Source organism: Lyngbya sp. CCAP 1446/10, from assembly GCF_026130175.1.
Classification (GTDB): domain Bacteria; phylum Cyanobacteriota; class Cyanobacteriia; order Cyanobacteriales; family Microcoleaceae; genus Microcoleus.
In genome coordinates, this window is record NZ_JAIGNI010000051.1 from 1 (window position 1) to 41,525 (window position 41,525).

Below are 41,525 nucleotides of genomic sequence, written 5' to 3' on the forward strand. Positions count from 1 at the left end.
CCTCTCCCCCTCTCCCCCTCCCCCACTCTCTGGCAAAACTCGTGATTGCAATCTATCCAGGCAGCTTTGACCCCATTACCTTCGGTCACGCAGATATTATCGAGCGGGGGTCTAGATTATTCGATCGCGTAATTGTTACAGTAGTCAAAAATCCCAGCAAAACCCCTCTATTCACCGTAGAGCAACGAATCGAGCAGATCCGGCGCTCTACCCAACACTTGCCAAACGTAGAAGTAGACAGTTTTGAGGGTTTGACAGTAAACTATGCTAAGATTCGACAAGCCAAAGTGCTGCTGCGGGGACTCCGGGTATTAACAGATTTTGAAATGGAACTCCAGATGGCCCACACCAATAAAACCCTTATGGGTGAAATTGAAACAGTTTTTTTGGCAACTTCTAACGAGTACAGCTTTTTAAGTAGTAGTGTAGTTAAAGAAATTGCCAAGTTTGGTGGCTCCGTAGATCATCTTGTTCCGAAACACGTCGCCCTAGATATTTACAAATGTTACGCCAGCAGGAACCAAATCGCATCGAACCCGACACTACCGGACGCAGCACTGAGAACGAATCACCTCAGAACACAGCAGCCTTCGGAGACGACACCAGAACCGCAGGAGTAGACATCCAGCGGGAATTGAATCGGCTTGAGGAAATTGTTCTCGACAGTCCGCGAATTCCCATGACCAGACGCACTCTGGTGGATGAAGAACAGTTACTCGATCAGTTAGACTTGGTGAGGCTAAATTTGCCGATCGCCTTTCAGGAATCCGAGATGATCATTCGGCACAAGGACGAACTGCTCCAAGAAGCTCAACTCTACGCTCAAGAAGTGATAGAAGCAGCAGAACAGCGAGCGGCAGAACTTTTAAATGATATGGGCCTAATCCAGCAGGCAAAAGTAGAAGCAGATCAGTTGCGACAGCAAGTTTTGCTCGACTGCGAGGCAATTCAGCAGGCGACGCTGGCGGAAGTGGAACAAATTCGCTACCAGGCTCAAGAGGAACTGGAAGAGATGAGAGTCAGGGCGATGACTGAATGCGAGGAAATTCAAAACGGCGCCGACGATTATGCTGACCAAGTGCTCGATAATATTGAGCACAAGCTGAGCGATATGCTGCGCGTGATCCGCAACGGGCGCGATCAATTGGATAGTGTTTCGGCGTCGCACATCCATCACAACAACGGTTAGCTAACTTTTAATTAATTGCTTAAACATTTCTCCAAGTCTACCTATCTTTAGGTAGATTTTTTTTTCGCAACAGTCTTGATTCCTCAATCCCAGCACTTCGTGATCCGATTTTTAATTTGAGATTTTAGAATTGGCAATGGCTGATGAAATATGGGTAGCACTGGCCTACAGTTGCATTTTTTTTGAAAATGGTGTGACTTATTTTCCCAGAGATAACTTTTTTGAATAGAGGAGCAAATATAATATTTTCTGCTATTGTAAAAATTCATCACACAGAAAATTCCTGATTTGACCCTAATGTTTGTAATCTAATTGTTACCATGCAAAAAGCATCTAATCGGTTTGCTGAATTTGACTTGATCCGCGCTTTAGCGATCGTCAGTGTTGTCATTACTCATGCTGGGTTTTCGGCATTTCGCGATCGCAGAATCATCTTTGTCGCGATCGATACATTGCAACTATTTTGCGTACCTGCATTTTTACTGCTCAGCGGTTTTTTTCTCACCAACAAACTGGAAAATCAAAATAATCCCGCACAGGTAGTCAAAAAAAGACTGTCAAAAATTATACCTCCCTATCTGTTTTGGTCAGTAGGTTTGTACATTTTAAATAATTGGGACTCACTCCAAAAATTTGATTTACTTTCATTACTCAGAGATATCCTGACAGGCTCCGTAATGCCTCCCTATTACTTCATCGTGGTGATTGTTCAATGCTACGGTTGGTGGTGGCTCCTAGTGAAACTAAGATTTTTAGAACCCAGAAAAATTTTAGCATTGGGTTTGATAATTCAAACAATTTTTACAATAGGGTTTTACTTAGCCGCTTTCAAATACATATCAATACCTCTACCTTTGATGGAGCGCTGGATTTTTAGTTGGATTTTGCCATTTTCAACCGGTCTATATTTGGGCGCAGCCTATGACAAAATCCAACCCGTTCTCGAAGGCATAAGAATACCAATTTTAGGAGCAACTATCCTCTTTTATCTATCGAGTATTTGGGAATATTACCTGATAAGTGGAGTTAATTCAGAAGGATGGTTTCTGCGATCGTTTTTCAAACTATCTTCCCAAGGATACGCAATTTTATTCGTATTATCGATCCTCGCATTTGCTAAGAGTATCGCACTTCCCAGTAGAGTATCGGGATTAATCAAAATATTGGCGGCTTATTCATTCCCGATATATCTCCTAGATTCGACAGTCGTGAAATATGTGTTGTTAGTGTTTTATAAATTTATTGATCCCGTACATCCGCTGCTGAAGCTCGGGTTTTTAGTGACAGGTACTTTGTTCGCTTGTTTGGCGATCATTTACCTGTTGCAGAAAGTTTTGCCCAAAAAATACAGCCAGTACATTCTGGGAATTTAAACGGATTTTGTGTTTCAGCGGATGTCTTCATAAAACTGCTTGAGATATTTCGGATCAACGCCAAAACCCCACAAAAAACCGATCGCAAGATAGATACAAATTGATTTAAATTCGCCCCAATGCGCCACTCGGCGATCGCTGCTTTCCACAACCCGATTAACTAACTTAATTTTACCCCGCCGCACCAATTTTAAACATAAATCTGCCTCCTCCATAATTGGTAGTGCCACATCAAAACCTGCGCATTCCCAAAAATCAGTGCGGCGGCAAAAAATAACTTGATCCCCAAACAGCAAGCGTAATCCTTTAACAAACAAATGAGGGCGAAATAGCAGCGGCGCGTAGTAAGTTTTTAGGTAATTGTGCAGCGAAAAACCCCATCTTGTGTGCTGCGAACCAGCCATCAGGGAAATAAATCCGCCGCCGACAATTTTCGGATCGGATAATGTGTTTTGGATAACTGCTACGATGTCGTCGGGAACCAAAGTATCGGCGTGGAGGAAGCACAGAATTTCGCCTGTAGCGGTTTCCGCACCTAAATTCATTTGCACGGAACGTCCCGGCATACTGCTAAAAATAACACGGGTGGCGGCGGAAAGTGCGATCGCCACTGTTTCGTCTTGACTGCCACCGTCTACCACCAAAACCTCCCAAGCAGGAGGATTGAGAATGCTCAGTTGGCGCAAGGTGCGTTCCAGACAAGTCGCTTCGTTGAGGGTTGGGATGATAATAGAAACGCGATCCATCTGGTTGAAATTTATGGCAAAACTATTATAATAAAAAACTGTGGCGATTCACAACTGCATCTATATCTTTCATCAATCAGGATTGAAAAAATCGTGTCCAGGAAAACAGAATTAAAAAACGATCTAGAATTTTATGACGAAAATGCTGATAATTGGTGGGACGAAAATGCTAAAATCTATGCTCTTTACCATCTAAATAAACCTAGATTTGAGTTTTTCGACAGACACGCAACGAATTGGCGAGGGCTGAAAACCTTAGATGTCGGATGCGGCGGCGGTTTTTCTTGCGAGTTTATGGCCGAGAGAGGCGCGGTGGTTTCTGGAATAGATCGATCGCACAAATGTATTGTAGCAGCGCAGAATCACGCAGTTACCAGCGGTTTTGAAATTGACTACCGTCAAGGCTTTGCCGAAAATATGCCCTACGCTGACAATACCTTCGATGTTGTAATCTGCGTAGATGTTTTAGAACACGTTGCCGATTACAAACAAGTTGTGTCAGAGGTTCACAGAATTCTCAAGCCCGGAGGACTGTTCTTTTTTGATACAATCAACCGAACTTTTTCCTCGCAAATTGTGATGATTGAACTGATGGAAAATATCTTGCAGGAAATTAAGCGAGGCGTTCACGATTGGGAAAAGTTTATTACCCCGGAGGAACTTTCTGTGGTAATGCGGGATACGGGTTTTGGCAAGATTAAAATTAAAGGTTTTGATATGTTTGGAGAAATGGGCGCCATTTTATCCGAAATGCACGGTTTTTGGGGAAATTTTACAAGTGGAAAGCAGCTATTTCCTTCGCTGGCAAGTTTCCAACAAGTTTCTCAAGTGCTACTCTCTAATATCGCTAACTATATTGATTACAAAAAGTCTGGATTGTTTAAAATCCAAATTAATCAGGATACCTCGATTATGTATGTTGGCGTAGGGGCGAAGAATTAGCCGGTTGTCATTAGTGGCAGGTTGGGGGCGGATTTGGTCGATCGACAAATCCGCCTCCAACCTGCCCAAGATTTTAACAGATAAATGCAAATATTTAGCAAGTATTTTGAAAATTAAACAACCTCACATTCGGGCCCGATCGCCCAAAACTACCGCTAGGTCTGAATTTAAGGCTGTAATTTCCCCAAAATCTCCAGTAAAGCCACCTTTTTGTAACAAATATTAATATTTAAGTCTTGACAATTTATCTAAATTGTATGGTAGCTTATTGAATATTAATTGCAATAACTACCGGAAGTTAACAGTACCTGGAGGTCAATCACCGTGACAGCAGCAATAATTTCCGCGTCAGCCTCGCGAATCGGCAACGGACAACCGACCAGCCAAAAACTGATCAGTTTGGGTAGAAATTCCGAAATACCCGACTTGGATCACTCCACAGATGTCAGCATAGCCGTCTTAGAAGGAGTGGGAACTCTCACGGTGTGCGATCGCACAGTCACTTTAACACCGGGAGTATTTGTGTTTGTACCCGCCGGCATCCCGCGCAGTCTAAAAGTACAAACGACGCTGAATCTATTACTAATTGACTGCGAACCCGACCCCGATCTGAGTGAGTCAGCTTGGTTGATTAATTTTCAACTTTAAGCAGATGAAAAAACAGTGTCCTTGCTGCCTTGACTCTCTAATTTCTCAGGTTAGCCACAATCGCGTCTACTATTTTTGTCTGAATTGCAGACAAGAAATGCCAAATCCTGACTCAAAACAAAGAAATATCAAACACTATCAAATTTCACACTCGGAGTAAAAATGTCAAAAACAATTGGTCTTTTCTACGGAACTACAACTGGCAAAACTGAATCTATCGCTGACATGATTCGAGATGAATTTGGCGGCGATATCGTAACTTTGCACGAAATCGGCAGCATTGACAATGATGATTTTGCTGAATACGAATGTCTGATTATCGCTTGTCCGACTTGGAACATCGGCGAACTGCAAAGCGATTGGGATGGTTTCTTCCCAGAACTTGATGATATTGATTTTAGCGGCAAAAAAGTAGCTTATTTGGGAACTGGCGACCAAGAAGGCTACCCGGATAATTTTATGGATGCGATGGGGATTTTGGCTGAAAAAATCTCGGAACAGGGCGGCGAAACTGTCGGTCAGTGGCCGGTAGACGGTTATGATTTCAATGAATCTAAAGCTGTAGTTAATGGCAAGTTTTTAGGTCTTGCTATTGATGAAGACAACCAATCCGATCTGACGGAAGCCCGGATCAAATCTTGGGTATCTCAACTCAAGAAAGAATTTAGTTTGTAGACTGCTAGTAAGTAGGTCATTGCGAAAAAATAATGGTATCTGGTAGGGGCGGGTTTAGTTAAGAGTCTATGATATAACGCAGTTTATCAAGGCAAAACCCGCCCTCTTTCTATTTCCTGATATTTTTTATGCCCACCTAATTAGTAGCGGTAAAGTGCGCATTGCGCACCCTACATTCAAACGTTATACTTAAGTCATAAATAACTCGATCTCCAACTTAAAATAGATGAAATTTAGTTCAGATGATGTGCTTTGGTTAAGTGTAAGTCCGAGTTTGCAATGCTTCGATCGATCGCTGCTTTCCTACTTAAACGATTCTGTACCCGTGCAAGTATGGGAATACCAACAAACTGAAGACGAAGCTTGCTCTTTGGATATGGCTGTTGAGCTTTTGCACGATTTTTTAACATTGCGCGATCGCCCAATTCATCTCATTGGTCACAGTACCAGTGGATTAGTTGGTTTAATGTATGCGCGTCGCTATCCTCACAAAGTAAGTTCTTTGGGACTTTTAGGTGTCGGTATACCATCTGCGGTTAATTGGCAAGCACATTACTATACGCATCTTGCAGCTTTTCCCTGGAGTGGGAAACAAGTTTTAACTCAAATGGTTAGCGATATGCTGGGATTCCAAAATCAAAGTATCAATCAAAAATTTATACCATATTTTGAGGATGATTTAGCCTGTTCTCCTTGTCCTCACTCCTTATTTAGGATGAATAATTCCCGCGATGAGGGTGTAGAAGTACCTTTGTTGATATGTAGTAGCAAAACCGATTTTGTGGTATCTCCTATTGTGATGCGACGCTGGTCGAAATTTCTCAAAAAAGGCGATCGGCTTTGGGAATGTCCAGACGGGCGGCATTTTTTCCATCACTTCTATCCAGAACAAGTCGGGGAAGAAATATTAAATTTTTGGCTATCTCTACACAGCCGCCAACCAGTTTTAGATTTTAAATTTTAAGTATCCCATTCCAATGATGACAATTATCGAGGAATCCATACCTGTCGGGAAAGGGACTGGTTTAGGGTTCTCGATTTCCTACCAAATTATTGAGAAGCATGAGGGTAGAATTGAAGTGAATTCCAAAATAGGTCAGGAAGCTGAATTTGCCATTTATTTACCAGTGAAACACCCATCAAACAAGGATTTGGTTGCTGCCGTAGTCGAGAGGAATTAATGATTTCATAGCAATTGTATTTGAGCTATGAACAAGATTTTTTTATTAACCGCAGAGGGCGCAGAGGGCGCAGAGTTAGAGAGGAAAAGGGAGGTTTGGGATTGATGGCGATTGCTGTAGGACAATTGTTGAGTTAGCACCCTGAATTTGTCGAATTTAATGGCAATTTGCAGACACTGGTTCCTATACAGGTGAGGATTTATCGGCATTTACCCAGACATAAATCTCCGTAGCATCGTCAGCGCAACTGTGACATCCGCCGCACTTTTTTGCCTCTGCCATTTTACTGATGCGGCCTTTACGCATCAGGCGGTTGAGCATTCCGCGCAAAGCATCGCCGTCCATCCGAAAATGGAGTTTTAAATCGGCGATAGAAGCTCTTTTATTTTCGGAAATAAACTGTTGAATTTCGCTTAAAATCATGGTTTTTATCCTTTCTTGTCGTAAGATGTTGATGTGAATAGTGGTCGGGTTGGGGCGGGTTTATGAGATTTTTTGTTTTTTCTATAGATGGTTGGTGAACCCGCCCCTACAGGAGCTTGGGATGTTTTTTTTGTGAATTCATTGGTTAATAATTTTAGGGTTTGTAGGGGCAGGTTCACAGACAATTTATGGCAAAAATAAATAATATTGTAAACCCGCCCCCACCCAACAGACTTGTCCGAGTCAATCTATTTTGCACCGGTGCATCGCTGTGAGATTGTGATCTTTATTTAGGAATTTTCGATGGCGACGCACCCTACAGTTATTGACTTATTGCTTCGCGCCGTTTGGGGCGTTTTGCACCAGCCATTTTTAATCCCGCAAGTGTCAGGGTCATAGCTATTGCCAGTATCACTACCCAAATAACTGAAGATTTTGGATGCTCTGCGTATGTCGCGACTTGATAATAGAGGACTGCAACCCAGTAACCTAAACCAGTTGTCCATAAGCCTGCGAATACAGTCCATCCCAAGTTAGTTTCGCGGTAAAGCGCAGCCGTTGCGGAGACGCAGGGAAAGTACAACAATACAAAAAGCAAATAAGCAAAAGCTGCTTGATTGGAACCGAACCGCTGGGACATTTGTCCGTAGGTGCTACCAGAGATACCTTGGTCTTCTTCCGCTTGTTTTTGGTCGGTAATATTAGCAGAATTTAAGCCGAGGGGATCGAAAAGTTGACCGGGAAGTTTTGTAAGATTCTCTGGTATGCTAAAAAATGCTTTGCCGATATTTTTCCAGAAACTAAATTCTTCTTCTTTTTCCGGTTCTCCACTGGCTGCTTTTTGTTCGTCTGCTAGTTGGGTGTACAATGAATCTAAGGTTCCAACCATTACTTCTTTGGCAAATACTCCTGTTAGCAAACCGACGGTGGCGGGCCAATTTTCTTGAGTAATTCCCATTGGTGTAAATACAGGTGTTGCCGCGCGGCCAACTGCACTAAGAATTGAGTCTTTGCTGTTGTCTTTGCCGAAGGAACCGTCGGTGCCCACTGAGCTCATGAATCCTAGTATAACCACCATGATCACGATCGCAATTCCGGCCTTTTTGATAAAAGCTTGCAATCTATCCCAAGTCCGCAGTAGCACTCCTTTGAGCTTGGGAATGTGGTAGGGCGGGAGTTCCATTACAAACGGTGCAGCTTCTCCTTGCAAAAGGGTATTTTTTAAGATTAGCCCGGTGAGAACTGCGGCTAAAATTCCTAACAGATAAAGTCCTAACACCATGTTTTGACCACCGACTTGGAAGAATGCGCCACAAAATAGGGCGTAAACTGCTAATCTGGCACTACAAGACATGAATGGATTCATCATAATCGTCATTGTGCGATCGCGCTTATTTTCCAATGTCCGCGTCGCCATAATTCCGGGGATGTTGCACCCAAAACCTACCATCATCGGCACAAAGGACTTGCCGGGAAGTCCGACAAATCGCATTAATCTGTCCATAACAAAGGCTGCCCGCGCCATGTAGCCAGAGTCTTCTAGGGCAGACAAACACAAGAACATCATCCCAATTTGGGGAATAAAAGTAGCTGTGGTTTGAATGCCACCGCCAGCACCTTTTGCCAGCAGTCCAATCAACCATCCAGGAGAATTGACGCTTTCTAAAACAGCAGCTAAACCGTCTACAAAAATTGTCCCAAACAAAATGTCAAAAAAGTCAATAAACACTGCGCCAACGTTAATCGAAATGGTGAACATGAAGTACATCACCATCAAGAATACGGGAATACCTAACCAGCGGTTAAGCACAACTTGGTCGATTTTGTCGGAAAGGTTGGTTTTGATTTCCCTGGAACATTCGGTTACGCCTTGGGTGAGGGTGCGGATGTAGGTGTACCGACTGTCGGCGATGATAATATCCAAGTCGTCATCGAGGGTTTCGTGGACTCTGCGGCGGTGCGGGACGACTATTTTTTCTAATTCTGTATTTGCGAGTTCCGGGGCGACCTCATCCTGGTATTCTAGGAGTTTCAGGGCTGTCCAGCGGGCATCGACGTTGCGATTTGGGCTGTGTTTTTCGATGTGCGGGATGAGTTGGGCGATCGCATCTTCGATCGCAGCCGGATAAGCGACATAAGCAGATGGTACGATCGGCTTTTGTAGCGCCTTATTCACAGCATCCCGCAGCAGTGGCAATCCGTCATTTGACGCAGCACTCATTGGCACTACCATACAGCCGAGGCGTTCTGCGAGTTTGCTAACATCAATTTTGGTATCTCGTTCTTTGGCAACATCCATCATATTTAGCGCTACTATCATGGGCACACGCATCTCTAAAATTTGGGTGCTGAGATACAAATTTCGCTCTATATTGGAAGCATCAACAATATTAATAATTACATCAGCTTCGCGAGATAGCAAATAATCTCGCGCTACCAATTCGTCAAGGCCAGTATCTCCGTCTTCAGCATCAAGAGAATAAACCCCTGGCAAGTCAACGATAGTAATTGGTAAACCATCGTGAGTATATTTTCCCTCTTTGCGTTCGACGGTGACACCAGGCCAGTTGCCCACTCGCTGGTTAGCACCTGTCAAAGCATTAAATAAAGTAGTTTTACCACAGTTGGGATTACCCACCAATCCAATAATTTGCTTAGCCATTATTTCACCTCCTCTACAAATAGAGTTTTTGCTTCATCTTTGCGTAAACTGAGTTTGAAACCCCGCACTAAGATTTCTACGGGATCTCCCAGAGGTGCGTGGCGAGTAACAGTGAATTCGGTTCCCGGTGTCAATCCCATTGCTAACAATTTGCCTTTATAAGCGCGGGCTGTTTTCTCATAGCCAACCACTTTTGCGGTGCTGCCAACAGCTAAATCTCCCAGTTGTTTCTTCTCGTTCATTTCTTTTTTTGATTCAGTCTAAATTTGTACAAATTTAATCAAACTCTTGAATGTAGCAACCCTCTCAGTATTTGTGAATATCTCTCTTTTCTCTTCCTCTGTGCCCTCTGCGCCCTCTGCGGTTAATAAAAAAAATCTTGTTCACAAATGAAATAAGATTGCTGTACATTTATGGCAATTCCCCTAATTTATGCACATAATTTTCTGTGCCATACCTGCGCCCAAACCGATGCGGTTGTCGCCCATTGCTACAATCACTGAACCGCCAGAATTGCTGATGATTTGAACTTCGATGCCGGAGACAAATCCCATGCCGATGAGGCGACGCACAGTGCCTTCTGAACCCTTGAGTTTAAATATCCGCAACTTGTCGCCGATGCTTGCCATTGCTAGCGGAAATGATTTACTCTGAGCTGAGTCTGGTTGAACTTCTATCTGAGGTTTTGTGCTGCTGTCTTCGGTTTCCGAGACTTCTGGTGTCTCGCCGTAAAAGGTAAAACCCTTGAACTGTGAGGGGTTTGACTCTTGGTTCTGTTGACTGTATGGTTTGTTCATCTGTTTTGGAAGTCGATCGACTTTAATAACAAGTTATTTGGCCTGCTGGTGCGATCGACTTGAGATATATTCTCAATACGATCGGTATAAAATCGCAGATAGGGCTAAATTTTCCGTTCTAGCGCACTCTTTAGCCTTGAATATTTAGGCGTGCAGCTATTCCCAGCGCCCAGACATTAGACGGGTTTTTGGCAGGTTCCTAGTTTTAATCTCTCTGGCGCTAGATGCTGATTTGCGCTTTAACTGAAAGCAAGTAAGATTTACTGCCCTTAAGCATAGTAAACTAAAAAATAATTATTGGCAAGAATTCTCAAATATTTTAGCATACCAGCAAACTCATCCTTAAATCTGGCTGAGCGATACTTAAGTAGCGATCGACCTAAATACTTAAATAAGGGCGATCGAGCATATATACTTAAGTCTTAGGGCGATCGCGGGAGCACCTGCGCTACGAATTCACAACTTATCAAGCATTATGCCAGCAAGTTTTCTCCCAAAGTCGATCGCACAACTCACAGAATCCACCTCAATCGCCTTAGCCCAAAGCATTCAACAGTCAGCAATTACAACTTCCCTAACCGCTGAGCCAATTACCACAACCTACGTGCATCAAGGCAGCGGAAACACACCTATTTTGCTAATTCACGGCTTCGACAGTTCCGTGTTTGAATATCGCCGTCTGTTACCGCTTCTAGCCAAAAAAAATGAGACTTGGGCAATTGACTTGTTAGGTTTTGGCTTTACAGAAAGAGTGGCAGGTTTGCCATTCAGTCAAAAGGCGATTGGAAGTCATCTATACTATTTCTGGAAAACGCTAATTTCGCAACCAGTAATCTTAGTTGGCGCGTCGATGGGAGGTGCAGCAGCAATAGACTTTACCCTAAATCATCCCGAAGCAGTCAAAAAATTAGTATTAATAGACAGTGCAGGTTTTGCGATCACTCCTAATAAGGGTAAATTTTTAATTCCTCCTTTAGGAACTCTAGCAACTTCCTTTTTGCGAAACCCTAAAATTCGTCAAAAAATTAGCGTCAATGCTTATTTCGACGAAACCTTAGCTTCTGTAGATGCACAAACTTGCGCTGCTTTGCACTTGGAAATGCCCAACTGGAATCAAGCTTTAATTGCGTTTACCAAAAGCGGCGGTTACGGCGGTTTTGGGAAAAAACTTTCCCAAATTCAGCAGCAGACCTTGATTTTGTGGGGAAAACAAGATAGAATTTTAGGGATTGCGGATGCAGAAAAGTTTAAAAGTGCGATCGTAAATTCTAAACTAATTTGGATACCCGACTGCGGGCACGTTCCCCACTTAGAAAAACCGCAAATTACCGCTCAACATATCTTAGATTTCACAGCTAAAGCAGCAGGTTTGTAGTAGGGACTTCAGTCGAATTAAAACTTTGAGGACTGAAGTCCTGACTACAAACGTTAAACTTTTGGTAAATATTTTTGTACAATAGTCCATCCTGTGAGCAACACAATCACAAATCCCCCAAACAAAGCCAAATTAGCGCCAATATGAAGGGGACGCGCCCAAGGATGTTTAGGGCCAATTTGCAGCCCGCTACCAACCGAAACCAACACCAAAGCCACAACAGCTAACCCCGCTGGTAAATGAGCCGAGTGACCCAAATTGCCGTAGTATCCCAGCGTACCGACTACGCCAATTCCCAACAATAAAATTACCAAAGTCGCCATCCCCGTACCAGTCGCCAAATGAAAGGGACGCAGCCATTTCGGGCGCGGCTGTTTCGTACTGCGGGCGGCAAACATCCAGGTTCCAGTAACGGCCAGCAACAGGTAAGCTAACAGGGAAACGCCCATTGACCAAGCTGCTATTTTCCACAACCACAAGAAAGAAGGCAAATTCATGATTTAAATCCCTAGTTAGGGATTTGCAAGAAAGGTTTCCTTTCGATTTTACCTGGATTTGAAACCAAAAATGAATATTTTTGGCAGAAAGGGCGATCGCACTTTCCACAGATTCCATCCGTCTGGGGCTGAATTTAAACGCCCGATATCATACTCGGATTCATTGACCTTATTGATTTGTAGATCCAGTGTTTTGGAACCGCCTTTCCATTCTAGCTTCGTGGTTTAACTATCAACGAAAGGCATTTTATAAAACCCTAATTTTTGTTCTACTATTAATCTAAAAAATGGCAGACCTTCTATCAAATATCTTCTCCACAACCTTCTTGGTTCGCTTAACAGTCGGTACGCCCATTCTATACCGACTTCGCTCATCCATTTGGGAGATCTTGCTTTGCAACCAGCTTCAAAATCAATGGTTGCACCTACGGCTAAGAAAACTTTCACGTGTGTGAATTTGCTCCTATATTTAACCAGCCACTTCTCTTGCTTAGGCGCTCCCACTCCTATAGCCAGAACTGTAGCTCCTGATTGATTGATCGCCTCAATTATTGCCTCACACTCTGCCTCATTTTTTTCAAAGCCAAAAGAAGGAGAAAGTGCTTCAACCACTATTTCTCTACCAATTTTTTGATTGATTTTTTCCTGGGCTTTCTTAGCAATTCCGACCGCAGCTCCTAGCAAAAATATTTTAATTTCCTCGTGATCTTTGTGATACATATAAAATGCCGGAAACAAGTCAGAACCAGAAATCTTTTCCTTGATAGGAGTACCCAAAAACTTTAAGGCATACATCAAGATTTGACTGTCGCAGACTCTATAACTAGATGTATTATAAGCTTCATAGAAGTCGCGGTCATATTGCAACTTAATTAAGTGGTCTACATTGGGTGTAAATACGACACCGCCTTCATCGTCTAGTTTTTCAAACAACTCTAAAATCGTAAAGTTATCTATCACTATGTTCAATAAATTAACTGTTTTCATTTTTGTTATTCCCATCCAGCCTTAATATTCAACTACAAGTCAAACAATAACCCACACTATACCAAGAGTGTTTTTACTACTTGGGCGTGGGGGTGAATATACTTTCTTTAGTATATCTCCCTACAGCCTACCTGTCGAGTCAGGATTTTTAAAGATTCTGTAAAGAATCTGCTCGTTTTAGCAAACAGTATATAAACCCAGTTCGGTTTACAACTCGTAACACAGTTTCAATAAAAACACAATTCCGTGCTAATATTTGAACCCTTGCTAATTAATGTAATCAATATTCTTTTACACTAATTTTGATCGACTGAGAAAGAGATCGCAACTCCCGAACTAGATTTAATACAAAGGTGGTAGATTTTTAAAGTTTTCTATCTAGAAAATGCAAGAGATTTTCCAGCTTTGAGCGCGCTCAAAGCTGGAAAATTAGGATGATTTTTGGTGAACTAGCGACTGTCTTCTTGGCGGCGAAATGGTTTTCTTGGCCTTAAGACTTTCTGGAGCTTTTAAAACCAGACCCGATATTCCTCCAGCAATGAGCGCAAAAATCGGGTTAGTCATAGCGTTCAACACACAGTCAAACATATACATAGTTAAGGCTACTCCCAGGACCGCAGCGGGCGCTACTTTGGGATTAGACCAGGTTCTGGCGGGATACTTGAACAGGCAAAAGACGATAACAGGAAGTAACAATGAAGAAAATAAACTAGCTAAACCGACTGCACCGTTAGTACCAAATGCAATAATCCACAAGCTGTCGGTGACCGAGATATCTGTACCGTACTGGTTGTACACGCGGTTTCCGCCCGAATCCCCCCAGCCAAAAAGAAATTTTTGCCGCGCTTTTTCCCCCAATATCTCTTCCATGTCAAATCTAAACTTCAGAGAGGCGGCTCGTTCTTCTCCAAATATGGGATTGACAACAGCCATCACGTCTTTGCTCGAAAATTGACCCGATGCGGCTACGTACAGATAAAACGCTATATATCCAATTACCAATAGCAGCGGTAAAGAAGTGCGAAACCACTTGGCAGAAAATAATATGAACAACGCGATCGCAAATAAACTGTAGGCGCCAGTAGAACGGCACAGAAAAAAAGCGATAGTTAATACAATTGCTAGAGTCTTAATGCTTTTGCCCTGAAACTTTTTGAGCGTCCCAGTTTGCCAGAGCCAAACTGCGATTAAGGCGGCTGTCATCATCCACATTCCCACCATCAAACCGTGCTGCATAAACACTACGGGTCTCCACCCGCCCATACGCCTTGCTTGACCCCAGTCCTCAAAGGCATTGACGCCGTAAACCATTTGGTGCAGAATTGGGCCCTTAACCCCTTCAAGTAAAGTAAAAGGAATGTAGGCCAACCCACCTGCAAAAATCCCGATCGCCAATTGTCGCAGCCCGTCTAAACTACCCATATACAACCGTCCCAAAAAATAAGGCAGACCCCAAGTAACGATTTGGTTGAAAGTCGGAGAAATCGGGCTGCCACCATTAGTAAGTTGTGAAATAATTGGAGACAAACAGCAAATTACCATTGGCACATCCAGCCAACCAAGCTTAAATTTGGTGATGCGCTCAGTATCGTAGATAATCACACCCAGCAAAATGGCGTAGCAAGATGCCGAAACTTTGGTATACGCCGGAAATAGGGGGATGGGATAAGAAACTTGTGGTAAAAACAGCCACGCTGCCACAAAAGTGATAATTACTGCCCGCTGAGTCGGAAACCTCACAAACAAGTAAAGAACGACCGGAATCAAACCGAACATAGTAATTGGGATTAATATAGCCATATGTTTTTTGTCGCAGTAAAATGGTAGAAAGACTACTTTATTTCCCGGATCTAAATTCTAGCTCTTACGATCGCCCAACCCCAATCTTTTAAATCCACCTCTATTTTACGGCTTGTCCGTTAATTGTGACTGACCTTCCAGTGCCGTGTACAGTGCAGCCTCGAAGAGATCAGTTGCATCTTCCCAGGTATAATTAATCACCATCTCCAAAGCGGTCTCGGACATTGCCCGCCATTCGGCATCAGACAACTGACAAATCTGCTCGATCGCTTTTGCCATATCCTCTGGGTCTTCTGGCTTGACAAGTATTCCACCCCCACCAGCGAGGAGTTCCGGAGCCGCGCCAGCAGGAGTGCCGATGACTGGAGTGCTACAAGCCATCGCTTCTAAAATTGGCAAGCCGAAGCCTTCGGTGCTGCTGGCAAACAGCCAAGCATCGCATTTGCTGTAAAGTTCTTTGAGTTCGTCTTGACTAGGTATCCTATGATACTCACTATTCTGCTGCAACAAATCTGGAGGAGGGGTTTCGCCGGAACCAAAGGCAACTAAACGAAGGTTAGGGATTCTTGCAGCCGCTAGCTTGAAAGCTTTAATGGCAAGAGCAGAGCCTTTCCAAGGAGCTATAGAATAGTACATCCCGACTGTGGGAACTGACTGCTTGCCTCGCGGCTGCCCCGATTTCCGCGACTGAGGATCGTGAAACTGTTCGGTATCCACGGTTGGTGGGACGAGAGATACAGACAAATTCTTAAATTCATTCCTAGCCTTGTCTTCCAGCCACTTAGCCACGGCAATTTTGTGCATCGGCAGCCACCAAGTTGCATCTACTCGATCTTTTGGTGTGTAGTCAAAAGCCTCGTAGTGTTGGAGAAAATATACTTTCGCTCCTTTGCTCGGGGAGAGTTTAGACACCCACTCAGCAGTTTCCCACCAAGTAGCCATGATAATATCGGCATCAGGTACGTCACTGTCGGTAACTGGACGGCAGGTTTCGATCACTCGACTTTCGACATCTACATTGTCAAAATAAGACCATTTTTTCAGCGAAGTGGGTTCCCAACCCTTACCTCTGAGCACAGAGAGCAATTGTTCTATCAAACTTGGTCGTTCCGGGGGTGTAGAGACGATAAATATTGTGTGTCCTCGCTTTTGGAGAATTTTTGTGTAGATAGATAAAACTCTCATGCCACCTGTAAGAGCAAGGGTAGGAAGGACAAAAGTAATTTTCATAAACTAGGTAGATGTAGAAGATCAAAACTGGTTCCTCAAACTTCTCGATCGTAGTTCGTTCAAACTTATGAGTCTCTTTTTGGCTTTACTGCAAGGTGTAGGTGAATGTTGGAGGCGATCGTAACTTGATAGTAGAGCCGACCTTACTTGGTCGTCAGGGACTTTTTCTCAATCAGAAATCGGGAGATGTTTGAGGACTAGACCAGTCTAACCTGTAACGGCGTCAGCTTTAAAACATCTGTTGAACTAGGCTTGAGATTTTGGCCAGCGGTAAGATTGAACCAGTCTTTTAGGTAGATGCGGTCAGAAGTCGTGTCGAGACTGTTGGGTAGAAAACAGGACACGGGCGATATGAGTTTTAGCAGAAGCACCCCACCAAACGATAATTGAGTTCTTACGCAGAATCCCGCGCTCGCTTGACTACCGCAGAATTTCAAATTGCTGCTGTTAAGATCAAAGCTTAACTTTTTCCGGCGCCGCTGCCAACGCCGCATAGTGCTGCTTCGGCATAGTAGGGAGAACAGGAAACTATGTTAACGTCACGCTGTTGAGATTTCTCTACAGCAACTTTCAATCCTGCTTCAAAATGCTCCGTGGCATCTTCCCAAGAGTAATTGATGACCTTAGCATAGGCGGCTTCGGACATGGCTTGCCACTCGGCATTGGACAACTGACAGATAGATTCTATGGCTTTTGCCATTTCTTCGGGATCTTCTGGTCTTACAAGTATGCCAGTACCGCCACTCAGAATTTCAGGAGCAGCGCCTGCTGGGGTACTGATGACGGGAGTGCGGCACGCCATCGCTTCGATAATTGGCAAGCCGAAGCCTTCAGAGCGACTCGCCAGCAGCCACGCATCGCATTTGCTGTAAGAGTCTTTGAGTTTGTCTTGGTCGGGTTGAATTATATACTCGGCATTGGCCGGTAGGGGCAATTCGGAGGATGGGGCATCTACACCGAAGGCAACCAGACGCAGGTTGGGAATTTTTTCAGCAGCTAGGGAAAAAGCTTTCAGGGCGATGTCGGTTCCTTTCCAGTAAATTGTAGAGTACATCATGCCAATTGTCGGAACCGATTGTTTGTGGCGAGGACAGGCATAAAATTGCTTGGTGTCAACGCTCGGAGGAGCTAAGGAAACTTGGCGATCGCCGTATTTAGTCCGAGCTAGGTCAACTAACCAGTCAGAGATCGTAATTTTGTGCATGGGCAGCATCCAAGTTGCTTCAACTCTACCTTCAGGTAGATAGTCAAAAACTTCATGGTGCTGGATAAAATAAGCTTTTGCTCCTTTGCTGGGAGAGAGTTTTGCTACCCACTCGGCTGTTTCCCACCAGGTGGCAACTACTACGTCAGCGTTAGGTACATCTTTGTCTTCTATGGGGCGCCAGCGATCGATAATTTTGTGTTCTACACTCAAATTATTGAAAAATGATGGCTCGTTTTCAGGTGTCGAAATCCAACCCCTTCCCCGCAGCAGCGACTTGGCTTGCTGGCGCAGACTCGGTTGAACATGGGGTACAGAGATGACGAACACCGAGTGTCCTCGTTGTTTCAAGAGTTCTGCGAAAATAGATATTACTCGAATTCCACCAGTCAGACACAGAGTAGGAAGAACAAAGGTGATTTTCATGTTTAACTCCCGCTAAAGAATCCGACTCGGTTTCGGCGCTACGATGAGTGCGCTTTGTGAGAGCCGACAGGAAAGAGGGGCGGGTGAAGATTAATTACCACTTTCCCGGTGTGTACATAGAATCAAACCTAGGGACTGTTCGCAACACCCCAGTATCGATCCACAATGTCGCGGTCATTCAATTTATAGTAATGATTGATTCGATCCTGAAACAGTTCCTGTAGGGAGATTATTTGATGTCTGCGAAAGTTACTTCTAAAGACAGATACCCGCTCTGACAGCAGCTTTTTTTGCTACCAATACGAAGTTATACAATACTTCGTGTCTAACATAACATCACTTGCTTATCTTACCGACAGAGAGGTACGGTAAACCGAAATTCACCCAACTTTAGCATTGGGTAAAGGTAGCCATCGTCACAATATTCCGCAGATGAAAATCGCGGTCAAAAAAACTTTATACTAAAAACAACTAGATGCAATTTTTGTAAGGATTCAGGTCTAAAAACTTGCGGCTCCAACGCTTGTCTGGAAAGGGTTTTAGGGCAAAATAAGGGCTTTTGTCCTGATCTGTTGATTCTCAATAAATGACGAAAAACTGTCATTTTTCGTCATTTATTGAGAATAGAAATTTATTTAGCATCAAGCTCCAGAGCTAAAGTCTTTGCCCAGCAAGGATTTCAGTGACCTGAATTCTTACCAATTTTTTAATTTTAAAATATGGATTTTCGATAGCTCCCATAGCTATAAATATGACTCGTTGACTGTGCTTTTTGAGTGACTATACGTACAGTCAGTATTGCTTAAAAATATGATATTTTTTCGGGATTAAGAGATGGTTATTGGCTCAACTACCTGCACAGGTGCGAGCTAATCCAGAAAGGGATCGCGGGAATCACAGTCATGGATAGACTAATCAGGAAAAAAACCTGTTTTTTTGACTATCCCTCGCTCTCTTGTCGTAGAGGTGTGAAAAAACCGTTTGATGCGTCCGGCACTGCTTGAAAAGGTAGGTTTTGTAATCGCGACAGAACATAGAGTTTCATCGGTATCAATTTAATTAACTGCCTGAGTTTGGCAGTTGTTAATGGCAGGCGATCGCCTGAAAGCATCCCCAAAAGTGACTGCCACTTCTCCACCGAGTATGTAACGTGCGGAAATCCTGTCTAAGTAATTACCGCAAAAACCAAGTTCCGTAAATTATCAAATGATCGTGTAGAAATCAAAGAAATTCTCAGGATACAGTGATATAGATCATGGCAACCTTGACTCTTAAGTAGTAGGCCCAGCTTAGCGGTATGTATCAAACGAGTTCGCTTACAAAAAAATCCTGTTATGAAAGAATCATTTTTCCTGAGTTGGCGATTCCGAATCACAATCGGCGTACTTTTGGGCGTTGTGCTGCCGATGCTTGCAGCGATATGGTTTACCAGTTTTCACATAGTTAGCATTATGCGCTCGCCAGCGCAACAAAATCTATGATTTAAAACAGATATTTTAACACAAAGCATCTCTCAATGGGAACAAATTAGGTTTAAATTGTGGCGCAGCATCAGTCTAAATCCCAGCAGAGCCGAATAAGGTTGAGTTAAGACAGTCCCGCAGTCATAACGATGTGAAAAATAGACACGGAGATTGCTCTGGGGCGCGATCGCTGCGGACAAAAAGTGTTAAAAATCGCGTATTGGGCTATAGTTGCTAAAAAAGTGGCTAGTTAAAGAGGATTTGCCAAGCAATAATTGCCAGGGCTAAATCTGCGATCGCGTGGCTGATATAACTTGACCAAAGCGAACGGTAAGTCAGATAACAGTGCGACCAAATTATCCCGGCGGTGAAGACTGCTAATGAGCCTAAAATTACGGCGCGCCAGTCGCTGTAAGCTGCGATTACAATAATGTGGTGGAGCGTGAAAAATAGTGAACTCAGAAATATTGCTGTTTTTCCCGGTATCAGAATCTGGCATTTGTTGCAGACAAACCACCGCCAAGTAAATTCTTCAATTAGCGAGTTGACTAGCACAAAATAGGCTTCAATCATCAAGTAAATATTAGGGCTGCTAATACCCAATTGCTGCGCTTTTTCTTTGGCAGTTACAGGATCGATCCAGTGCTGACCGAAAAGGCTGTAGATACCCACAATCACCGCAAACATGAATATTCCCCAAATAGCTCCAGCCAGCAATTCTCGGCGGTTGGGGAGGGAGAAATGCAGTTTTTGCCGATCGACTAAAACAGACCATGCGATCGGAAAAACCAGCAACCAAACTTGACACAAGGCTGACAGTGTTTGTCCCCAGCTTCCGCCAATATATAATGCTGTTACTGCACCAATACTGGCGGCAGGGACAAGCAGTGTGAGAGCTAAGAGTGCTGTTTTGCGATCGCCATTATCCAGCATTTTTTACGCGACATTTGAAAAATTGTATTGAGATCGAAGGTAAAAGCTTTGCTGCTGCGGACAAGGGAGTTTTGTGCCGCTTATCAAAGTGGCGTGCCTTTTGGGTTGCCACAAAATGTTCATGTAAGAACATTTCGATCGCCTGTTTGCATTTGCGGCTCAAAATACCATAATATAATCTAATCCCTAATAGCTGTGTATTTTGGCCCAATGACGATCGCCATTGACTTTGGAACTAGCAACACCGTCGTCGCTCGCTGGAATCAGGCCATCCAGCAGCCAGAAACTTTGAAATTACCGGGATTGTCGGCAATCTCGGCTCAAAACCCGCCCCTAATTCCCAGTTTGCTATACGTTGAGGACGCTGCTCAAAATAAAGTTATTCTCGGTCAGCAAGTCCGCGACAAAGGCCTTGATTTGAGTGGAGATTCTCGGTTTTTTCGCAATTTTAAGCGGGGAATTGGCACTTCGGTGCAGGGTTTTGTGCCGGAAATTGACGGGCAAATTGTTGATTTTGAACGAGTAGGTGAATGGTATTTGAGCCAAATTGTCAACTCAATTCGTGAACTCCCCTTGCCGGTAGATTCTTTAATTTTTACTGTGCCGGTAGATAGTTTTGAAGCTTACCGCCATTGGTTGGGTAAAGTGTCTGAATCTCTGCAAGTAGAACAGGTGCGGATGTTGGACGAACCGACGGCGGCTGCTTTGGGTTACGGTTTAGCCGATCGCGAAATTTTGTTAGTCATTGATTTCGGCGGCGGAACTCTCGACCTTTCTTTAGTGCGCCTGGACATTTCTGCTGGCAAAAAGCCCCTGGGTTTTCTGCTGAAATGGGGCGAAAAATTATTAGCTGAATCTTCGGCACAAAAGGCAAAAGTAGCCAGGGTTTTGGCTAAGGCCGGACAAAATTTGGGCGGTTCTGATATTGATAATTGGCTGGTTGACTATTTTGTTAAAACGCAAAAGTTAGCAAAATCTCCGATTACAACGAGATTGGCAGAACGGTTAAAGATTCAGTTATCTTTGGTAAATAAGGCGAGTGAGGTTTATTTTGATGATGAAAATTTTGAGAGTTACGAATTAGAATTAGACCGATCGCGCTTTGAATCGATCCTCGCCGAACATCAGTTTTTTGACAACCTCGACGAGTGCATGAATCAAGTATTGCAGCAAGCGCGCCGCCAAGGTTTAGAAATTGGCGACATTGATGCAGTTTTGCTCGTTGGCGGTACGGTTCAAATTCCCGCCGTAAAGCGTTGGGTTGAGCAATATTTCGAGCCGGCAAAGATTCGGTGCGATAAACCTTTTGAGGCGATCGCCCAAGGTGCTCTGCAACTGAGTCAAGGCATAGAAATCAAAGATTTTCTGTACCACAGTTACGGAATTCGCTACTGGAACCGCCGCGAAAATTGCCACAGTTGGCACAGTTTAATTAAATCGGGCCAGTCTTATCCGATGAGCGAACCGGTAGAATTAGTCTTGGGAGCTTCTTTGGAAAATCAGCCGAGTATTGAATTAATTATCGGCGAATTGGGAGCGGAAACTGGCGGCACCGAGATATATTTTGACGGCGATCGGCTGATTACTCGCCAAATCGCGGGCCAAACTTCGGTACAGCCGCTAAATGACAAAGATGGAGCTCGCAGTATCGCGCAATTGACGCCGCCGGGGTATCCGGGGGGCGATCGCATCAAAATCTTCTTCCGCGTGGACGAACAGCGATTTTTGCGGATTACTGTGGAAGATTTGTTGACGAATGAAACGTTGTTGGAGGATAAACCAGTGGTGCAGTTAAGTTAGGAATTAAGCACGCCTAAAAAAACCAGAACTGATGAACTCCGACCAAGAAACCGGGTTTTTGACTGAATCTGCGGGCTATAACTAAGTATTTCGCAAAAAACCCGGTTTCTGACTACCCATCCGTCATTCCTAATAATGTTCGACTACGCCCCATGCCCCATGCCCCATGCCCTAAACCTAAGATTTGTGCACCACCACGGGTGTCCCCACCGAGGCCCAATTGAATAGCCATTTAGCGTGATTTACAGCTACATTTGTGCAGCCGTGAGTGACGGGATTGCCAAACAAATTGTGCCAGTAAGCGCCGTGAATTGCCATGCCTCCGTCGTAATACATTGTATAGGGAACGTCGGGCACATCGTAGTCCGGCCCAGTCATTCTAGCAACGCGGTATTTGGTTTCAACGGCAAAGGTTCCCGTGCGGGTGGGAGTCGATGATTTGCCGCTGGAAATGGTCACTGCATAAACAGGTTGATTTCCTTCCCAAGCTATTAATCTTTGTCTTGACAAATCAATTTCTATCCAGCGCTGACTTGATTGCTGCAACTGCATAATTCTATTGGCAATTTTGTTGTGCTGCGAACTGGCAATTGCAGGATTTTGTCCCCCAGAAAATGCAGCAACTGTTAGGGCGCAAGCGGCTAAGAAAGTTCCGCAGCGGCGGAAGTAAGTTGAGTTGATAATGCTGTTCATTCCTCACACCTAAGACGATTTTAGATTTTAGATTTTAGATTTGGAAAGTTTCACACATTGTACTATTTTAGATTGTAGATTATAGATTTTAGATTGGGAAAGAGAGGTTAACTAATTGTTAACTTTTGGGTAAGAGTTTGGGCAATTTGGACGATCGCCCGCCAATCTCGATTTTCTACTAAGTGTTTCGGAAATAAGTCTCCGGCCAAACCAACGGCGATCGCCCCAGCGTCAATAAATACCTTCGCATTTTCCACTGTCACCCCGCCAGTGGGAATCAAAGGAATGTGTCCCAGAGGGCCTTGCAGGCTTTTGAGGTAAGCTGCGCCTCCCAAACCGGATATCGGAAACACTTTAACGCAGGTAGCGCCTGCTTGCCACGCCGTCACAATTTCCGTGGGAGAAAAAGCACCAGGGACGATCGGCACTCCGGCATCAACTGCTGTTTTAATCATAGCTAAATCTGTGTGCGGAGTAAACAAAAATTGAGCGCCGCAATCTATGGCTTCCTGTAACTGTTCTAAGTTTAATAAAGTGCCAGTACCAATACTAAAAGTAGGAAATTCCGAGCGGAGTTCGGCAATTAATTCAGCAGCTTTGTGGGTGTTCCAAGTAATTTCAATAAACACAAATCCGCCTGCTGCTACCGCTGATGCCATCTGCCAAGCGAGTTCCTTTTCGGAGGAACGGATGACTGCGATCGCCCGGTGTTTTTTTAGTTGTGTCAACCAAGATTGATGATTCATGCGATTTGAAATTTTAGATTTAAGATTGAGAATCAATAGACCTCTTGCATGAAATTTTGATAGAGCCGATCAACCGCAGATACTAGGCAGATGCACGCAGATCAACGCAAATAGTTTCAAGAGGTGACTTTAGCCAAAGGTCTACTAATGATTATTATGGTATGGTTTGGAACATGGGCATACAGTTGCTTTTTTTGGGGAAAATTAGTATCATTCTAACTAGGATATAATTTTAGTACACATTACAAACTTCGATATATGCCAAACTACAATATGCGCGGCGTTCAATTTTTAACCGATAATCTAGGCAACAAAACCGCTGCAATTGTTGACCTCAAAGAACACAGTGAATTTTGGGTTGACGTGTTGGCTGAATGCGGTGAACCGACAGACTTTCAGTTTTTAGTTGACGGCGAAGGCGAAAAAATTGCGGTGGTGCTCGAATTTGAGAAGCACGGCGAACTCTGGGAGGATGTTTATGACTCTTTGACCATTGAATCTAGAAAAGATGAACCAAGAGTTCCCTGGGAAGAAGTTAAGCAGCAGCTTGAGAAAAAGGGTATGTTGAATGTCTGATTACTTGGTCATTACTGCACGTTCGGCTCAAAAAGACCTGGATGCTCTGCCCGTTGAAATCAGCAGCCGAATTTATCCCCAGATAAATGCTTTAGCAAGTGTCCCGCGCCCGCCGGGGTGTCTCAAGTTAAAGGGGGAGAAAAATGGTTGGCGAATTCGGATTGGTGATTACAGGGTAATCTACACCATTGATGACGACAGCCGCACGATCGATATCAGTAAAGTTCGTCACCGGCGAGAAGTTTATCAAGGGTGAAGTTCAAGTTCGGTTACATACAAATGATACAGTGCGATCGCCAGATCACTCGCGATCTCCTCGCGATCGGGGACGATCGCACTCTGGTATAATTCCAATGTCAGCGGATTTGATCTGAAACAGCCCGCGACACAAAAAAATCGGGGCGATTCCAGATTATCTTAGAACCACCCCAATTACAGATTTCCAACTTTAGATTCAACCTAAAATCTCAAATCTAAAACCTAAAATTAATTAGGCAATAGTTGCCATCTTGACATCGCTGTTAGCCAACAAATTTTGCAATTCATCAGCATCCACAGTTTCCTTATCAACTAGCATCTCTGCTAAAGCGTTCAGGACGTGGCGATTGCCAACCAGTACATCTTTAGCGCGCAGATAAGCTTGCTCTACCAACAAACGCACTTCATCGTCGATGGTGGCTGCGGTTTCTTCAGAAAAGTCCCGTTCGGCCATGATATCGCGACCCATGAACATATTCCCTTGTTGGCGACCGAGAGCTACAGGGCCGAGCCGATCGCTCATACCGAAGCGAGTTACCATTTGTCGTGCTACTCTTGCCACTTGCTGCAAGTCATTGGAAGCGCCAGTCGTGACTTCTTCCTCGCCGAAGACAATCTCTTCAGCAATGCGGCCGCCCAAAGCTACCGCCATTTGATTTTGCAAGTAAGAGCGAGAATACAAGCCAGAATCCATCCGATCTTCGCTCGGTGTGAACCAAGTCAAACCGCCAGCGCGGCCGCGGGGGATAATGCTAATTTTCTGAACGGGGTCGTAATCGGGCATCAAAGCACCAACTAAAGCGTGACCGGCTTCGTGGTAAGCTACCAAAGTTTTGCGCTTTTCGCTCATCACGCGGTCTTTCTTTTCTGGGCCTGCGAGCACGCGGTCGATCGCATCATTGACTTCATCCATCGAGACTTCGGTCAAGTTGCGACGGGCGGCCAAAATTGCCGATTCATTCAGCAGGTTAGCCAAATCGGCACCTGTGAAACCCGGTGTCCGGCGGGCGATTTTTTCCAAGTCCACGTCTTTTGACAAGGTTTTGCCGCGGGCGTGAACGTTGAGAATTTCCAGGCGGCCGGAGAAGTCGGGGCGATCGACCACAACTTGGCGATCGAAACGGCCCGGACGCAGCAGCGCAGCATCCAGCACGTCGGGGCGGTTTGTAGCAGCAATCAAAATGATCCCTGTATTGCCCTCAAAACCGTCCATTTCGGTCAGCAACTGGTTCAGGGTTTGTTCCCGTTCGTCGTTACCACCGCCCAAACCAGCTCCCCGCTGGCGGCCTACCGCGTCAATTTCATCGATAAATACGATGCAAGGAGCGTTAGTTTTAGCTTGTTCAAACAAGTCGCGGACGCGGGAAGCACCGACACCCACGAACATTTCGACAAATTCTGAACCGGAAATCGAGAAGAAGGGAACGCCAGCTTCTCCAGCAACTGCCTTGGCGAGCAGAGTTTTGCCTGTTCCGGGAGGGCCCACTAGCAGTACGCCTTTGGGGATTTTTGCTCCGACTGCGGTGAAGCGATCGGCATTTTTCAGGAAGTCTACGACTTCGGCGAGTTCTAGCTTGGCTTGTTCGATGCCGGCTACGTCTCCGAATGTCACCTGAGTTTGAGGTTCCATTTGAACTCTAGCTTTGGATTTGCCGAAGTTCATGGCTTGGTTTCCGGGCCCGTTTTGGGCGCGCCGCACCAGGAAAAACAGTCCTACCAAGAGCAGGATCGGGAAGAACAGGCTGCTGAGGGCTTTTACCCAGAAGCCTTCGTCGTTTTGGGGCAGAACTGAAATGTCTACGTTGTTTTTGGTCAGGATGTTGATCAGTTCGGGGTCATTCGGCAGGTTGACGAGTACCTTGTTGCCGTCTTGAGCCGTTACGAGGGCTTTGCTGCGATCGGAACTGATATTTATTTTGTCTACTCTCTTGCCTTCGACTTCCTGAATGAATTGGCTGTACTTCCAAACTTCCCTACTTGGGGGCTGTTTGTCAAAAAATGCGGTTGCTAGGGCAATGACTACAATAGCCAGCAGTGCGTACAGTCCAGCGTTTCTCCACCGTTTATTCACCGAGGTCGATCCTCCTAATTATTTAGTCCCTACAGTTCGGGATTTTTTATTTATGTTCATCAATCTTAACGTAATTGTAACTTGTTTTTGTGTGGGCGGAATCCCGGCAAGGGCGATCGCTTGTCTGAGGTGGTGGAAACCGAACGTGGCTTTACTGCGTCAGGTGATGGGATGCTTTCCTCGCAAAAGGTAAATTTTTGATTACACGATCAAGTTATTTTTGTCAAGTGCATCACAACAGGCGATCGCTGACTGTGCTGTTTTGGCAGCCGACTTGGCCTATAACTATGAAGAAGTTTTGGAGTTACAGGATCGCGATCGGCTGTTTACCTATATATATAGGAAATCACTCAAAAAAGTTAAGCCACAGACCTTCGGCATCCTCTAAAATATCCTGTAAAAGGTTAAAACTCCTGAATAATCATTCAACTAAACTCTGACTTTTGACTTTCATGTTGCAGCAATAAAAAAGGAATTTAAAACAATGGCAATTAAATCATCAATGGCAATAGATTTTATTCGTAACTTTGTTCAACCTGGAGAGCTTGTTTTTGATGTGGGGGCAAATATAGGGCAAAAAGCTGATGTCTATGCTGCCGCTGGGGCGAAAGTAATCTGCTTTGAACCACAGCCAAATTGTGTCAACATCCTGACCGAAAAATACCAGAATAATCAAAATATCGCCATCGTTAATAAGGGGTTGGCGGAACAAGCGGGAACGATGGAGCTTTCAGTATGTAATGATGCGAATTACATATCAACTTTTTCTAAAAAATGGCAAACCGGACGTTTTGCTAACTACCAATGGAATGAAACTGTTAGCGTAGAAGTTACTACCTTAGATGAGATGATCGAAGTGTGGGGACGACCACATTTTTGTAAAATAGATGTAGAAGGCTTCGAGTATCAAGTATTAAAGGGACTATCTACACCAATTCCTTATATATCATTTGAGTTTGCCATAGAATTTATTGACGATACAAAAAAGTGCATAAACCACCTGAAAACTCTCGGCTATAAGCTTTTTAATTTTGCCAATGGCGAACAAACTAATTTAGTATTTCCTGAATGGGTTTCCGAGGAACGCCTTGTCAAGTACCTAGAATCTAGCAATGACTCCTTACTGTGGGGAGATATTTATGCTAAATTCGAGGCAAATCAACATCATATTTCTGGTGGTGGAAAAGCTAAAGATAGCAGCAATGAAGTGATAGCAACAAAAGGATATCTCAACTTACAGAAACTTTGTCAGGAACACTCGATTACCCCGCGCGGTCTGATTCACATCGGAGCCCATGAAGGGCAAGAAATGAAGGAATATCAAGCGATGGGCGTGCCAAAAGTGCTGTTCATAGAGGCTAACCCTTCTGTCTTTGAAAGATTGAAACAGAATATAGCTGGACTTCCTAATGTGTGGGCGGCAAATTGCGCTGTCAGCAACGAAAATGGCACAGTCAATCTGCGCGTAAATTCCCACGATATGAGCAGCAGCATTCTGCCCCTGAAGCTGCATAAAGATATTTACCCCGGAATGGTAGAGGTAAATCAAGTTACCGTCATCTCGAAAACTCTAGACGCACTTCTGGAACAAAGCCCCTTCACTTCAGCCGATTTTAATATCATTAATATTGATATTCAAGGGGCAGAACTTTTGGCTTTTCAAGGCGCAGTCGAGACTTTGAAATATATAGACGCAATTATCACAGAAGTTAATCGCGAAGAACTTTATGAAGGGTGCGCGTTAATTGACCAAATTGATGATTTTCTCTCATCCTACGGCTTTCAACGAGTAGCGATGGCCAATCCTTCCCATCCATCTTGGGGAGATGCTTTTTATGTCAAAAAACCACTTCCGAGTCAAGATGCGGGTAATTTTAGTTCGAGTGGCTTGTCTGTAAATGAGATAAACAATACCATCATCGTAACCAGCATAGCACCGGGAAATATTGAGAATCAGCGGGCTGCTGTTGAAAGCTGGCGAGCTCTGGGATTTTCGCCTGTTTCGCTCAATACCCCTGAAGAAATTAGCCAACTACAGCCCATCTATGCCAATGTTACTTTTCAGGCTGTCAACCGCGATGCACGGGTCGAAGCGGGAAGACCGCTAGTGTATCTTGATGATATGTTTGCATATTTGCGCGATCGCCCTACAAAAATCTGCGGCATAGTCAACTCAGACATCCGCCTGAAAGCTGGTGACGATTTTCTCGCCTTAATCTGCAAAGAAGCGGAAAATTCCATAGTTTTCGGTTCGCGAGTCGATGTCGAGACATCTGAAAACACAGAGGGGAAAGTTTACGCTCAGGGATTTGATTTCTTCTTCTTTGACAAACAACTGTTAGAACAGTTTCCCACTTCCCAATTTAGTTTAGGTCTTCCCTGGTGGGATTTGTGGATACCGCTTACCGCTCATCAGAAAAATCTCAATCTGAAATATCTTGCTAGTCCAGTTGCCTATCATATCAAACATCAGGTCAATTACATCAACAACTTTTGGCAAACAAAAGGAATTCACTTCACGCAGTTTTTCGATCTAAATTTGTCGCGCCAATTTGAACAACTGTTGGCGAACGACAATAGCCGTTTGCAAAGCGAACTGACGAATGTTGCAGTTCAATTCATGACTTTAATTGACAAACAGACGCCAAAAATTCAATATGAAACAAAAGATGTCACTGCTCAAGTTTCAGATTCATTAAAAGTATCCGCCATAGTTTCTACTTACAACTCAGAAAACTTTATTCGCGGATGTCTGGAAGACCTGATAAACCAAACCCTGTACCAAAAAGGCGCACTGGAAATCATTGTCATTGACAGCAATTCCCAACAGAATGAAGGAGCAGTAGTTCGGGAGTTTCAAGGAAAATATCCTAACATAATTTACTGCCGGATACCAGAGCGAGAAACGATTTATGCGGCTTGGAATAGAGGCATCCAAATGTCGAGAGGGCGATACATTACTAATGCTAACGCCGACGACAGACACCGCCCCGACGCATTGGAAATCATGGCTAATTATTTGGAATCGCAACCAGAAACTGCCCTGGTTTACGGAGATCAATTAATTACAAATTTTGTTAATGATACTTGGGCGGCGACGCAATCTAAAACGCGGTGGAATTGGCCGGAATTTTCCTATGGGGAACTGGAAAAGCGCTGCATTACGGGTTCTCAGCCGATGTGGAGAAAATCTCTGCATGAAAAACATGGCTATTTCCGAGCAGAATTGACTGCGGCTGGCGATTACGAATTTTGGCTGCGGATTGGCAAAACAGAAAATATGTGCCGCATCCCGGAAGCGATCGGGCTTTACTACCACAACGAACAAGGTTTAGAATATGGTTCAGGGCGATCGCAACAAGAAACGCTTAAGATATGGAATGAATACGGCATCATCCGCCGAGGTGTCAAACCCGCCACTACCGTCCCCGTTGCCATCTCTCCATCACAGCTAAATGCCATGCCCTACCGCACGTCCGAACCAGCACTCGTCAGCATCATCATCCCCTGCTACAACCACGCAAATCTACTCAGAGAAGCCGTAGAGAGTGTTGCCAATCAAACCTATCAAAATTGGGAGTGCATAATTGTCAACGACGGTAGCACCGATGATACCAGCAACTTCGCAAACTATTTAATTCAATTGTATCCTCAAAAAGCGCTGCGCCTCATCGATAAACCCAACACGGGGCCCGCTGATTCGAGAAATGTTGGCGTGCAGCAATCGTCAGGAAAATTGATTTTATTCCTGGATGCTGATGATAAAATTCATCCCAAATTTATAGAGGAGTGCGTTGAAGTTTTATCAGCAAAACCGAATGTGGGCTTTGTCTATACAGATGTGCAGCACTTCGGGGCAAACTGCGATTTAGTCAACCACGGCGACTTTGAACCCAATAAATTTTTGAGAGACAATCAAGCCCCCGCTACTTCCTTATTTAGAAAAGAAATTTACGAGCAAGTAGGCGGCTTGAAAAAAGTGATGAAGCTGGGATGCGAAGACTGGGAATTTTGGATTTCTGCCTATGAAAAAGGCTGGTTAGGCTATCGTTTACCTCAGCCTTACCTATACTATAGGCAACATGGCGACGGCTCTAGCAGAACCCAAAGGATGGCGGGAGAACGCCCAAAATTAGACTTGATGAGAGCTACAATTGTTCGCCTGCACTCTCAACTTTATAAACCCGAAGAAGTTCGTTGGTCAGAACAAATTTTGCAGCAACACGGCAACTTGATTGCTGATGAATTAGCTCAAGTTATTAAACCAGAACAATTCTTAGCTTCCCTTCCTCAATACTTGGGAGATTACCAAAAAGACCAAACTAATCAAGTTGCTTTGGCTAACATCCGCGACTGCCGCCGACAACTTGCCGATTATTTGGTGAATCTACCCGCAGAAAAACTAGAAACTGCCTACTCCGGCGATGCAGGTAAGGCACATCAAATGCTGCTCAACAGCACTATCAAATATGAAGCACTAACAGATGCCGAACAGAGTTTGATAGCTCAACTAGCAGCACATATATCCCAGGGAATTAAAACTCTCAAAGATGTTAACTACTTACTAGCAGCCGCTCTTTACCGTCGGGCTGACCAGTTGTTGCTGAAGTATGAAAACGCAGCTATACCCAATTGGTTTGTCAACGACTATCTCAAATTTATGTTTGCGGCGCCGACGCTATTTCAAGAACTAGGAGAGGCTGACAATTATTGCCACTATGTGCAGGGATGGGTTAGTTACGTACACCGCAATATATTCCAAAACCAAAATTCACAAGTTTGGCAGGAAATTGCCTGGTTTTTCACTCAAAGCGCTAACTTCATCCCTCTATACTTCAATAGCGAAAATCTCAAAGAAATATACAGGAAGCGGGCAGATATTATTGAATTTGCCATGAAAAATCGCGGGGCTGCGATTGATTGCATTTTTCCGGCAAGGTCTGCAAACAGACAGAAAATTCGGGTCGGAGTTCTGACTAAACATTTCGGGGCGATGACGGAAACTTTCGCCACTTTGCCTGCTTTTGAATATCTCAACCGAGAGCAATTTGAGATTATTTTGTACGCTATCAATCTCGATGGGAATAAACTAGAACAGTATTGCCAGAGTCGCGCTGACAGACTGGTGCAACTGTCGAATGATTTGCCAACTCAAGTTCAGACAATCCGCGCTGATGATTTAGATATTCTGCTGATTGCTACCAATATTACTGCTGTAACTCATCCCATTAGTTTACTAGCACTGCATCGACTGGCGCGGGTACAAACTACTTGTTTTAATTCTCCTGTCACGACGGGAATGCGCCACATTGACTATTATATTGCTGGTAAGTTGATGGAGCCGACAATTGAGGGACGCACGCATTATCGGGAGGAATTAGTAACTGTTGATGGGCTTGGTTGCTGTTTTAGCTATACTCTCGAACCTTATACTCCTAATGTTCAACTGACTAGAAATAGCCTGGGTATTTCTGAGGAATCGGTTGTGTTTGTTTCGAGTGCGAATTTGTATAAGTTGGTGCCGGAGTTAAGGGAAACTTGGGCAAAAATTCTGGCGGCTGTTCCTAATTCTCTGCTGTTTTTAATGCCTTTTGGCCCTAGCTGGACTAATTATTATCCAGGGGCGGCTTTTGTGAATAATCTGCAAGGGGTTTTGGCTAAGTATGGGGTTGAGAGTCAGCGTTTGCGGGTGTTGAAGGCTTTTCCTAATCGTGCGGATGTTAAGGAAGTTTTGAAGTTGGGTGATGTTTATTTGGATTCTTATCCCTATGCGGGGACTACTTCTCTGGTTGATCCGCTGGAGGTTGGATTGCCAACTGTTGTTCGGGATGGTGATACTTTACGATCGCGCATGGGAGCGGCTGTGGTACGATCGCTCTTGATGCCAGATTTAATCGCCCATGACGAAGCATCCTACATTCAGCTAGCCGTTACCCTCGGCACTAACCCACAACTGCGCCAGCAAAAACGGCAGGAAATTCAGCAAAAAATGCAAGCCAATCCCCCCTGTTTTGACAGTGTTGCATATTCAGGGGCGATCGCAAAATTATTCCAAAAACTCTTTAGCAACTGGCAAAGCAGCCACCTAGAAGCCTCGCACAGCTTGCAGGCTAGCATTCCCAAGCAGCCAGATTTGAGCGAGATTCTCTCAAATAACGTCCAGCTTTACCAAAGAAACTCATCAAACATCTCAGCAATATCCGAACTGCGTCAAATCCGCAAACAAATCGCTGATTTTTGGCTGAGCATTCCCGCCGAAAATCTGGAAGCAACCTACAAAAGTGCGCCCGGTAAAAGCTATCAAATTCTGCTGACTAGCGGCTTTCAACATCAAGCCATGATGGAAAGCGAACAAATAATTTTGCAGCAATTAACGCAGATTAGCAAAGGATTAGTGCATCCCAAAGCTGTCAATGCCTTGCTGGCGGCGATGCTGTATTTCCCACCGGGAACCATGCGCATTCCCGACGCTCGCAACCGCTTGCCACACTGGTTAATTGGGGATTATGAACAAGTTTTTGAGACTGAATCCGCCGTCAAGTCTGATTCAAGTTCTGACTTGCTAGCTCAATACATTCAATCCCCACAATTTGCGAATCAACTGTTAGGATGCGTCAATCTTTACCGCATTGATTCGTCTGACGAATCGGTAGTTTTGGAACTCCGCCAAATCCGCAAACAACTGGCTGATTTTTGGCAGAATGTCCCTTCAGACAAACTCGAAACTTTTTACCGAGGCGAAGTTCGCAAAGGATATCAAGCAATACTTAGCTGCGGCTTGCAAGCAGAATCAATGACTGAAGCCGAACAGAAGTTTTTGCAGCAATTGACCGAAACTAGCAAAGGGTTAGTGCATTCTCAAGCTATCAATGCTTTGCTGGGTGGAATGTTGTATTTTTTCCCTGGAAAAATGCGGGTTCCCGACGCTCGCACCCGCTTGCCGCAGTGGTTGATTGAGGATTACGAAAAGGTGTTTGAGAGCGCATTTCTGGCAACAGAACAAACCATTGTCAACCAAGATTATTTGCCGCAGTTTCTCAATCAATTAAATGCTGCCGTGAATCTTTATGAAATTGATCCGACAGCAGAAATGGTAATAGTAGATTTGCGGCAAATTCGCAAGCAAATTGCTGATTTGTGGCTGAGTCTTTCTGCCGAGCAAGTGGAACTTTTGTATCGGAGTGATTTTGGCAAGGGTTACAAAGCAATGCTCGGCAGCGGGTTTATTAATGAGCCGCTGAATGAGAGTGAACGCGCGTTTTTTAATTCGTTGGTTGCTGAGTTGAGTAAGGGGTTTGGAACGCCTAAGGCTGTACATAATTTGTTGGCGGCGATGCTGTTTTGTCGTGCTGGGCAGTTGCAAGTTCAGGATGCGAATAGTTGTTTGCCTGAGTGGTTGTTTGAGGATTATGAGCAGTTTGTTGGGGGTCCGGTTAAGGTGGCTGTTGGGTGATTGAGGTCGCACTTTTTGAGATTTGGGATTAGTTGTTAGTCTCAAATCTCAGGTTAATTAAAATTTCGGGCGGGCTAGAAGCCCACCCCACAATGTTTTTTTCTTGTGGGATGGGCTTCTAGCCCGTCCTAGTTATTTTTGCAATTCAAGTCTATTCAATTCAAGACGAGTTCTGGATGTTGTGGCTCAAATAAGGGGCGTGTTACTTGGCGCAGGAGGACTGTTTCTAAGCTGCCTTCTATTACGTTTGCTGCTTCTATTTCTAATTCGCCCCACAAGAATCGATCGCCCTGAGCGGGCATTTTACCCAAAGTGTGTATCACAAATCCGGCGATTGTTTGGTAAGCTTGGTTGGTCGGCAGGTTTAATCCGAGTTTTTCGTTAACTGCTGTTACTTCCCAGACGCCTGAAATTAGTGCTGAATGAGCATCTTTTTCCACGATTGTTGCTTCGGAAGGTGACAGCAGCGGTTCGGACTTTTTACTGGTAATCCCATCTGTCAGCAGCCGCACAGTACCGTTGAGAATTGCTAGCAGCGGCCACAGTATTTTTGAGCAGATTTCTAGGGCGGGCATTAGCAGCAAAGCGGTGCGTTCTGGGGCGTGGGTTGCTAATACTTTGGGGATGAGTTCTCCTAATACTATCTCGACGTAAGTTACTAAGATAAAAGCTGCGGGAATTGCGATCGAATGAGCGCTCAACATGGCGGGTAAATGACCGATCGGCAATTTGTCGATCCACGGCTCGATCCAGTGTACAGTCGCACTCTCGCCCAACCAACCTAACAGCAAGCTCCCTGCCGTTGTGCCTGTTTGAGTCACCGACAGGTAATGCGGTATGTTCTTCTGCGCTTGGTGGACGAGTTCGGCGGTTTGGGCGGTTGGGCGATCGCGCAAGTGAGCAAGTTGGCGGATTTGATGGCGATCGGCTGATACTAATGCTAATTCTGCCGCCACAAAAAACGCGATTAAAAGTGTTAAGCCCAGTAACATTGCTAATCTCAGCAGTGTTTGGGCGACTTCTATTTCCAGGCAAGCAAGGTTGTTCAAAATAGATAAATAATACGATAGATATTTTTGACTAATACGTTTATTTTAGCTGTCGATTCAGATAGATTGACTGCCTCACATATCGGATATCCGCACTACCCGTATTCGTAGGGTGCGCAATGCGCACCTTACCGTACAAGTTATGAACTCTTTGTCTTCTCTTAAGCTATTCTGCATGAAAAATTATTTTTATGGACGGACTAGAAGTCCATCCCACAGGAGTTTTAAGCAACAGAATTGTTAAAATTAGATGCGCGTCACCTTATCTAGCTGAGTGGAACAGACGGGACGCCTGTTCTCCTTGGCGGTTCCTAAAAAAAACAATCCAATTCACAAAACCAGAACTAATTGCTGTCTCAACTCTCCGTTACCTCCCGCAGCGAATCAATTTCCGTAAAAGTCTCCTCCGGATCGGACTTCAACCCGCCTTGAATGTAATTCAACTTCACTTCTTCTAACAAATCCGACAGCAGCGACTGCAATTCCCCGAGAGTTTTTTCATCTTGCAATTCCCGCCGCAAACTTTGATTGAATTCTTGGCTGAAATTATCAATAATTTTTCGCCCTTTATCATCTTCGTAAGTAGTTGCTACCACATCAACCGCAGTTTGAGCTAAATAATTCGCTAGCTGTTCGGTCATTTCCTTAGGCAGAATATTAATCGGCGAGAAAGTTTGCAGGAGTTGATAAAAATCCGATTGTTTGATGGTTGTTTCCAGATTGTGGTGCAGCAATTCTTCCAAACCCGGTTGCACCTGCGGCAAAACTTTGTAAATTGTCAGTTCCAAAATCCGGTTGGTAATTTGTTCGATCGTATTTTCCTGATTGACGTGAAGGTAGGTCTGCTGCGGTTCCAGCAGTACCCGCGCTGCGTCGCCTTGTTCGATCGAACTTTGAGCTTGATTGATAAACCGCACCATCATGTATTCCGACATCGTATCGGCTAAATAAGCCACCGGTTCGTAGGTAATTTGAGCAATGGCGCGATCGAGATTCACCAAACCCGACTTGTGGAGGCGCACCAACACAGGCAGAATCCGCCACCCGTACCAAATCGGAATCAACAGAAACACCTCGTACCAGCGCCTCAGCACAAAATTAGACCAACTTACCCCCGGTTTGCGGCGGGTGTGGAACAGACTTTTAATCAAAAATTCCGCCCAAAAAAAGGCGATAAACCACGCATCAATTCGCCAAAACTGGTCAGCATTTGGCAAAGATTCGGGATTTGGCAAACTAGAATTAATACCTTTAATCGGGTCGTAAATTTTAACTATACCCGGCAAATAGCTCTGATAAATAGGGCGCAACTGAAGGTAACTGAAATGAAAAATCACCAGCAAGAAGTTTGCCACCGCTACTAATGTGCTCAGTTTTGCCCAGGACACTGATTTTTTTGACACTTGTACATCGGTGCTGTTAACAGTTGTGTTGGAATCTGACATCATAGTAATTTTCTGAGTTTGCTAATCGATAAATCTATCTTGTGGCTGAGGCTGAAAAACTCCTAAACTATTATAATCCCTTGGTAAAGCATAAGTATAAGGAAACCAAAGGTCGTGAACTTAAAGACAGTCATATCGCTGCTCAAAGAAACTTTTACTCAATGGCAAAAAGATAAAGCACCCACCCTAGCCGCCGCCCTAGCCTATTACACAGTCTTCTCCCTCGCTCCGCTGCTAATTATCGTAATTGCGATCGCGGGTTTAGTCTTTGGTGCAGACGCAGCCCAAGGTCAAATCGTCACCCAACTCCAAAGTCTAATCGGCAAAGATGGCGCCCAAACCGTCCAAGAATTGATCCTCAAAGCCTCCGAACCCAAGTCGGGAATGATTGCTACTTTAGTCGGCGTCGCTACACTTTTGTGGGGCGCTTCCAACGTATTTACTAATCTTAAAGAAGCCCTCAATACTATTTGGAATGTTTCACCGCCTCCCGGACGTGGCATCTGGGGCTTTTTGCAAGACCGCGTATTGTCTTTTGCAATGATTTTGGGCATAGGCTTTTTACTGCTAGTATCTTTAGTAATTAGCGCCGTTTTAGCAGCAGTCAGTTATTGGTTGAACGGCTTGCTACAGTTGCCAGTCGGTATTTGGCAGATTGTGGACTTTGCTATCTCCTTTGGTGTAGTTACGCTGCTGTTTGCCTTGATTTACAAACTTTTGCCCGATGTCGATCTTGCTTGGAATGATGTGTGGATCGGCGCCGCCATCACTTCAGTGCTGTTTACGATCGGCAAATCCCTAATTGGAATTTACCTGGGAGGTAGCGGTATTGCCTCTACCTACGGTGCTGCGGGATCGTTCGTGATTATCCTGCTTTGGATTAATTATTCCGCTCAAATTCTCTTCTTAGGCGCCGAGTTTACGCAAGTTTGGGCTAATCGATACGGCTCCAAAATGCGAAGTTCGCGAAATAATACCATGCACGAAAATGAGGAATCCTCCACGCGCAAACATCGGAACAATTCTTAACATTAAAAAGATGCAGTAACACATAAGCCAGAAGGCGCAAGGAAAGAAAAATTTTGAATGTAATTTAGCTTTCTTTTCGATCGCCCTGTAAAGTTCTATCTTTAGGAAGATTTACTTCTGATTTCTCTACATCTCAAACTATTTCTCCCGAAAGGTAACAATTCTACCTTCGACTGACGGAAGCACCTCGAACAGCAAGCTGAAAGCAGGTTCGAGTTTGACACCGGCGCGAATCAGGGAAATTTAGTTTACCCTTGTTCATTTCTATTTAGATTATCTAGAGTTGGATCTGTTGCACGTATCTGTCAGCAGAAGGAAGTCGGCTGTCAATTTCCCCCCGGAAAGTTATCCCTGAAGGATGATTTATCGATCGCCTATTTTGATTTTAATTAAAATTAGATTTAACCTTGCAATCCTCACGTAGTAGCCAAAAGAGCACTTTCAATCTGCAAGTTTTTTTAAAATTTTGGTAAATAATCATGATTTCATTAACAAAAAAACGCATCGCCCTGATCTCGGTACACGGCGATCCGGCTGTGGAAATTGGCAAAGAAGAAGCGGGCGGGCAAAATGTTTACGTGCGTCAAGTAGGAGAAGCTCTGGCGAAACAGGGGTGGCAAGTTGATATGTTCACCCGATCGTCCGATCGCCAACAAGCAAGGATTGTACAGCACAGTCGCAATTGCCGGACAATTCGGCTAGTAGCAGGGCCACAAGAATTTATTCCCCGCGACGAACTTTTCGGATATTTGCCGATTTTTGTTCACGAATTTCAGAAGTTTCAGTTAGAGTCAGGCTTTCAATATCCCTTAGTTCACACGAATTACTGGCTGTCTTCTTGGGTGGGAATGGAGTTGAAAAAATCCCAACCCCTGCGACAAGTTCACACTTATCATTCTTTGGCAGCAGTTAAATATAAGTCGGTTACGACAATTCCGATGATTGCCAAAACCAGGCTGCAAGTGGAAAAAACACTTCTGGAAACAGCCGATCGCGTAGTGGCTACCAGTCCCCAAGAAAGAGAACACATGAGGTCTCTGGTGTCCTCAAAAGGCAATATTGAGATCATTCCCTGCGGTACCGAGATTGAGCGGTTTGGGTCGATCGGGCGATCGGCCGCCCGCCAGCAGTTGGGAATAGCACCGGAAACCAAAGTCGTGCTGTACGTCGGCCGTTTTGACCACCGCAAAGGCATCGAAACCTTAGTCCGCGCCGTCAGTCTGTCAGCGCTGCGAGGCAAAGGCGATTTAAAACTAATTATCGGTGGCGGCTGGCGTGAGGGCGAATGCGACGGTAAAGAGCGCGATCGGATCGGCAGCATAGTTCAAGAATTAGGCTTAAGCGACATTACCAGTTTTCCCGGTGGCTTGAGTCGAGACATTCTCCCCGCCTACTACGCCGCCGCCGATGTCTGCGTCATTCCCAGCCATTACGAACCCTTCGGTTTAGTCGCCATTGAAGCGATGGCCTGCCGCACGCCCGTAGTCGTCTCCGACGTGGGAGGGCTGAAATATACCGTAGTGCCGCGACAAACCGGTTTACTGGCGCCACCGAAAAATGAAGCGCTGTTTGCAAGTGCGATCGATCGGCTGTTAGTTGACTCAGTATGGCGCCAGCAACTCGGACAAGCAGGCCGAGTGCGCGTCCAAACCTATTTCAGTTGGGACGGTGTAGCCTCCCAACTAGGTCAACTTTACACTCAACTGCTCGAAAAAGCGGCGATGAAACTTGACCCCGTGAGCGCTTAGTAGTATCACTTAGTATGGTTGAAGCCAGTTTCCCTCGATCCCTGTTCCTATCATCCGTTCTAACTGGGAATCTTCAACTAGAAGTGATATCAGGAGGTACTCTTGTACGCACCAGAACATCTGGGAAGCTATCTGCAACCCATTTCAGACATCGAGCTAATTCGCCTGTGGGTCGATCGCAAATCCCCTCGCAGCAAGAGTTTTAGTTGGCAGACGGCTAACAGTTTTCAGCGGTTTGTAGAAAAACCGCTCGCAGAAGTGACTCTGACAGATGTCCAGACTTTCGCCACAGCGATGAGGGCTCGCAAACTTCCACCTCGTTTCTACAAACAAACCTTGCTAGCCTTGAAATCGCTGTTCGCCTTCGGCCAGCAAACAGGAATCTTACCCGCAGCCATTCCCCTGCACGGGTGGCCGATGCGACAGCGCAGCCAGCATTCCAAACGCCTCCGTTTGAGGCTGGGGTGGAGTTTGTGCATTTGTTCGTGCTTTTTTTTGGGTAGAATGAGCCCGAAACTGTGGGGACAAACTGTCTCGGCAGAAATCTCGCCGCCTCCGAAAGGCGTGACTGTCTCGTCAGAAAGCTCTCGGACTTCGCCCCAAGCCTTGCCGAAAGTTCCAACTGGCGACTCACCAGACAAAGGAGAGGATAACATTGAGCGCGATCGAGTAAAAGCATTTCTCGACACCATTGCCACAGCCGAAGGCACTGCTGGTTCCGAGGGCTACCATACCCAGTACACCGGCACCAAATTTGACAGTTTCAGCGACCATCCCAGAGAAATGAGATGCGGCCGCCGCTACGGCAAAAAGCTGTGTTCCGACGCTGCGGGGCGGTATCAGTTTCTCAGCACAACTTGGGATAGATTTGCTAAAAAATTTAGCATCACCGATTTCAGCCCTCAAAATCAAGACTTTGTAGCTGTAGAGTTGATCCGAGAAAAAGGTGCTTTAGAAGATATAGAAGCGGGTAGATTGGAGCCAGCCATCAGAAAACTCGCCTACATCTGGCCTTCTTTTCGTCGTTTTGGCGGTTCAGTGGACTCGTCGATACCCAAACTGGAAAAAATGTACCTGCAAAATTTAGGGATTTACCGCCCAGGATTGGTTGTTAGCAATTAGTCATCGCAGTGAAAAGCCTGTAAATGGCAGGCAGGATGCCTACCCCACAAGAGTTTTTGGAGATAGCTATAAGTTGAGATTGGGGGAGTTATGGGTGATGTCTATTCTGTGGGAAGTTGTGGGAAGTTAAAAATTAGGCTAATTTTCCATCTTCCATGTTAACGATGCGATCGGCAGCAGCGAGGAATTTGATTGAAGAATTATGGAAATGCTATAAAGGGCGATCGCCCTTGATGGCTGCGATCGCCCTTGATGGCTGCGATCGCAGGTTTTAGTCAGGTGTTTTACCTAACCGTTCCCTCAATTCATCAGCCGATAGTTGGGGCAGTTGTTCTACAAGCAATGTCAATTCTGCCAGAGGCAATGCCAATAAATTATTGACGGCTGCTGGTAGAAGATCGCCCAATTCGGGCGATCGTACTTGCAAGACACTTTCCACCAACAATTTAACCGCAGATTCCCGCCCTGCATCATCAACTGTCAACATCGACAATCCCAGCAACAGCACAGTAAATTCCGCCGCAGGCAACTTGGATATTGGAGATAAAACAACTGTCATTTTTGGAGTTAATTCTCCAAATCTAACTACCAGAAAATTTTCTAAGATTAAGCGTTTTTGTTCTTGTCTACCTCTTTCTAAACCTTGTTCTAGTCCTCTTTCTAAGCCTTGTTCTAGTCCTCTTTCTAAGCCTCTTTCTAGTCCTCTTTCTAAGCCTCTTTCTAAGCCTTGTTCCAGCCCCTGTTCCAGCCCCTGTTCTATTCCATGTCGCTGCGCTGCTTCTAATTGTTCTTGAAAAAGTGGTGCTATCGCCATAATTAACTCCCGCTCTTCTGGCTCTAATTCCTGTTGGGTATCAGTTAGAGAGTCCCACAGAATAAATGATCCTATAATAACCGAAAGATAATTTCAGTGTGTAGCCTATCTTAATTTCTCTAAAATCTATCATGAAACTGACTGAGTACCTAAAATCTCTTTACATCACA

General features: G+C 44.7%; 34 protein-coding genes. 17 read left to right on the plus strand and 17 right to left on the minus strand.

Features of this window, described 5'->3' with window-relative positions; all coding sequences use genetic code 11:
* The first annotated feature begins 41 nt into the window (after positions 1–41).
* The 3 genes from coaD (at position 42) to K4039_RS19745 (ending at position 2,562) form a co-directional block, all read left to right on the plus strand.
* Positions 42–620 carry a pantetheine-phosphate adenylyltransferase gene (gene coaD, locus K4039_RS19735; protein WP_265237803.1) on the plus strand — a complete coding sequence of 193 codons (579 nt, stop codon included), beginning with the start codon at positions 42–44 and terminating at the stop codon, positions 618–620.
* Positions 503–1,189, plus strand: a complete 687-nt coding sequence (locus K4039_RS19740) for a DivIVA domain-containing protein (RefSeq protein ID WP_265237751.1) — start codon at positions 503–505, stop codon at positions 1,187–1,189. The genes coaD and K4039_RS19740 overlap by 118 nt, the downstream gene beginning before the upstream one ends.
* 320 nt (positions 1,190–1,509) lie before the next feature.
* Positions 1,510–2,562 (plus strand): acyltransferase, encoded by a 1,053-nt coding sequence (locus K4039_RS19745; RefSeq protein ID WP_265237753.1) that lies wholly within the window; start codon positions 1,510–1,512, stop codon positions 2,560–2,562.
* 14 nt (positions 2,563–2,576) lie between these two features.
* On the opposite strand, the gene K4039_RS19750 is transcribed toward K4039_RS19745, so the two are convergent.
* On the minus strand, positions 2,577–3,308 hold the full coding sequence (locus K4039_RS19750; protein ID WP_265237754.1) for a TIGR04283 family arsenosugar biosynthesis glycosyltransferase: 732 nt from the start codon (positions 3,306–3,308) through the stop codon (positions 2,577–2,579).
* Between the two features lie 93 nt (positions 3,309–3,401).
* Here K4039_RS19750 and ubiG point away from each other — a divergent pair, with 93 nt between their 5' ends.
* The 5 genes from ubiG to K4039_RS19775 all read left to right on the plus strand — a co-directional run bounded on the left by ubiG (position 3,402) and on the right by K4039_RS19775 (position 6,754).
* Positions 3,402–4,250 (plus strand): bifunctional 2-polyprenyl-6-hydroxyphenol methylase/3-demethylubiquinol 3-O-methyltransferase UbiG, encoded by an 849-nt coding sequence (gene ubiG / locus K4039_RS19755; protein WP_265237756.1) that lies wholly within the window; start codon positions 3,402–3,404, stop codon positions 4,248–4,250.
* Positions 4,251–4,574: 324 nt separating this feature from the next.
* The gene (locus K4039_RS19760; RefSeq protein ID WP_265237758.1) at positions 4,575–4,898 is read left to right on the plus strand and encodes a cupin domain-containing protein; all 324 of its coding nucleotides are present in this window, start codon (positions 4,575–4,577) and stop codon (positions 4,896–4,898) included.
* Positions 4,899–5,060: 162 nt separating this feature from the next.
* Entirely contained in the window at positions 5,061–5,573 is a 513-nt protein-coding gene (gene fldA / locus K4039_RS19765; protein ID WP_265237759.1) for a flavodoxin FldA, read from the plus strand.
* A gap of 226 nt (positions 5,574–5,799) precedes the next feature.
* Entirely contained in the window at positions 5,800–6,537 is a 738-nt protein-coding gene (locus K4039_RS19770; protein ID WP_265237761.1) for an alpha/beta fold hydrolase, read from the plus strand.
* A 16-nt stretch (positions 6,538–6,553) separates the two neighbouring features.
* Positions 6,554–6,754, plus strand: coding sequence for an ATP-binding protein (locus tag K4039_RS19775; RefSeq protein ID WP_265237806.1), 201 nt, complete (start codon positions 6,554–6,556; stop codon positions 6,752–6,754).
* 183 nt (positions 6,755–6,937) lie between these two features.
* Here K4039_RS19775 and K4039_RS19780 read toward each other — a convergent pair whose 3' ends face one another.
* From K4039_RS19780 to K4039_RS19795, 4 genes are all read right to left on the minus strand, one after another.
* Positions 6,938–7,177: a FeoC-like transcriptional regulator gene (locus K4039_RS19780; protein ID WP_265237763.1), complete on the minus strand. Its 240-nt coding sequence runs from the start codon at positions 7,175–7,177 to the stop codon at positions 6,938–6,940.
* Between the two features lie 322 nt (positions 7,178–7,499).
* Positions 7,500–9,839 carry a Fe(2+) transporter permease subunit FeoB gene (gene feoB, locus K4039_RS19785; RefSeq protein WP_265237765.1) on the minus strand — a complete coding sequence of 780 codons (2,340 nt, stop codon included), beginning with the start codon at positions 9,837–9,839 and terminating at the stop codon, positions 7,500–7,502.
* Positions 9,839–10,081 (minus strand): FeoA family protein, encoded by a 243-nt coding sequence (locus K4039_RS19790; protein WP_265237767.1) that lies wholly within the window; start codon positions 10,079–10,081, stop codon positions 9,839–9,841. Before K4039_RS19790 ends, feoB begins: the two co-directional genes overlap by 1 nt.
* A 183-nt stretch (positions 10,082–10,264) precedes the next feature.
* The gene (locus K4039_RS19795; protein WP_265237769.1) at positions 10,265–10,636 is read right to left on the minus strand and encodes a FeoA family protein; all 372 of its coding nucleotides are present in this window, start codon (positions 10,634–10,636) and stop codon (positions 10,265–10,267) included.
* 475 nt (positions 10,637–11,111) lie between these two features.
* On the opposite strand from K4039_RS19795, the gene K4039_RS19800 reads away from it, so the two are divergent.
* Positions 11,112–12,011, plus strand: a complete 900-nt coding sequence (locus K4039_RS19800) for an alpha/beta fold hydrolase (RefSeq protein WP_265237771.1) — start codon at positions 11,112–11,114, stop codon at positions 12,009–12,011.
* Positions 12,012–12,064: 53 nt separating this feature from the next.
* On the opposite strand, the gene K4039_RS19805 is transcribed toward K4039_RS19800, so the two are convergent.
* From K4039_RS19805 to K4039_RS19830, 6 genes are all read right to left on the minus strand, one after another.
* Positions 12,065–12,508, minus strand: a complete 444-nt coding sequence (locus tag K4039_RS19805) for a DUF4079 domain-containing protein (protein WP_265237773.1) — start codon at positions 12,506–12,508, stop codon at positions 12,065–12,067.
* Between the two features lie 225 nt (positions 12,509–12,733).
* Positions 12,734–13,495 carry a WecB/TagA/CpsF family glycosyltransferase gene (locus tag K4039_RS19810; protein WP_265237775.1) on the minus strand — a complete coding sequence of 254 codons (762 nt, stop codon included), beginning with the start codon at positions 13,493–13,495 and terminating at the stop codon, positions 12,734–12,736.
* Positions 13,496–13,924: 429 nt separating this feature from the next.
* Positions 13,925–15,295: an O-antigen ligase domain-containing protein gene (locus tag K4039_RS19815; RefSeq protein WP_265237777.1), complete on the minus strand. Its 1,371-nt coding sequence runs from the start codon at positions 15,293–15,295 to the stop codon at positions 13,925–13,927.
* A gap of 105 nt (positions 15,296–15,400) precedes the next feature.
* Complete coding sequence (locus tag K4039_RS19820; RefSeq protein ID WP_265237778.1) at positions 15,401–16,525, minus strand: glycosyltransferase family 4 protein; 1,125 nt, start codon at positions 16,523–16,525, stop codon at positions 15,401–15,403.
* Positions 16,526–16,985: 460 nt separating this feature from the next.
* Positions 16,986–18,155 carry a glycosyltransferase family 4 protein gene (locus K4039_RS19825; protein WP_265237779.1) on the minus strand — a complete coding sequence of 390 codons (1,170 nt, stop codon included), beginning with the start codon at positions 18,153–18,155 and terminating at the stop codon, positions 16,986–16,988.
* Between the two features lie 1,709 nt (positions 18,156–19,864).
* Positions 19,865–20,551: a CPBP family intramembrane glutamic endopeptidase gene (locus K4039_RS19830; protein ID WP_265237780.1), complete on the minus strand. Its 687-nt coding sequence runs from the start codon at positions 20,549–20,551 to the stop codon at positions 19,865–19,867.
* Positions 20,552–20,761: 210 nt separating this feature from the next.
* Here K4039_RS19830 and K4039_RS19835 point away from each other — a divergent pair, with 210 nt between their 5' ends.
* A complete protein-coding gene (locus tag K4039_RS19835) occupies positions 20,762–22,351 on the plus strand; it encodes an Hsp70 family protein (protein ID WP_265237807.1) in 1,590 nt (529 codons plus the stop codon).
* Positions 22,352–22,528: 177 nt separating this feature from the next.
* On the opposite strand, the gene K4039_RS19840 is transcribed toward K4039_RS19835, so the two are convergent.
* On the minus strand, positions 22,529–23,044 hold the full coding sequence (locus K4039_RS19840) for a L,D-transpeptidase (protein ID WP_265237782.1): 516 nt from the start codon (positions 23,042–23,044) through the stop codon (positions 22,529–22,531).
* Positions 23,045–23,151: 107 nt separating this feature from the next.
* Positions 23,152–23,790, minus strand: a complete 639-nt coding sequence (locus tag K4039_RS19845) for a bifunctional 4-hydroxy-2-oxoglutarate aldolase/2-dehydro-3-deoxy-phosphogluconate aldolase (protein ID WP_265237784.1) — start codon at positions 23,788–23,790, stop codon at positions 23,152–23,154.
* A gap of 258 nt (positions 23,791–24,048) precedes the next feature.
* On the opposite strand from K4039_RS19845, the gene K4039_RS19850 reads away from it, so the two are divergent.
* Positions 24,049–24,366 (plus strand): hypothetical protein, encoded by a 318-nt coding sequence (locus tag K4039_RS19850; protein ID WP_265237786.1) that lies wholly within the window; start codon positions 24,049–24,051, stop codon positions 24,364–24,366.
* A complete protein-coding gene (locus K4039_RS19855; protein WP_265237788.1) occupies positions 24,359–24,622 on the plus strand; it encodes a type II toxin-antitoxin system RelE/ParE family toxin in 264 nt (87 codons plus the stop codon). The genes K4039_RS19850 and K4039_RS19855 overlap by 8 nt, the downstream gene beginning before the upstream one ends.
* A gap of 234 nt (positions 24,623–24,856) precedes the next feature.
* Here the strand turns inward: K4039_RS19855 and ftsH3 are convergent, their stop codons facing one another.
* Positions 24,857–26,695 carry an ATP-dependent zinc metalloprotease FtsH3 gene (ftsH3, locus tag K4039_RS19860; protein WP_265237790.1) on the minus strand — a complete coding sequence of 613 codons (1,839 nt, stop codon included), beginning with the start codon at positions 26,693–26,695 and terminating at the stop codon, positions 24,857–24,859.
* 220 nt (positions 26,696–26,915) lie between these two features.
* Here ftsH3 and K4039_RS19865 point away from each other — a divergent pair, with 220 nt between their 5' ends.
* Complete coding sequence (locus tag K4039_RS19865; protein ID WP_265237791.1) at positions 26,916–27,083, plus strand: hypothetical protein; 168 nt, start codon at positions 26,916–26,918, stop codon at positions 27,081–27,083.
* Positions 27,084–27,179: 96 nt separating this feature from the next.
* Positions 27,180–34,148 (plus strand): FkbM family methyltransferase, encoded by a 6,969-nt coding sequence (locus K4039_RS19870; RefSeq protein ID WP_265237792.1) that lies wholly within the window; start codon positions 27,180–27,182, stop codon positions 34,146–34,148.
* 155 nt (positions 34,149–34,303) lie between these two features.
* On the opposite strand, the gene K4039_RS19875 is transcribed toward K4039_RS19870, so the two are convergent.
* Positions 34,304–35,140, minus strand: a complete 837-nt coding sequence (locus tag K4039_RS19875) for a CNNM domain-containing protein (protein WP_265237793.1) — start codon at positions 35,138–35,140, stop codon at positions 34,304–34,306.
* Between the two features lie 413 nt (positions 35,141–35,553).
* Complete coding sequence (locus tag K4039_RS19880) at positions 35,554–36,645, minus strand: hypothetical protein (RefSeq protein WP_265237794.1); 1,092 nt, start codon at positions 36,643–36,645, stop codon at positions 35,554–35,556.
* A 111-nt stretch (positions 36,646–36,756) separates the two neighbouring features.
* On the opposite strand from K4039_RS19880, the gene K4039_RS19885 reads away from it, so the two are divergent.
* The 3 genes from K4039_RS19885 (at position 36,757) to K4039_RS19895 (ending at position 40,541) form a co-directional block, all read left to right on the plus strand.
* On the plus strand, positions 36,757–37,671 hold the full coding sequence (locus tag K4039_RS19885) for a YihY/virulence factor BrkB family protein (RefSeq protein ID WP_265237796.1): 915 nt from the start codon (positions 36,757–36,759) through the stop codon (positions 37,669–37,671).
* Positions 37,672–38,150: 479 nt separating this feature from the next.
* Positions 38,151–39,419, plus strand: a complete 1,269-nt coding sequence (locus K4039_RS19890; RefSeq protein WP_265237798.1) for a glycosyltransferase — start codon at positions 38,151–38,153, stop codon at positions 39,417–39,419.
* 102 nt (positions 39,420–39,521) lie between these two features.
* Positions 39,522–40,541, plus strand: coding sequence for a glycoside hydrolase family 104 protein (locus K4039_RS19895; RefSeq protein ID WP_265237799.1), 1,020 nt, complete (start codon positions 39,522–39,524; stop codon positions 40,539–40,541).
* A 271-nt stretch (positions 40,542–40,812) separates the two neighbouring features.
* Here K4039_RS19895 and K4039_RS19900 read toward each other — a convergent pair whose 3' ends face one another.
* On the minus strand, positions 40,813–41,355 hold the full coding sequence (locus K4039_RS19900) for a hypothetical protein (RefSeq protein ID WP_265237801.1): 543 nt from the start codon (positions 41,353–41,355) through the stop codon (positions 40,813–40,815).
* Between the last annotated feature and the right edge of the window lie 170 nt (positions 41,356–41,525).

Coding starts and splice junctions, on each gene's coding strand:
- K4039_RS19740 (WP_265237751.1), top strand. CDS start 503: ATGTTACGCCAGCAGGAACCAAATCGCATCGAACCCGACACTACCGGA.
- K4039_RS19745 (WP_265237753.1), top strand. CDS start 1,510: ATGCAAAAAGCATCTAATCGGTTTGCTGAATTTGACTTGATCCGCGCT.
- K4039_RS19750 (WP_265237754.1), bottom strand. CDS start 3,308: ATGGATCGCGTTTCTATTATCATCCCAACCCTCAACGAAGCGACTTGT.
- fldA (WP_265237759.1), top strand. CDS start 5,061: ATGTCAAAAACAATTGGTCTTTTCTACGGAACTACAACTGGCAAAACT.
- K4039_RS19770 (WP_265237761.1), top strand. CDS start 5,800: ATGAAATTTAGTTCAGATGATGTGCTTTGGTTAAGTGTAAGTCCGAGT.
- K4039_RS19775 (WP_265237806.1), top strand. CDS start 6,554: ATGACAATTATCGAGGAATCCATACCTGTCGGGAAAGGGACTGGTTTA.
- K4039_RS19780 (WP_265237763.1), bottom strand. CDS start 7,177: ATGATTTTAAGCGAAATTCAACAGTTTATTTCCGAAAATAAAAGAGCT.
- feoB (WP_265237765.1), bottom strand. CDS start 9,839: ATGGCTAAGCAAATTATTGGATTGGTGGGTAATCCCAACTGTGGTAAA.
- K4039_RS19790 (WP_265237767.1), bottom strand. CDS start 10,081: ATGAACGAGAAGAAACAACTGGGAGATTTAGCTGTTGGCAGCACCGCA.
- K4039_RS19795 (WP_265237769.1), bottom strand. CDS start 10,636: ATGAACAAACCATACAGTCAACAGAACCAAGAGTCAAACCCCTCACAG.
- K4039_RS19800 (WP_265237771.1), top strand. CDS start 11,112: ATGCCAGCAAGTTTTCTCCCAAAGTCGATCGCACAACTCACAGAATCC.
- K4039_RS19805 (WP_265237773.1), bottom strand. CDS start 12,508: ATGAATTTGCCTTCTTTCTTGTGGTTGTGGAAAATAGCAGCTTGGTCA.
- K4039_RS19810 (WP_265237775.1), bottom strand. CDS start 13,495: ATGAAAACAGTTAATTTATTGAACATAGTGATAGATAACTTTACGATT.
- K4039_RS19815 (WP_265237777.1), bottom strand. CDS start 15,295: ATGGCTATATTAATCCCAATTACTATGTTCGGTTTGATTCCGGTCGTT.
- K4039_RS19820 (WP_265237778.1), bottom strand. CDS start 16,525: ATGAAAATTACTTTTGTCCTTCCTACCCTTGCTCTTACAGGTGGCATG.
- K4039_RS19825 (WP_265237779.1), bottom strand. CDS start 18,155: ATGAAAATCACCTTTGTTCTTCCTACTCTGTGTCTGACTGGTGGAATT.
- K4039_RS19830 (WP_265237780.1), bottom strand. CDS start 20,551: ATGCTGGATAATGGCGATCGCAAAACAGCACTCTTAGCTCTCACACTG.
- K4039_RS19835 (WP_265237807.1), top strand. CDS start 20,762: ATGACGATCGCCATTGACTTTGGAACTAGCAACACCGTCGTCGCTCGC.
- K4039_RS19840 (WP_265237782.1), bottom strand. CDS start 23,044: ATGAACAGCATTATCAACTCAACTTACTTCCGCCGCTGCGGAACTTTC.
- K4039_RS19845 (WP_265237784.1), bottom strand. CDS start 23,790: ATGAATCATCAATCTTGGTTGACACAACTAAAAAAACACCGGGCGATC.
- K4039_RS19850 (WP_265237786.1), top strand. CDS start 24,049: ATGCCAAACTACAATATGCGCGGCGTTCAATTTTTAACCGATAATCTA.
- K4039_RS19855 (WP_265237788.1), top strand. CDS start 24,359: ATGTCTGATTACTTGGTCATTACTGCACGTTCGGCTCAAAAAGACCTG.
- K4039_RS19870 (WP_265237792.1), top strand. CDS start 27,180: ATGGCAATTAAATCATCAATGGCAATAGATTTTATTCGTAACTTTGTT.
- K4039_RS19875 (WP_265237793.1), bottom strand. CDS start 35,140: ATGTTACTGGGCTTAACACTTTTAATCGCGTTTTTTGTGGCGGCAGAA.
- K4039_RS19880 (WP_265237794.1), bottom strand. CDS start 36,645: ATGATGTCAGATTCCAACACAACTGTTAACAGCACCGATGTACAAGTG.
- K4039_RS19890 (WP_265237798.1), top strand. CDS start 38,151: ATGATTTCATTAACAAAAAAACGCATCGCCCTGATCTCGGTACACGGC.
- K4039_RS19900 (WP_265237801.1), bottom strand. CDS start 41,355: ATGGCGATAGCACCACTTTTTCAAGAACAATTAGAAGCAGCGCAGCGA.